Below are 57105 nucleotides of genomic sequence, written 5' to 3' on the forward strand. Positions count from 1 at the left end.
CCGGTCCGACCAGTTCCACATCACGGTCGAGGTGGCGCCGCAGCGGGCGGGGTACCGGCCGGGAGAGGAACCCCGCTGGGGCGAGAGCCGCGGACCCACCTGCTACGGCCTGCCGGACTCGTACGGCAGCCAGGCCCACCCCAAGGGGCCAGTCCACTTCAGTGACGGCACCGCCGGCAGCGGGTCGAGCGCCGGCAGCGCCCTGCCCACCGCCTTCACCGGCGCCTCGGGCCTGGCCATCGGCAACGCCGACGCCGGCCTCGCCGGCACCGAGCAGGAGCAGCACGTCGTCGCCGCCCTGCTGTCGGACGACGGGTCAGCGGCCACGCCATCGGCCATCACCACCCTGCTCGCCGGACCCATGCTGCGCGGAACGGTGGTGAGCCAACAATGAACATCACCCCACCACGTTCTCCGCTCCTTCGTCGCTCCGATACTTGGCGAGGACCCCGATGAGCACCCGTTCCAGCCTCGTGAAGTTCATCGTGTTCGTCGTCGCGACCCTGCTGGCGACCGGCACGCTGGCGGCCACCATCGCCAACATCCAGTTCGGCGACAAGGCGACCTACACCGCGGTGTTCGACGACGTCACCGGGCTCGCCAACGGCCAGGAGGTGCGCATCGCCGGGGTCCGGGTCGGTGAGGTCACCGGCATCAAGGTCGCCCACGACCGCGTCCACGCCGACGTCGAGCTCAAGGTGCTGAAGACCAGCGTCCTCACCCAGGGCACCAAGGCGACCATCAAGTACCGCAACCTCGTCGGTGAGCGCTACATCGCCCTGACCCAGGAGGCCGGTGGTGCCCTGCCGCTCAAGGACGGTGCCACCATCGGGCTCGACCACACCCAGTCCGCCCTCGACCTCACCGTCCTGTTCAACGGGTTCAAGCCGCTGTTCGCCGCGCTGTCGCCCAAGGACGTCAACGAGCTGTCGGGCAACATCATCAGCGTCCTGCAGGGGGAGGGCGGCAACATCAACTCGCTGCTGGCCAAGACCGCGTCCCTGACCTCGACCCTGGCCGACCGCGACGAGGTCATCGGCCGCACGATCAGCAACCTCAACACCGTGCTCGGCACGGTCGACGAGCACGACGCAGCGCTCAAGGAGCTCATCGACCAGCTCCAGCGCTTCGTGTCCGGCCTCGCCGCCGATCGCGAGACCATCGGCGCCTCGCTGACCAACATCAACTCGCTCACGGCGCAGACCGCCGACCTGCTCGAGGTGACCCGACCGTCCATCAAGACGGACATCACCAACCTGCGCCAGCTCGCCACCGGCCTCAACAAGCCGTCCAACACGGCGACGTTCGAGAAGTTCCTCTCGACCTCGCCCGGCAAGATCGCGACCATCACCCGGACCGCGACCTACGGCTCCTGGTTCAACTTCTACCTCTGCGACTTCAGCGGCACCATCAAGCTGCCCGCCGGTCCGCCGGTGAAGCTGGACAAGCCCGGTGGCCTCAGCGCTGCGAGGTGCTCCTGATGGCCATCCCGTTCCGCGAGCGCAACCCCGTGCCGATCGGCGCGGCGGGCCTGCTGGTCATCGCCCTGCTGCTGGTGGTGGCGTTCAACATCCAGAGCATCCCGTTCATCGGTGGGGGCGACCACTACCGCGCCGCCTTCAGCGAGGCCGGCGGCCTGCTGAAGGGTGACGACGTCCGCATCGCCGGCGTCAAGGTCGGCAAGGTCGAGGGCGTCGACCTCGCCGGCGACCACGTCGTCGTCGACTTCAAGGTCACCGAGCCGGCGGCCTTCGGCACCCGGACCGGGGCCTCGGTGCGCATGAAGACCCTCCTGGGCCAGAAGTACCTCGCCCTCGAGCCCGGTGGCTCTGGCCAGCTGAAGGAGGGCAGCGAGATCCCGATCGACCGGACCGTGTCGTCCTACGACATCGTCAACGCCTTCAGCGACCTCGCGACGACGACCGAGCGCATCGACACCGGCCAGCTCGCCAAGTCGCTGACCACGCTCGCCACCGAGTTCAAGGACAGCCCGCAGGACGTGCGGGCCGCGCTCGACGGGCTGAGCCGCCTCTCGCGCACCATCGCCTCGCGCGACGCCGAGCTCAAGCGCCTGCTCGCCTCGGCCAACAGCGTCTCCGGCACGGTGGCGCAGCGCAACAAGGCCGTCGAGTCGATCATCAAGAACGCCGACCTGCTCCTCGTCGAGCTCGACAAGCGGCGCGAGGACATCCACACGCTGTTCGTCAACACCTCGAAGATGGCCCAGCAGATCACCGGCCTCGTCCGAGACAACCGCGCCGAGCTCAAGCCGGCCCTCGACCAGCTGACCAAGGTCCTCGCCGTCCTGCAGAAGCACGAGCAGGACCTCGGCGACACGATCGCCGCGATGGCGCCCTTCACCCGCCTGTTCGCCAACGTCCTGGGCAACGGCCGCTGGTTCGACACCTACATCCAGAACCTGACGACGCCCGTCGAACTGGGAGGCAACTGATGGCCCGCCTGCCCTCGCTGCCGCGCCTGCCCCACGTGGGCCTCGTACCCCGCCTCGTCGCCGCCCTCGCGGTGGTGGCGCTGGTGGCCGGCGCGTACGCGTTCTGGCCGCGTCACGAGACCGTACGGGTCACCGGCGAGTTCAGCCGGGCCGTCGGCCTCTTCCCGGGTTCGGACGTGCGCATCCTCGGGGTCCAGGTCGGCCAGGTGAAGCAGGTGACGCCCAAGGGCGACAAGGTCGAGGTGGTCTTCGAGTACGACCGCAAGTACAAGGTGCCCGCCGAGGCCAAGGCAGCCGTCGTCGCGCCCTCGCTGGTGAGCGACCGCTACGTCCAGCTCTTCCCTGCATACACGGGCGGGCCGGTCATGAAGGACCGCGCGCAGATCGGGCTCGACCGCACGGCGGTGCCCGTCGAGCTGGACCGCATCTCCTCGAGCCTGGACGACCTGCTGGTCGCCCTCGGGCCCACCGGGGCCAACAAGGAGGGCGCCTTCGCCCAGGCCCTCGACACGGGGGCGAAGAACCTCGACGGCCAGGGGCAGAAGATCCACGACACCAACCGCGACCTCAGCAAGGCCCTCGAGACCCTGTCTGGTGGCCGCGACGACCTGTTCGGGACGGTGAAGAACCTGCAGACGTTCACGACGATGCTGGCCACCAACGACCAGCAGGTACGCCGCCTCAACAGCGACCTCGCGAGCGTCTCGACCCAGCTCGACGCCGAGCGCGGCGACCTGGCCGCAGCGCTGAAGAACCTCGCCGTGGCGCTCAGCGAGGTCAGCTCCTTCGTCCACGACAACCGCGCCGGCCTCACCACCAACCTGCAGCAGCTGGCGTCGGTGACCGGCACGGTGGCCAAGCAGCGTGACGCCCTCGCCGAGACGCTGACCAACGCGCCCGTCGCGATCAGCAACCTGCAGAACGCCTACAACCCCAAGTCGGGCACCCTCGACACCCGGGCGAACATCAACGAGAACCTCAAGCTCCAGACGCTGCTGTGCAACCTCATCACGGCGAGCGGGCAGCCCGCGAGCGTCTGCAAGACGGTGGCCGGGGTGCTCAAGCCGGTGACCGACCTGCTCGACACCCTCAAGGGCGCCGGGGTGAAGCTGCCGCTCGACCTGCTCAGCGCCATACCCCGCTCGGAAGGTGGCATTGGCCCCGAGCCCGGCGCGGCCGCGGCCGGCGGCGCGCCGACCACCACCGTGCAGATGCGCGGCGCCGACCCCACCCTCGGTGGGCTGCTGGGGGGAGGGCGATGACCATGCGGACCACCGAGCCCACGGAGCCGCGCACCACCCGTACGCCGCGGAGCCGCCTGACCGTCGCCGGCCTCGCCGCAGCCGCGGTGCTGGTCACCAGCGGCTGCCAGGGAGCGTTCGACCTCCCGCTGCCCGGGGGCGCCGCGCAGCACGGCGACGTCATGCGGGTCACCGCGGAGTTCGCCGATGTCCTCGACCTCGTGCCCCAGTCCTCGGTGAAGGTCGACCAGGTCACGGTCGGCTCGGTCGAGAAGATCGAGCTCAACGGCTGGACGGCCCGGGTGACGCTGCGGCTGCCCAGGGACGTCAAGCTGCCCGACAACGCCGTGGCCGAGCTCAAGCAGACCTCGCTCCTCGGTGAAAAGTACGTCGAGCTCGGGCCTCCCACCACCGGCAAGCCCGAGGGCTCGCTCGGCGACGGCGACAACATCCCGCTCGACCGCACGGGCCGCAACCCGGAGGTCGAGGAGGTCCTCAGCGCCATGTCGCTGCTCCTCAACGGCGGAGGCGTCGCCCAGCTCAAGACCATCGAGGCCGAGCTCAACAACGCCCTGAGCGGCAACCAGACGCAGGTCCGCGACCTCATCAAGCAGCTCGACACCTTCGTCGGCGGCCTCGACCAGCAGAAGTCCGAGATCGTCCGGGCCATCGACAACATCGACAAGCTGGCAGCCAAGCTCGCCGCGCAGAAGGACGACCTCGCCCGCGCGGTCGAGGCGCTCCCCGGCGGCCTCAAGGTCCTGGCCGACCAGCGCAAGCAGCTGGTCCAGATGCTCGCGGCGCTGAGCCGCCTCGGGGCCGTCGGCACCGACGTCATCCGGCAGAGCAAGGACGACACCGCGGCCAACCTCAAGTCCCTCGCGCCGATCCTGGCGCAGCTGACCAAGGCCGGCGACGACCTGCCCAAGTCGCTGCAGCTCCTGCTCACCTATCCGTTCCCCGACAGCGCGACCGGCGCGATCAAGGGCGACTACACCAACCTGTCGGCCGACCTCGACCTCAACCTGGTCAACCTCGCGGGCAACCTCGGACTGCCGACGGCGCCCCCCACCGGGCTCCCGACGGGCCTGCCGACCGGGCTCCCCACCGGGCCGCTGCCGTCCCTCCCGCTGCCCACCGGCTCGCTGCCCAGCCTTCCGGGGCTGCCCGGCCTGCCCACCGGGTCCTCGACCTCCTCCGGGACCTCGACCACCTGCACGGGGCTGCTCTGCCCACTGGGCTCATCCCAGCAGTCGTCGCAGTCGGGGTCGGCACAGACCTCGGGCTCCGACGGCTCGTGGCGCTCGCTCTACGGAGGTGGCTCGTGATCCGCCGCTCGGTGAAGGTCCAGCTCTTCGCCTTCATGCTCATCACCCTGCTCACGGTCTCGGTGCTCTCGGCCCGCTACGTCGGGCTCTACGACCGCGTCGTGGGCGGCCAGTACCGCGTCTCGGCCGACTTCGCCCAGTCCGGCGGCATCTTCGTCGGCTCCGAGGTGTCCTACCGTGGCGTCACCGTGGGTCGGGTCGACCGCCTGCGGTTGTCCAAGGACGGCGTCGTCGTCGAGGCGAAGATCAAGCGAGGGGTGAAGATCCCCAAGGACACCAAGGTCGTGGTGGAGAACCGCTCGGCGGTGGGGGAGCAGTACCTCGACTTCCAGCCCCGTAGCGACCGCGGACCGGACCTCGCCGACGGCGACAGCATCCCCCGCAAGGACACCGGCTACCCCCTGCGCGTCGACACGCTGCTGCTCGACCTCGACCAGACCGTCAACTCGGTGGACCGCGGCGACCTCGCCACCGTGGTCGACGAGCTGGGCACCGGCTTCGCCCACGGCGGGCAGGACCTCCAGCGCCTCATCGACAGCGGCGACGCCCTCACCAAGGCGGCCACCGAGGCGCTGCCGCAGACCGAGAAGCTCATCGACGACGGCCGGATCGTCCTGGACACCCAGCGCGACACCTCGGGGCAGATCAAGGTCTTCGCCAAGAACTTCAAGGAGCTGTCGCAGACGCTCAAGACGTCCGACGGCGACCTGCGCCTGGTGCTGGACAGGGGAGCGGTCGCCTCCGGTGAGCTCGAGGCCCTGATCCGCGACAACAAGGGCAACCTCGCGGCCCTCCTGGCCAACCTCATCACGATCGGCCAGGTGACCACGTCGCGGCTCGACGGCATCCAGCAGCTGCTGGTGACCTACCCCGACGTCGTGGCCGGTGGGTACACGGTGGTCCCGGGGGACGGGACGGCCCACTTCGGGCTGGCCCTGGCCCAGGACCCGCCGGTCTGCACCCAGGGCTACGGCGGCACGAAGCGCACCAACCCCAAGACGACGACCAACCTGCCCCCGGTCAACACCTCCGCCCGCTGCACCGCGCCCCGCGGCTCGGGGACCACCGTCCGCGGCGCCCAGAACGCACCCGGCCCCGCGGGCGGCTCGAGCACGAACTCCACCCTGCCGCTCGCTTTCGGCGACCAGCCCGTATCCCCGGGCATGGCTGCCTCGTTGGGCATGACAACGCCACAGGTGTCGGTCCCCGTCCCCCCGTCTGGGGGTGACGGCAGCGATCCCTCGTGGTTGTGGATCATGAAGGAGGCTGCTCGATGAGCACGATCACCACCCACGCCGGGAGGGCGGTGAAGGCCGGACGCGCCCGCCCGGGCGCGGCTGCCGACACGACACAGCACGAGCTGCAGGACGGTACGGCGCCCGCCGCACCCTCGCGGGTCGGCGTCGCCCGCATCACGCCCCGCCTCGTCTGGGCGTTGGTGGTCCTCGCCCTCGCCGCGTCCGTCGCGCTGGGGGCCACGCGCGGTCGCGACTGGTACGCAGCCCGCCAGACCCAGCAGGCCCACGCCGCCGCGGTGGCCGCCGCCAGGCAGCTGGCCATCAACTTCGTCAGCGTCGACTACACCAAGGTCGACGCCGACACCGCCCGAGTCCGCGCCGGCGCCACGGGGCAGTTCCTCAAGAGCTACTCGACCTCCGTCGAGGAGCTGAAGAAGGTCCTCGTCGCCAACAAGACGGTGTCCACCGTCCAGCGCACCGAGGCGGCGCTGGTCTCGGGCGACCGCGACTCCGCGGTGGCGCTGGTGGGCGTCGTCGCCCCCACGAAGAACACCGCAGTCCCGGCGGGGGAGACCAAGACCTACCGGATGCGCCTGGAGCTGCGTCGGGTCGGCGAGGCATGGAAGGTGGAGAACCTTGAGTTCGTCGGCTGACACCCCCCGTCCCCGTCCCAGGGTGGCCGGGCACCGGGCCCGCGCCCGCGCGGCGGAGCCCGTCCACCGCACCGCAGAGCCCGCGCCGGTCACCGCGACCACGCCCGTCGTCGAGCCGGCCGTCGAGCCGGTTGTCGAGCCGGTTGTCGAGCCCAGGGCCGAGGGCGGCGGGCCCAGGGCCGAGGCCGGCGAGCCCAGGGCCGAGGCCGGCGAGCCCGGCGCCGAGGCCGCGGGGTCACCGTCCCGCAGCCGGGCCGGCCGGCGCCGGTGGGCAGTTCCCCTCGTGGCCCTCGTGGCCAGCCTCGCGGTGCTGGGCACGGTCCTCGGCGTCAGCCTGCGCGACTCCGGGCAGGAGGCCTCGGTCGAGCGCGCCGCCTCCAGCCAGGCGCGCACCTCGATCGAGCAGATGCTCAGCTACAACTACAAGACCATCGACGCCCAGTCGGCGCAGATCGAGGGCCTGCTGACGGGGGCCTTCAAGGGCGAGTTCACCGCCGCCATGGACAAGCAGATCAAGCCGCTGGCCGTGAAGAACCAGACGGTCGTGCAGGCCCGGGTGTCCGACATCGGGGTCATGAGCTCCACGCCGACCACGGTCAAGGTGATGGCCTTCGTCAACCAGGCTCGCGTCGGCAGCGACCAGAAGGACCCCGTTGTCGACCAGAACCGGGTCCTGGCGACCATGTCCAAGGTCGGCGACCGGTGGCTGGTGAGCCGCGTCGACGCCTTCTGAGCGCCCTCCCGCACCGACGCTGAGCTGCGGCGACGTCCCTCCCGGGACGTCGCCGCAGGCGTCTGCACCCACCGTTCGGCCCCCCACCCGTGTGGCGCCCTTGACGTGTGGGCGCCGGGGCGTCATCCTCGTCTGCGTCGCACCCGCCCCTTGTGGGGGCGAGACCCCCGTCAAGGCGTTGGACCTTCCCGCTGGACACGGTTGGACGAGGCTGCCCTTCTACTGTATGCTCATCCTTTGCGCTGCCCTCTTTCGTCGACCCCGCCCCAGACACCAGCCCTTCGTCGTGCCCTCCGGCACGAATTCGTGGCCAGGACCGTGACGGAGCCGTGATGGCGGCTGGCGCTACTTCGGTTTCGAACCATCAGTTTTAAGACAGGCCCGTGGAAGGACCCCTCCTTGGCTGCCTCGCGCAACGCGACTCAGACTGTGTCCACCGCACGGACGGCTTCCGGCCGTCTGTCGTTCGCGAAGATCCGCGAACCCCTCGAGGTCCCCGACCTCCTGGCGCTGCAAACGGAAAGCTTCGACTGGCTGCTCGGTAACGAGCGCTGGCAGGCCCGTGTCGCAGAGGCCAAGGCCGCGGGCCGGGGGGATGTGCCGGATCGCTCCGGCCTCGAGGAGATCTTCGAGGAAATCTCACCGATCGAGGACTTCAGCGGCTCGATGTCGCTGTCGTTCCGTGACCACCGCTTCGAAGAGGTCAAGTACTCCATCGAGGACTGCAAGGAGCGCGACCAGACCTACTCCGCGCCCCTGTTCGTCACCGCTGAGTTCATGAACACCACGACGGGCGAGATCAAGAGCCAGACCGTGTTCATGGGCGACTTCCCGCTCATGACCGAGCGCGGCACCTTCGTCATCAACGGCACCGAGCGCGTCGTCGTCTCCCAGCTCGTCCGCAGCCCGGGCGTCTACTTCGAGCGCACGCCCGACAAGACCTCCGACAAGGACATCTACACGTCGAAGATCATCCCGAGCCGCGGTGCGTGGCTCGAGTTCGAGATCGACAAGCGCGACATGGTCGGCGTCCGCGTCGACCGCAAGCGCAAGCAGTCGGTCACGGTGCTCCTGAAGGCCCTCGGCATGTCCGAGGCCGACATCCTCGAGGAGTTCGGCGACTACGAGTCCATGCGGCTCACCCTGGAGAAGGACCACACGGCCGGCCAGGACGACGCGCTGCTCGACATCTACCGCAAGCTGCGCCCGGGCGAACCGCCGACCCGTGAGGCCGCCCAGACCCTGCTGGACAACCTCTACTTCAACCCCAAGCGCTACGACCTCGCCAAGGTCGGCCGCTACAAGATCGACCGCAAGCTGGGCGTCGCCGCCGAGCTCGGCGACTCGGTCCTGTCGGTCGACGACGTGGTGGCCACGATCAAGTACATCGTCGCCCTGCACGCCGGAGAGACCACGCTCAAGGGCAAGAACGGCGAGGACGTCGTGGTCGAGGTCGACGACATCGACCACTTCGGCAACCGTCGCCTCCGCAACGTCGGCGAGCTCATCCAGAACCAGGTCCGCACCGGCCTGTCCCGCATGGAGCGCGTCGTCCGCGAGCGCATGACCACGCAGGACGTCGAGGCGATCACGCCGCAGACCCTGATCAACATCCGCCCCGTGGTGGCCTCGATCAAGGAGTTCTTCGGCACCTCCCAGCTGTCGCAGTTCATGGACCAGAACAACCCGCTCGCGGGCCTGACGCACAAGCGGCGTCTGTCGGCCCTCGGCCCGGGTGGTCTCTCCCGTGACCGCGCCGGCATGGAGGTCCGTGACGTCCACCCGTCGCACTACGGCCGCATGTGCCCGATCGAGACCCCTGAGGGCCCGAACATCGGCCTCATCGGCTCGCTGGCTTCCTACGGGCGGATCAACGCGTTCGGCTTCATCGAGACCCCCTACCGCAAGGTGGTCAAGGGTCGCGTCACCGACGACATCCAGTACCTGTCCGCCGACGAGGAGGACCGCCACGTCATCGCGCAGGCCAACGCCGTCATCGACGCCGAGGGCAACTTCACCGACGAGCGCGTCCTGGTCCGCACCAAGGGCGGCGAGGTCGACTACATCCCGGGTGAGGACGTCGACTTCATCGACGTCTCGGCCCGCCAGATGGTGTCCGCCGCGACCGCGCTGATCCCGTTCCTCGAGCACGACGACGCCAACCGTGCGCTCATGGGCTCCAACATGCAGCGCCAGGCGGTGCCGCTGGTCAAGTCCGAGGCTCCGCTGGTCGGCACCGGCATGGAGTACCGCGCCGCCCTCGACTCGGGCGACGTCGTCCGAGCCGAGGCCGCTGGTGTGGTCACCGAGGTCTCCGCCGACCTCGTCACCGTCGCCGGTGACGACGGCACCAGCCGCACCTACCGGATCGCGAAGTTCGCGCGCTCCAACCAGGGCACCTCCTACAACCAGGTCGTCGTGGTCAACGAGGGCGACCGGGTCGAGGCCGGCGGCGTCATCGCCGACGGTCCCGCGACCGACGGTGGCGAGATGGCGCTCGGGCGCAACCTGCTCGTGGCGTTCATGCCGTGGGAGGGCCACAACTACGAGGACGCGATCATCCTCAGCCAGCGCCTGGTGCAGGACGACGTCCTCTCCTCGATCCACATCGAGGAGCACGAGGTCGACGCCCGCGACACCAAGCTCGGGCCGGAGGAGATCACCCGGGACATCCCGAACGTCTCAGAGGAGGTCCTCGCCGACCTCGACGAGCGCGGCATCATTCGCATCGGCGCCGAGGTCCGCGACGGCGACCTGCTCGTCGGCAAGGTCACGCCCAAGGGTGAGACCGAGCTGACGCCGGAGGAGCGCCTGCTGCGCGCCATCTTCGGTGAGAAGGCCCGCGAGGTCCGCGACACGTCCCTGAAGGTGCCCCACGGCGAGACCGGCACGGTCATCGGCGTCAAGGTGTTCGACAAGGACGAGGGCGACGACCTGCCCCCGGGTGTCAACCAGCTGGTGCGCGTCTACGTCGCCAACAAGCGCAAGATCACCGATGGTGACAAGCTCGCCGGCCGTCACGGCAACAAGGGCGTCATCTCCAAGATCCTGCCCGTCGAGGACATGCCGTTCCTCGAGGACGGCACCCCCGTGGACGTCGTGCTCAACCCGCTCGGTGTCCCCGGTCGTATGAACGTCGGCCAGATCCTCGAGCTGCACCTCGGCTGGGCCGCCTCGCGCGGCTGGGAGATCGCCGGCAACCCGGACTGGGCCAAGCTCATCCCGGAGGACGCGCGCCAGGCCCCGGCCGGCACCCGCGTCGCCTCGCCGGTGTTCGACGGTGTGCGTGAGGACGAGATCGTCGGTCTGCTCGACTCGACGACCAAGACCCGCGACGACGTGCGCCTCATCGACGGCTCCGGCAAGTCCCGGCTCTTCGACGGCCGCTCCGGCGAGCCGTTCCCCGAGCCGGTGTCGGTGGGTTACATGTACATCCTCAAGCTGCACCACCTCGTGGACGACAAGATCCACGCCCGCAGCACCGGCCCGTACTCCATGATCACGCAGCAGCCGCTGGGTGGTAAGGCGCAGTTCGGTGGCCAGCGCTTCGGTGAGATGGAGGTGTGGGCCCTCGAGGCCTACGGCGCGGCCTACGCGCTGCAGGAGCTCCTGACGATCAAGTCCGACGACGTGCAGGGTCGCGTCAAGGTCTACGAGGCGATCGTCAAGGGCGACAACATCCCAGAGCCCGGCATCCCCGAGTCCTTCAAGGTGCTCATCAAGGAGATGCAGTCGCTGTGCCTCAACGTCGAGGTGCTCAGCAGTGACGGCACCTCCATCGAGCTGAAGGAGTCCGACGAGGACGTCTTCCGCGCGGCGGAGGAGCTCGGCATCGACCTGTCCCGGCGCGAGCCCAGTTCGGTCGAAGAGGTCTAGGGCGTCGGTGTGCCGCGCCCGCACCCCGGTGCCGCGCGGCACACCGCCCCTCCTCCCGACCCACCCCCAGACTTAACAAGAGACACGAGAGAAGGAACCACGTGCTCGACGTCAACTTCTTTGACGAACTGCGCATCGGCCTGGCCACGGCGGAGGACATCCGCCAGTGGAGCCACGGTGAGGTGAAGAAGCCGGAGACCATCAACTACCGCACGCTCAAGCCCGAGAAGGAGGGCCTGTTCTGCGAGCGCATCTTCGGCCCCACCCGGGACTGGGAGTGCAACTGCGGCAAGTACAAGCGCGTCCGCTTCAAGGGCATCATCTGTGAGCGCTGTGGTGTCGAGGTCACGCGCGCCAAGGTGCGTCGTGAGCGGATGGGCCACATCGAGCTCGCCGCCCCCGTCACCCACATCTGGTACTTCAAGGGCGTCCCGTCGCGCCTGGGCTACCTGCTCGACCTCGCCCCGAAGGACCTCGAGAAGGTCATCTACTTCGCGGCCTACATGATCACCTCGGTCGACGAGGAGCAGCGCCACAAGGACCTGCCCTCGCTCGAGGCCCAGATCGAGGTCGAGAAGAAGGAGTTCGAGAACCGTCGCGACTCCGAGATCGAGGCCCGGGCCAAGCGCCTGGAGTCCGACATCGCCGAGCTCGAGGCCGAGGGTGCCAAGGCCGACGCGCGCCGCAAGGTCCGCGAGTCCGCCGAGCGCGAGATGAACCAGATCCGCAAGCGTGCGGACCAGCAGATCGAGCGCATCGACCAGGTCTGGGACCGGTTCAAGAACCTCAAGGTCCAGGACCTCGAGGGCGACGAGATCCTCTACCGCGAGATGCGTGACCGTTTCGGCCTCTACTTCGAGGGCGGCATGGGCGCCGCGGCGATCCAGAAGCGCCTGCAGGACTTCGACCTCGAGGCCGAGGCCGAGCTGCTGCGCGAGATCATCGCCACGGGCAAGGGCCAGAAGAAGACCCGCGCCCTCAAGCGCCTCAAGGTCGTCACCGCGTTCCAGGCCACGACCAACAAGCCGGCCGGCATGGTGCTCGACGCCGTCCCGGTCATCCCGCCGGACCTGCGCCCGATGGTGCAGCTCGACGGTGGCCGGTTCGCGACCTCGGACCTCAACGACCTCTACCGTCGCGTGATCAACCGCAACAACCGGCTCAAGCGCCTGCTCGACCTCGGTGCGCCGGAGATCATCGTCAACAACGAGAAGCGCATGCTCCAGGAGGCCGTCGACAGCCTCTTCGACAACGGCCGTCGTGGTCGCCCGGTCACGGGCCCCGGCAACCGTCCGCTCAAGTCGCTGTCCGACATGCTCAAGGGCAAGCAGGGCCGGTTCCGCCAGAACCTGCTCGGCAAGCGCGTCGACTACTCCGGCCGCTCGGTCATCGTCGTCGGCCCGCAGCTCAAGCTGCACCAGTGCGGCCTGCCCAAGCAGATGGCGCTGGAGCTCTTCAAGCCGTTCGTGATGAAGCGCCTGGTCGACCTCGACCACGCGCAGAACATCAAGTCGGCCAAGCGCATGGTCGAGCGTGCCCGTCCGGTCGTGTGGGACGTCCTCGAAGAGGTCATCACCGAGCACCCCGTGCTGCTCAACCGCGCACCCACGCTGCACCGCCTCGGCATCCAGGCCTTCGAGCCGCAGCTCGTCGAGGGCAAGGCCATCCAGATCCACCCGCTCGTCTGCTCGGCCTTCAACGCCGACTTCGACGGTGACCAGATGGCCGTGCACGTGCCCCTGAGCACCGAGGCGCAGGCCGAGGCCCGCATCCTCATGCTCTCGAGCAACAACATCCTCAAGCCGGCTGACGGCCGTCCCGTGACCATGCCCACCCAGGACATGATCATCGGCCTGTTCCACCTCACCTCCGAGGTGGAGGACGGTCGGGGCACCGGTCGCGCGTTCTCCTCGGTCGCCGAGGCCCGCATGGCCTTCGACGCCGGCAAGCTCGAGCTGGGCAGCAAGATCAAGATCCGCCTGCTCGACGTCGTCCCGATCCCGGGCACCGAGCTGCCCGAGGGTGTCGAGGTCAACGAGCTGGGCCAGGTGCCCTCGCTCACCGTCGAGACCACGCTGGGCCGGGCGCTGTTCAACCAGACGCTGCCGGTGGACTACCCGTTCGTCGACGCCCCCGTCGACAAGAAGCGGCTGTCCACGATCGTCAACGACCTGGCCGAGCGCTACAGCAAGGTGCAGGTGGCGGCGAGCCTCGACGCGCTCAAGGAGTACGGCTTCCACTGGGCGACCCGCTCGGGCACCACGGTCGCCATCTCCGACGTTGTGACCCCGCCGCGCAAGCTCGAGATCCTCGAGGGCTACGAGACCAAGGCCACCAAGGTCCAGGTCCAGTACGAGCGAGGCCTGATCACCGACGACGAGCGTCGCCAGGAGCTCATCGAGATCTGGACCCAGGCCACCAACGAGGTCGCCAAGGAGATGGAGGCCAACCTCCCGAAGACCAACACCATCTACAAGATGGTCTCCTCGGGTGCGCGTGGTAACTGGATGCAGCTGCGCCAGATCGCCGGTATGCGTGGCCTGGTGTCCAACCCGAAGGGCGACATCATCCCGCGTCCGATCCGCGCGAACTTCCGCGAGGGTCTGTCGGTGCTCGAGTTCTTCATCTCCACGCACGGTTCGCGCAAGGGTCTTGCCGACACCGCGCTGCGTACCGCCGACTCGGGTTACCTGACCCGTCGCCTGGTGGACGTGTCGCAGGACGTCATCATCCGCGAGGACGACTGCGGGACCGACCGCGGCCTGACCATGCCGATCGCCCAGCGCACCAGCGCCGGCGCGCTCGTCGAGCACGACGACGTGGAGACCTCGGTCTACGCCCGCACGCTCGCCGCCGACGTCGAGAAGGACGGCTCCGTCCTCGCCGAGGCCGGCATCGACCTCGGTGACGTGGTCATCGACGCCCTCGTCGCCGCAGGCGTCGAGGAGGTCAAGGTCCGCTCGGTGCTCACCTGTGAGTCCCACGTCGGCACCTGCGCCGCCTGCTACGGCCGTTCGCTGGCCACCGGCAAGCTCGTCGACATCGGTGAGGCGGTCGGCATCATCGCCGCCCAGTCCATCGGTGAGCCCGGCACCCAGCTGACGATGCGTACCTTCCACACCGGTGGTGTGGCCGGTGACGACATCACCCAGGGTCTGCCGCGTGTCGTCGAGCTCTTCGAGGCCCGTACCCCGAAGGGTGTCTCCCCGATCGCCGAGGCCTCCGGCCGCGTCACGATCGAGGACACCGACAAGACGCGTCGCCTCATGCTGACGCCGGACGACGGCTCCGAGGAGCACGCCTACCCGGTGAGCAAGCGTGCGCGCCTGCTCGTCCAGGACGGCGAGCACGTCGAGGTCGGCCACCAGCTGACGGTCGGTTCCATCGACCCGAAGCAGGTCCTGCGCATCCTCGGGCCGCGTGCGGTCCAGATGCACCTGGTCGACGAGGTCCAGCACGTCTACCGCCAGCAGGGTGTGTCGATCCACGACAAGCACATCGAGGTCATCGTGCGGCAGATGCTGCGCCGGATCACGATCATCGAGTCCGGTGACGCCGACCTGCTCCCCGGTGAGCTGGCCGAGCGTGGCCGCTTCGAGAACGAGAACCGTCGCGTGGTGGCCGAGAACGGTCGCCCCGCCTCGGGTCGTCCCGAGCTCATGGGCATCACCAAGGCCTCGCTCGCGACCGACTCGTGGCTGTCGGCTGCCTCCTTCCAGGAGACGACCCGCGTGCTCACCGAGGCTGCGATGAACGCCAAGTCGGACCCGCTGCTGGGTCTGAAGGAGAACGTCATCCTCGGCAAGCTCATCCCGGCCGGCACGGGTCTCCCGCGCTACCGGAACATCAAGGTCGAGGCCACGGAAGAGGCCAAGGCGGCGATGTACTCGATGCCGAGCTACGAGTACGACTACCCGGTCTTCGGGCCCGGTTCCGGCGAGGCCATCCGCCTCGACGACGCCGAGCTCGGGCTCGACTGACGGTCGCTCGCACAGCACGACCCGAGGGGGTCGGCCCGGTTCGCCGGGCCGGCCCCCTCGGGCGTGCACCCTCGCCGCCGGTGGCCGGGGGAGGGGCCCCATACCGATTTGGTCGGGTCCCACGCAGGCGGTATCTTTGAACACTGTGTCTGAGGGCCAACCCTCGGGCATGCCCGCTGGAGCCGCCGCCGATCAGGCAGCCGGGCCAGCACACCTCTCGCCGGGCAACCCACGACCGATCCGCATGGATGGCGCGTGGGGAGTGCAGGGGAGAGCGCCGAGCGCGACACACCCGAGTGCGGGGGTCGGGCGGAGCGGCAACACCAAGGAGTGCCAGGGGGCGTCAGCCCCAGGGTGCAGAACATCAACTACGTACGGAGAACAGGTTGCCTACGATCAACCAGCTTGTGCGCAAGGGGCGCCAGGACAAGGTCACCAAGACCAAGACTCCTGCCCTCAAGGGCTCGCCCCAGCGCCGTGGCGTGTGCACGCGTGTGTACACCACCACCCCCAAGAAGCCGAACTCTGCCCTGCGCAAGGTCGCCCGTGTGCGCCTCACCAGCGGCATCGAGGTCACGGCCTACATCCCGGGCGTCGGCCACAACCTGCAGGAGCACTCGATCGTGCTCGTGCGTGGCGGTCGTGTGAAGGACCTCCCCGGCGTGCGCTACAAGATCGTGCGCGGCTCGCTCGACACCCAGGGTGTCAAGAACCGCAAGCAGGCCCGCTCCCGTTACGGCGCGAAGATGGAGAAGAAGTAATGCCTCGCAAGGGACCCGCGCCCAAGCGCCCCCTCGTCGTCGACCCGGTCCACAACTCCCCGTTGGTGACCCAGCTGGTCAACAAGATCCTGCTCGATGGCAAGAAGTCCATCGCGGAGACGATCGTCTACGGCGCCCTCGAGGGCTGCCGCGAGAAGACCGGGACCGACCCCGTGGTCACGCTCAAGCGTGCCCTCGACAACATCCGTCCCACCCTCGAGGTCAAGTCCCGCCGTGTCGGTGGCGCGACCTACCAGGTGCCGATCGAGGTCAAGCCCAACCGCGCGACCACGCTGGCCCTGCGCTGGATGGTCGGCTACTCGCGTCAGCGTCGTGAGAAGACGATGACCGAGCGCCTCATGAACGAGATCCTCGACGCGTCCAACGGCCTCGGTGCCGCGGTGAAGCGTCGCGAGGACACCCACAAGATGGCCGAGTCCAACAAGGCCTTCGCGCACTACCGCTGGTAGCAGCGCCCGGTGTGCCGCGCGCGTGACGCGCGCGGCACACCGGAAGGTGCGTGGTGCCCACGCGCCACCCGCACCACACAGATTTTTCGTAACGAGCGAGATGAGACGATCACATTGGCACTCGACGTCCTGACGGACCTGACCAAGGTCCGCAACATCGGGATCATGGCGCACATCGACGCCGGCAAGACGACGACGACTGAGCGCATCCTCTTCTACACCGGGGTCAACCACAAGATCGGTGAGACCCACGACGGTGCCTCCACCACCGACTGGATGGAGCAGGAGAAGGAGCGCGGCATCACGATCACGTCTGCCGCCGTGACCTCCTTCTGGGAGGGCACCCAGATCAACATCATCGACACCCCCGGTCACGTCGACTTCACCGTCGAGGTCGAGCGCTCGCTGCGCGTGCTCGACGGCGCCGTCGCGGTGTTCGACGGCAAGGAGGGCGTCGAGCCCCAGTCCGAGACCGTCTGGCGCCAGGCCGACAAGTACGACGTCCCCCGCATCGCGTTCGTCAACAAGATGGACAAGCTGGGCGCGGACTTCTACTTCACCGTGCAGACCATCAAGGACCGCCTCGGCGCCGAGCCGCTCGTGCTCCAGCTGCCGATCGGTGCCGAGAACGACTTCGTCGGTGTCGTCGACCTCATCTACCGCCGTGCGCTCGTGTGGCCCGGTGACGCCAAGGGTGACGTCACCATGGGTGCCAAGTACGAGATCCAGGAGATCCCGGCCGACATGGTCGAGAAGGTGGAGGAGTACCGCCACCAGCTCGTCGAGCGCGTCGCCGAGTCCGACGACGAGCTCATGGAGAAGTACCTCGGTGGCGAGGAGCTGACGCCCGAGGAGATCAAGGGCGCCATCCGCAAGCTCACGGTCAACTCCGTGCTCTACCCGGTTCTGTGCGGCTCGGCGTTCAAGAACCGCGGTGTGCAGCCCATGCTCGACGCGGTCGTCGACTACCTGCCGTCCCCCCTCGACGTCCCCCCGATGGTCGGCCACAAGCCGAACCACGAGGAGGTCGAGATGACCCGCAAGCCGAGCAAGGACGAGCCGTTCTCCGCCCTGGCGTTCAAGGTCGCGGCGCACCCGTTCTTCGGCACGCTCACCTTCATCCGGGTCTACTCCGGCCGCGTCGCCGCGGGCTCGCCGGTCGTCAACACGACCAAGGGCAAGAAGGAGCGCATCGGCAAGCTCTTCCAGATGCACGCCAACAAGGAGAACCCCGTGGACGAGGCCCTCGCCGGCCACATCTACGCGGCGATCGGCCTGAAGGACACCACGACCGGTGACACCCTGAGCGACCCGAACGAGCAGATCGTGCTCGAGTCGATGACCTTCCCGGACCCGGTCATCCAGGTGGCCATCGAGCCCAAGACCAAGGGCGACCAGGAGAAGCTGTCGACGGCCATCCAGAAGCTCTCCGCCGAGGACCCGACCTTCCAGGTCCACCTCGACGAGGAGACGGGCCAGACGATCATCGCCGGCATGGGCGAGCTCCACCTGGACATCCTCGTGGACCGCATGAAGCGCGAGTTCAAGGTCGAGGCCAACGTCGGCAAGCCGCAGGTGGCCTACCGCGAGACCATCCGCCGCACGGTGGAGAAGCTCGACTACACCCACAAGAAGCAGACGGGTGGCTCCGGCCAGTTCGCGAAGGTCCAGGTCTCCATCGAGCCCCTCGACACCACCGAGTCCGGCGAGCTCTACGAGTTCGAGAACAAGGTCACCGGTGGCCGCGTCCCGCGCGAGTACATCCCGTCGGTCGACGCCGGTATCCAGGACGCCATGCAGTACGGCGTGCTCGCCGGCTACCCGCTGGTCGGGATCAAGGCGACCCTGCTCGACGGTGCCTACCACGACGTCGACTCCTCCGAGATGGCGTTCAAGATCGCCGGCTCCATGGCGCTCAAGGAGGCCGTCCGCAAGGCCGACCCCGTGCTCCTCGAGCCGATGATGGCCGTCGAGGTGCGCACGCCCGAGGACTACATGGGCGACGTCATCGGTGACATCAACTCCCGCCGTGGCCAGATCCAGGGCATGGAGGACATCAGCGGCGCCAAGGTCGTCCGCGGCCTGGTGCCGCTGTCCGAGATGTTCGGCTACGTCGGCGACCTGCGTTCCAAGACGCAGGGCCGCGCGAGCTTCTCCATGGAGTTCGACTCCTACGCCGAGGTCCCCAAGGCCGTCGCCGAGGAGATCATCAAGAAGACCCGTGGTGAGTGACCGCTAAGATCAACGGTCGAAGCACGGTCTGACCCCCAGCACCACCCCCCACAGCGCGCCACGTCCCACCTGGGCACAAAGGCGTTCCACCAAGAAGAGAGTCCTGAGGAGGACACCAAGTGGCGAAGGCAAAGTTCGAGCGGACCAAGCCGCACGTCAACATCGGCACCATCGGTCACATCGACCACGGTAAGACGACGCTGACGGCTGCGATTTCCAAGGTCCTGCACGACAAGTACCCGGACCTGAACCCGCAGTTCGCGTTCGACGACATCGACAAGGCGCCGGAAGAGAAGCAGCGCGGCATCACGATCTCGATCGCGCACATCGAGTACCAGACGGAGGGTCGTCACTACGCCCACGTCGACTGCCCCGGTCACGCTGACTACGTGAAGAACATGATCACGGGTGCCGCGCAGATGGACGGCGCGATCCTCGTGGTCGCGGCGACCGACGGCCCGATGCCGCAGACGAAGGAGCACGTCCTCCTGGCCCGCCAGGTCGGCGTCCCCTACATCGTCGTGGCGCTCAACAAGGCCGACATGGTCGACGACGAGGAGATCCTCGAGCTCGTCGAGATGGAGGTCCGCGAGCTGCTGTCCTCCTACGAGTTCCCCGGCGACGACCTCCCGGTCGTCAAGGTCTCGGCGCTCAAGGCGCTCGAGGGCGACCCGGAGTGGGGCCAGTCGGTCCTCGACCTCATGGACGCCGTCGACACCGCGATCCCGGAGCCCGAGCGCGAGATCGACAAGCCGTTCCTCATGCCCGTCGAGGACGTCTTCACGATCACCGGTCGTGGCACGGTCGTCACCGGCCGCATCGAGCGCGGTGTCCTCAAGGTCAACGAGGAGGTCGAGATCGTCGGCATCCACACCGGCCCGCCGGCCAAGACCACCGTCACCGGTGTCGAGATGTTCCGCAAGCTCCTCGACGAGGGTCGCGCTGGCGAGAACGTCGGCCTGCTCCTTCGTGGCACCAAGCGCGAGGACGTCGAGCGTGGCCAGGTCGTCGTCAAGCCGGGTTCCATCACCCCGCACACCGAGTTCGACGCGAACGTCTACATCCTGTCCAAGGACGAGGGTGGCCGTCACACGCCGTTCTACGACAACTACCGTCCGCAGTTCTACTTCCGGACGACTGACGTGACCGGTGTCGTGCACCTCCCCGAGGGCACCGAGATGGTCATGCCCGGTGACAACACCGAGATGAAGGTCGAGCTCATCCAGCCCATCGCCATGGAAGAGGGCCTGAAGTTCGCCATCCGCGAGGGTGGCCGGACCGTCGGCGCCGGCCGCGTCACCAAGATCATCAAGTGATCTGACGCACCCAGCACCACCCGGAAGGGCCCCGCAGCTTCGGCTGCGGGGCCCTTCTGCATGCCCCGGGCTGCCGGGCGGTGGTCAGCCGGCGTCCGCCAGCAGCTCGGGCCCCACCTCTGCCACCGAGCCGACCCCGCAGAGCCCCAGCGTGAGGTCGAGCTCGGCGACGACGTTCGCGACCACGTCGCGCACCCCCGCCTGGCCGTCGAGGGCGAGGCCGTAGACGTAGGGCCGCCCGAGGGCGACGGCGTCGGCGCCGAGGGCGAGGGCCTTGACGACGTCGGCGCCGGACCTCACCCCGCTGTCGAGGACGACGGCCGTCTGCGTCCCGACCGCGGACCGGACCGCGCCCAGGGCGTCGAGCGAGGCGACGGCACCGTCGACCTGGCGGCCGCCGTGGTTGCTCACCACCACAGCGGCCGCGCCGAGGTCCACCGCTCGACGCGCGTCGTCAGGGTGCAGCACCCCCTTGACCACGACGGGCAGCCGGGTGCGCCCGGGCAGGGTGGCCAGGTGGTCCCAACCGAGACCGGGGTTGGAGTAGATGTCGAGGAAGGTTTCGACAGCCGCCCGGGGCACGGGGGAGCGAAGGTTGGCCAGCCACGACCCCGGGTGCTCGCGGCTGATCGAGAGCAGCGACCGCAGCGCACCGACAGTGACCTCGACGTCCCGGTCGCGCCCGGTGGGGGCGTCGGCCACGCGCTCCGCCACGATCTGCCTGAACCGGGGGTCCGAGGTGTACTGCGCGATGCCGATGCCTTGGGAGAACGGCAGGGAGCCGAGGTCGAGGTCGCGGGGTCGCCAGCCGAGCATCGTGGTGTCCAGGGTGACGACCACGGCTCCTGCGCCGCTGGCCTCGGCCCGCTGCAACAGGCTGTCCACGAGGTCCTCGTCGGTCGACCAGTACAGCTGGAACCACCACGGGGTGTCGCCCATGGCCCGTGCCACGTCCTCCATCGGGGAGCAGCCCTGGTTGGAGACGATGTACGGAGTGCCGAGCTCGGCTGCTGCCCGCGCGACCGCGAGGTCGCTGCCCCGCGCCACCAGGCCCGCCGCGCCGATGGGCGCGAGCAGGAGGGGGGAGGGCAGCCGCTGGCCGAGCAGCGTCGTGGACAGGTCACGCTCGCGGTGGCCGGCGGCCATCCGGGGGACCAGCCGACGTCGCTCGAACGCCGCCCGGTTGGACCGGATGGTGGCTCCGCTCCCGGCCCCACCCGCGACGTACGCCCACGCCTTGCGGCTCATGGCCCGCCGGGCACGGCGCTCGAGCTCGGCGGGGTCGGCAGGGACGGTGGGGCGGCGACCCAGGACGCCGGCGCCGTAGACCTCGGCCTGCCGTGCCCGCCCGGGGCCCACGGGGATCCTCATGTCGCGATCCTGTCACCACGTGCATCCGTCTGGGGCAGACCCCGTTTGGGTCCATGGAATCTGGTGCGCCTGTGCAACCGTCATTCTGCGTAGACAGGGCCATGACATCCGGCATCGGTGACCGGCGGAATCCGGACGAAACTTCGTGAGGGGGACGCGGCCCCGCGGGCCCCGCAGCTCTTCACCCTTCGGAGGTCATCGCGGCATGAAAGCTCTCACCAGGAGTCAGGCAGGGTTGGCAGTCACGAGCTGCCTCGCCCTGACCCTCGCCACCCCCGGCCTGGCGCAGGCCGGAGGCAGCCCGAGCCGGCACGTCCTCGGGCACGCCCCGACGTGGACGGCACGGGCCCACCACGTCGGCCACCTGTCCGGTTCGACCCAGCAGGACCTGAGCTTCGTGCTCAACCTGCGCGACGCGTCCGGAGCGGAGGCACTCGCCGACGCCGTCTCCACGCCGTCGAGCGCGCAGTACGGGCACTACCTCAGCGCCGCGCAGTGGCGAGCCCGTTTCGCCCCGACCGACGCGCAGGTCCGGGCGGTCTCGGACTGGTTGACGTCCAACGGGTTCCACGTCGTAGAGGTGCCTGCCAACCACCGGTACGTCAGGGTCACGGCCTCGACGTCGACCACGGAGAAGGCACTGTCGACGCAGCTGGACGCCTACGTGAAGGACGGCCACGACGTGACCGCACCGGCTGCGGAGTACTCGGTGCCCGGTGCCCTCGCGGGGGTCGTGGCCGGGGTGGGCGGTCTGGACACCTCCCAGCGCACGGTGCCGCTGCACACGACGCCCGACACCACCGAGCAACGCGCCGGGGCCGCCTCCAGCGCGACCAGCGAGCTGCTGCCCCCGCCCGACCCGGTGTTCAGGAACGCGACCCCCTGCTCGTCCTACTACGGCGAGAAGATCGCCACCGGGGTGCCGCAGCTCGTCAAGAACCCCCAGCCCTACGCGCCCTGCGGCTACAAGCCGGCCCAGGTCCGCGGTGCGTATGGCACGCAGACCGCCCTTGCGGGAGGACTCGACGGCAGCGGCGGCACGGTCGCCATCGTCGACGCCTACGCGTCGCCCTTCATCGCGCAGGACGCCGCCACGTACGCCCGGCGCAACGACTCCGCGCACCCGCTGCGGTCCGGCCAGCTGAAGCAGATCGTGCCCAGGTCCTTCACGCACGCGAAGCTGTGCGGCCCGGGTGGGTGGTACGGCGAGGAGACCCTCGACGTCGAGGCCGTCCACGCCACCGCGCCCGGCGCCAAGATCCTCTACGTCGGCGCCAGGAGCTGCCTGGACTCCGACATCAACGCCGCGGTGAACACCATCGTCGACAACGAGCTCGCGCAGGTCGTCTCCAACTCCTACGGCGAACCCGACGACGCCGTGCTGGCCTCGGACCTCGTGGCCCAGCACCAGACCTTCCTGCAGGCCGCAGCGGAGGGCATCTCGATGGTGTTCTCCTCGGGTGACGACGGCGACGAGATCCTCAACACCGGGACCCGGCAGACCGACTCGCCGGCCTCCGACCCCAAGGTCACCGCGGTGGGCGGCACGTCCCTGGCCGTGACGAAGTCCAACGGCTACGGGTTCGAGCAGGGTTGGGGCACGGGCAAGTCGACCCTCGTCGACGGCGCCTGGACGCCGGTCCCCCCGGCCTACCTGTACGGCGGCGGAGGCGGCACCAGCCACCTGTACCGGGAGCCCGACTACCAGAAGGGCGTGGTCCCGGACCAGCTCGCCGGCTACTTCGGCGACGGGACGATGCACCGGGTGGTGCCCGACGTCGCCATGGTGGGCGACCCGAACACCGGGTTCCTCGTCGGCCAGAGCCAGACCTTCCCCGACGGGAGCATCCGCTACTCGGAGTACCGCATCGGTGGCACCTCGTTGTCCTCGCCGCTGTTCGCCGGTGTCGTCGCGGTGGCCAACCAGGTCCACGGCGCGCCGCTGGGCTTCCTGAATCCGCGTCTGTACGCGCTCTCGGGCAGCTCGGCCCTCCGCGACGTCGACCACGGCCGGCGGGTCACCGACGCCGTCGTCCGGGTGGACTTCGTCAACGGGTTCAACGCCAGCGACGGCACGGTGACGTCCCTGCGGACCCTCAACCAGACGGGGACCATCTTCACCCGTCCCGGGTACGACGACGTGACCGGCGTGGGGAGCCCGCACGGCATGGCGTTCCTCACCGCGATGGGCGCCCGTCACTGAGGCACACCGGACCGGTCGGCGGCGCGGCCGCCGGCCGGTCCGTGGTGTCCGGACGTTTGCCGGTCGTCGGGGCGGGCACTCCCACGGTGTCCCCCAGACGAAGGAGCACCATGGCCACCCCAGGCACCAGCGCCGAGAAGTCGGCCACCGCACCGCCGCCGGACGACAGCAGCAAGCCCGACTCGCTGGGTGACCTGCCGAGCCGGTCCTGGACCTACACCGCGAAGAAGGCCTGGGCGGAGTTCTCCCGCGACCAGTGCACCGACCTCGCCGCAGCGCTGACCTACTACTCAGTGCTCTCGCTGTTTCCCGCACTGCTGGCGCTCATCTCCCTCCTCGGCGTCTTCGGCCAGGGCGAGTCCACCACCAACGCCCTCCTCGACCTCGTCCGGTCCCTTGGGCAGGGCGACACGGCCAACCAGCTGCGCGGCCCCATCACGCAGATGACCCAGAACCACTCGGCAGGCTTCGCCCTGGTGTTCGGGCTGCTCGGCGCCCTGTGGTCGGCCTCCGGCTACGTGGGCGCGTTCGGGCGGGCCCTCAACCGCGTCTACCAGGTGGACGAGGGGCGACCGGCGTGGAAGCTGCGCCCGCTGCAGCTGCTGCTCACCCTGGTCGGCGTCATCGCCGTGGCCCTCGTGCTCGTCGGCCTGGTGGTGACCGGTCCGCTGGCGCAGTCGGTCGGCGACACCATCGGCCTCGGCAAGGGCGCGGTCACCGCGTGGAACATCGCCAAGTGGCCGGTCATGCTGGCCATCGTCGTGGTCCTGGTCGCGATGCTCTACCACGCGACGCCCAACGTGCGGCAGCCGAAGTTCCGGTGGATGAGCGTCGGCGCCGCCATCGCCATCCTCGTGTGGATCGTGGCGTCGGTGGCCTTCGGCTTCTACGTCGCCAACTTCGGCTCGTACAACAAGACCTACGGCTCGCTGGCCGGGGTCATCGTGTTCCTGCTGTGGCTGTGGCTGACCAACCTGGCCCTGCTCTTCGGTGCCGAGGTGGACTCCGAGCTCGAGCGCTCCCGCGAGCTCGTCGCGGGCATCGAGGCCGAGCGCACGCTGCAGCTGCCGCCGCGGGACACCAAGGTCTCGGAGAAGAAGGCGCAGAAGCTGCGCGAGCACGAACAGGAGGGCCGCGAGCTGCGCGAGGAGGCCGTGCGGCGCGGCGCCGGGGAGGGCGACGGGCACCGCGTACCCTGACGCGACGCGCCACGCGCGCGGGGATGCGGTGCCCGCCCACCGCGATTTGGTAGGTCGCGGGGGCCTCTGGCACACTGGACCGGTTGCTTGACGCGCGCCGTTGACCCATGTCGACGCCGCCACCCCCGGTGACACACCTCGAACCGAGCCACCTGAGCTCGGGGCGACACTCCAGGGAAGCGCAAGCCCCGGCCTTGCCGGACTGAACCGACCCGTACGACCACTGCGTGAGAGCGCATGTCGTCGGGCCGCGGAGCGGGTGCGACACACCCGACCGCGGGGGTCGGAGAAGCCCACAGGGTCGGCCACAAGCTAGATGTTCGGCGAGAGAGAGACGTAACGGAGATGGCGGGACAGAAGATCCGCATCCGCTTGAAGTCGTATGACCACGAGGTCATCGACAACTCGGCGCGCAAGATTGTCGACACGGTGACCCGTGCTGGCGCGACGGTGGTCGGCCCCGTGCCGCTGCCCACGGAGAAGAACGTCTTCGTGGTCATCCGTTCGCCCCACAAGTACAAGGACAGCCGCGAGCACTTCGAGATGCGCACCCACAAGCGCTTGATCGACATCATCGACCCGACGCCGAAGGCCGTCGACTCGCTGATGCGCCTCGACCTGCCGGCTGACGTCAACATCGAGATCAAGCTCTGAGGCTGGCGACAATGACCACTGCTACCAAGACCGTGAAGGGCGTGCTGGGCAAGAAGCTCGGCATGACCCAGGTGTGGGACGCCGGCAACCGGCTCGTCCCCGTCACCGTCATCGAGGCGGGCCCCTGCGTCGTCACGCAGGTGCGCGACGCGGCGAAGGACGGCTACGACGCCGTCCAGATCGCGTTCGGCGCCATCGACCCGCGCAAGGTGACCAAGCCCCTCACCGGGCACTTCGAGAAGGCCGGCGTGACCCCGCGTCGCCACCTCGTGGAGCTCCGTACCGCTGACGCCGCCGAGTACTCGCTCGGCCAGGAGATCACGGTCGAGACCTTCGAGGCCGGCCAGGACATCGACGTCACCGGCACCACTAAGGGCAAGGGCTTCGCCGGCGTCATGAAGCGTCACGGCTTCCACGGCGTCAGCTCCTCCCACGGTGCCCACAAGAACCACCGCAAGCCGGGCTCGATCGGTGGCTGCGCCACCCCGGGTCGCGTCTTCAAGGGCATGCGCATGGCCGGCCGCATGGGCGGCGTGCGCCAGACCACCCAGAACCTCACGATCCACGCCGTGGACGTCGAGCGCGGCCTGCTGCTCGTCAAGGGTGCCGTTCCCGGCCCCCGTGGCGGCACCGTCCTCGTCCGCACGGCCGCGAAGGGAGCCTGACCACCATGGCTACCAAGACCGTCGCTGCTGACCTGCCCGCCGAGATCTTCGACGTCCAGGTCAACGTGCCGCTGATCCACCAGGTCGTCGTGGCGCAGATGGCTGCCGCGCGCCAGGGCACCCACTCCACCAAGACCCGCGGCGAGGTCCGCGGCGGTGGCCGCAAGCCCTACCGCCAGAAGGGCACCGGCCGCGCCCGCCAGGGCTCGACCCGTGCGCCGCAGTTCGCCGGTGGTGGCGTCGTCCACGGCCCGCAGCCGCGCGACTACTCCCAGCGCACCCCCAAGAAGATGAAGGCCGCCGCCCTGCGTGGCGCCCTGTCCGACCGGGCCCGTCACGACCGCGTCCACGTGGTCGACTCCCTGGTCACGGCCGACGCGCCGTCGACCAAGGACGCGGCGGCGCTGCTGGCCGGCCTCACCACCCGGACCAACGTGCTCGTGGTGCTCGACCGCAGCGACCTGGTGTCGCTGAAGTCGGTGCGCAACCTCGAGGGCGTCCACGTCCTGGCCGCCGACCAGCTCAACACCTACGACGTGCTGATGTCGGACGACGTCGTCTTCACCAAGGCCGCCCTGGACGCGTTCGTGTCCGGTGCCCAGCCCGTCGGTGGCGTCGTCGAGGTCGAGGTCGAGGTGACCGAGGCCGTGGCCGAGAAGCCCGCCAAGAAGGCCGCCGCGAAGAAGCCCGCTGCTGCCAAGGCCGACAAGGCCGACAAGCCCGCGAAGGCTGCCAAGGCCGAGACCGCGGATGAGGAGGATGGCAAGTGAGCACGCTCGCTGCAGGCAAGGACCCCCGCGACATCCTGATCGCTCCGGTCGTGTCGGAGAAGTCGTACTCGCTGCTCGACCAGGGCAAGTACACCTTCATCGTCGACCCGCGGGCCAACAAGACCGAGATCAAGATCGCCGTTGAGCGTGTCTTCGGCGTCAAGGTCGACTCCGTGCACACCCTCAACCGTGTCGGCAAGACCCGTCGCACGCGGTTCGGCATCGGCAAGCGCAAGGACACCAAGCGTGCGATCGTCACCCTCCGCGAGGGCTCGATCGACATCTTCGGTGCCGGCGCCTGACCAGGACGCTGAAGAGACGTTAGGGACTTAGAACATGGGTATCCGCAAGTACAAGCCGACGACGCCTGGGCGTCGAGGCTCCAGCGTTGCCGACTTCGTCGAGGTCACGCGCTCCACTCCGGAGAAGTCGCTGGTCCGTCCACTGACGAAGTCCGGTGGACGCAACAGCAACGGCCGCATCACGACCCGCCACATCGGTGGGGGTCACAAGCGCGCCTACCGCGTCATCGACTTCCGTCGTCACGACAAGGACGGCGTGCCGGCCAAGGTCGCTCACATCGAGTACGACCCCAACCGCACCGCACGTATCGCCCTGCTGCACTACGCCGACGGTGAGAAGCGCTACATCCTGGCCCCCAAGGGCCTGGAGCAGGGCGCCAACATCGAGAACGGCCCCGGTGCCGACATCAAGCCCGGCAACAGCCTGCCGATGCGCAACATCCCGACCGGTACGGTCATCCACGCCGTCGAGCTGAAGCCCGGTGGCGGCGCGAAGATCGCCCGTTCGGCCGGTGTGCGTGTGCAGCTCGTCGCCAAGGACGGCCCCTACGCGCAGCTGCGCATGCCGTCCGGTGAGATCCGCAACGTCGACCTGCGCTGCCGCGCCACGGTCGGCGAGGTGGGCAACGCCGAGCAGTCCAACATCAACTGGGGCAAGGCCGGCCGCATGCGCTGGAAGGGCAAGCGCCCGACCGTCCGTGGTGTCGCCATGAACCCGGTCGACCACCCGCACGGTGGTGGTGAGGGCAAGACCTCCGGTGGTCGCCACCCGGTCAGCCCCTGGGGTCAGGCCGAGGGCCGCACCCGCCGCCCCGGCAAGCCGAGCGACAAGATGATCGTGCGCCGCCGTCGTACTGGCAAGAAGCGCTGAGAAGGAGCCTGAAGAAACATGCCTCGTAGCTTGAAGAAGGGCCCCTTCATCGACGACCACCTTCAGAAGAAGGTCGACGTCCAGAACGAAGCGGGCACCAAGACAGTCATCAAGACCTGGTCGCGTCGGTCGGTCATCAGCCCCGACATGCTCGGTCACACCTTTGCCGTGCACGACGGCCGCAAGCACGTCCCGGTGTTCGTCACCGAGTCGATGGTCGGCCACAAGCTCGGCGAGTTCGCGCCGACCCGCACGTTCAAGGGTCACGTGAAGGAAGACAAGAAGGGGCGTCGTCGCTGATGGCCGCCCCCACCGAGAACAAGGACAACGTGATGGAAGCCAAGGCGAGCGCGCGGCACGTCCGCGTCACGCCCCAGAAGGCGCGTCGCATCATCGACCTCATCCGCGGCAAGCAGGCCGTCGAGGCCGTCGCGACGCTGCGGTTCGCCCCGCAGTCGGCGTCCGACCCGATCCAGAAGGTGCTCGAGAGCGCCATCGCCAACGCCCGGGTCAAGGCCGACAAGGCGTCTGAGGCGTTCGACGAGCGCAACCTCGTCATCAGCGCCGCCTACGTCGACGAGGGCCCGACGATGAAGCGGTTCCGCCCGCGTGCCCAGGGCCGCGCGGCCCGCATCAACAAGCGGACCAGCCACATCACCGTGGTCGTCACGCCGAAGACCCCCAAGGGAGGCACCCGCTAATGGGCCAGAAGGTCAACCCGCACGGCTTCCGCCTCGGCATCACCACCGAGCACAAGAGCCGCTGGTTCGCTGACTCCACCAAGGAGGGGCAGCGTTACCGCGACTACGTCAAGGAAGACGTCGCCATCCGCAAGCTCATGTCCGAGGGCATGGAGCGGGCAGGCATCTCCCGCGTGGAGATCGAGCGCACCCGTGACCGCGTCCGTGTGGACATCCACACCGCGCGTCCCGGCATCGTCATCGGTCGCCGCGGCGCCGAGGCCGACCGCATCCGTGGCGAGCTCGAGAAGCTCACGGGCAAGCAGGTGCAGCTGAACATCCTCGAGGTCAAGAACCCCGAGGTCGACTCCCAGCTCGTCGCGCAGGGCATCGCCGAGCAGCTCTCTGCTCGTGTGTCGTTCCGCCGCGCGATGCGCAAGGGCATGCAGTCCGCCACCCGCGCCGGCGCCAAGGGCATCCGTGTGCAGGTCTCCGGCCGCCTCGGCGGCGCGGAGATGTCTCGCACGGAGTTCTACCGTGAGGGTCGCGTCCCGCTGCACACCCTGCGTGCGCAGATCGACTACGGCTTCTACGAGGCCCGCACCACCTTCGGGCGCATCGGCGTCAAGGTGTGGATCTACAAGGGCGACGTCACCGCTCGCGAGCTGGCCCAGCAGCAGGCTGCTGCGCCGCGCCCGAGCCGTGGCCCGCGTCGCGACGGCGCCGACCGTCCGGCCCGCGCTCGTCGCGAGCGTCCGGAGGCCGCCGCCACCGAGACCACTGCTGAGGCACCCGCCGTCGAGGCGACCGCCGCCAGCACTGAGGGAGAGCAGTCCTGACATGTTGATTCCTCGTCGAGTCAAGCACCGCAAGCAGCACCACCCGGGTCGCTCGGGCGCTGCGAAGGGTGGCACGAAGATCGCGTTCGGCGACTACGGCATCCAGGCCCTCGAGCCCGCCTACGTCACCAACCGCCAGATCGAGTCCGCTCGTATCGCGATGACGCGTTACATGAAGCGTGGCGGAAAGGTGTGGATCAACATCTACCCCGACCGCCCGCTGACCAAGAAGCCCGCCGAGACCCGCATGGGTTCCGGTAAGGGTTCCCCCGAGTGGTGGATCGCCAACATCAAGCCTGGTCGCGTGATGTTCGAGGTCTCCGGTGTGTCCGAAGAGGTCGCCCGTGAGGCGATGCGTCTGGCGATGCACAAGCTCCCCATGAAGTGCCGCTTCGTTCGGCGTGAGGGTGGTGACATCTGATGGCAGTCGGATCCAAGGACCTGACGTCCGAGAACCTGCGTGGTCTCGACGACGAGCGTCTCGTCGACGAGCTGCGCAAGGCCAAGGAGGAGCTGTTCAACCTCCGGTTCCAGTCGGCCACCGGCCAGCTGGACAACCACGGGCGGCTGCGCGCGGTCCGCAAGGACATCGCACGCATCTACACCGAGCTGCGTGAGCGCGAGCTCGGCATCGGTGGGGCCACCCCGCAGAGCACGGAGAAGTCGGCATGAGCAAGAACGACAAGGATGAGGCCGTGACGGCGCAGGACCGCAACTACCGCAAGACCCGCCAGGGTTACGTGGTCAGCGACAAGATGGACAAGACCGTCGTGGTCGAGGTCGAGGACCGCGTCAAGCACGCGCTCTACGGCAAGGTCCTGCGGCGCTCGAGCAAGGTCAAGGCCCACGACGAGAACAACGCTGCCGGCATCGGCGACCGCGTCTCGATCATGGAGACCCGTCCGCTGTCGGCCACCAAGCGCTGGCGCGTGGTGGAGATCCTCGAGAAGGCCAAGTAGTCCTTTCAGGCCTGCACCACCCAAGCATCCGCCGCCACCGCGGCGTACCGGCCCCGGTCGGTATGCCGCGGGGGAGCGGCAACAGACCACCCACAGTTCGGCAAGGCTCACCGTGAGTGAGAACCAGCTCGACGACAGGAGTTAGACAGTGATCCAGCAGGAGTCGCGACTGCGTGTCGCCGACAACACTGGTGCCAAGGAGATCCTTTGCATCCGTGTTCTCGGTGGTTCCGGTCGTCGTTACGCCGGCATCGGTGACGTGATCGTCGCCGCCGTCAAGGACGCCATCCCCGGCGGCAACGTCAAGAAGGGCGACGTCGTCAAGGCCGTCATCGTGCGCACCACGAAGGAGCGTCGCCGCTCCGACGGCAGCTACATCAAGTTCGACGAGAACGCCGCCGTCATCCTCAAGGGCGACGGGGACCCCCGTGGCACCCGCATCTTCGGCCCCGTGGGCCGCGAGCTGCGTGAGAAGAAGTTCATGAAGATCATCTCGCTGGCGCCGGAGGTGCTCTGAGCCATGGCTGCAAAGATGAAGATCAAGAAGGGCGACCTCGTCCAGGTCCTCACGGGCAAGGACAAGGCCAAGCAGGGCAAGGTCATCGCCGTCTACCCGGAGACCCAGCGCGTGCTGGTCGAGGGTGTCAACCGCGTGACCCGCCACACGAAGGCCGGCCAGTCCGCCCGTGGCACCCGCACCGGTGGCCTTGTCGTCCAGGAGGCCGCGATCCACGTGAGCAACGTGGCGATCGTCGACCCGACCGAGAAGAAGCCGACCCGGGTCAAGACCCGCGTCGAGACCGTCGAGCGCAACGGCCGCGACAAGGCCGTCCGCACCCGCGTTGCGGTGCGCTCGGGCAAGGACCTGTGAGAGACATGACCGAGACTGCAACCACGCAGGCGCCCCGTCTGAAGACGCGGTACGCCGAGGAGATCAAGGGCCAGCTGCAGCAGCAGTTCGGCCACGCCAACGTCATGCAGGTGCCCGGCGTCGTCAAGGTCGTCGTGAACATGGGTGTCGGCGACGCCGCCAAGGACGCCAAGCTCATCGAGGGCGCCATCCGCGACCTGTCCGCCATCACCGGCCAGAAGCCGATCGTCACCCGGGCGCGCAAGTCCATCGCCCAGTTCAAGTTGCGCGAGGGCATGCCGATCGGTGCGCACACCACGCTCCGTGGCGACCGCATGTGGGAGTTCCTGGACCGCCTCGTGTCCGTGGCGCTGCCCCGTATCCGCGACTTCCGCGGCCTGTCGCCGAAGCAGTTCGACGGCAACGGCAACTACACCTTCGGCCTCACCGAGCAGTCGATGTTCCACGAGATCGACCAGGACCGCATCGACCGCGTGCGTGGCATGGACATCACCGTGGTGACCACCGCCACCAACGACGACGAGGGCCGCGCACTGCTCAAGGCGCTCGGCTTCCCCTTCAAGGAGAACTGACATGGCGAAGACCGCCCTGGTCAACAAGGCCAACAAGAAGCCGAAGTTCAAGGTGCGTGGCTACACCCGTTGCCAGCGCTGCGGCCGACCGCACTCGGTCTACCGCAAGTTCGGGCTGTGCCGTGTGTGCCTTCGCGAGATGGCCCACCGCGGCGAGCTGCCCGGCGTCACCAAGAGCTCCTGGTAAGAGAAGCTCAGCACCACCCCACCCATTGATTTCGTTCTACATCGCAGGTCGCAGCGCGAAGCGCAGTGAAACCGCGGTGAGAGAGGGCCGGAGAAGCCCATGACCATGACTGACCCGATTGCGGACATGTTGACCCGCGTCCGGAACGCCAACTCGGCGCACCACGACGCAGTCTCCATGCCGTTTTCCAAGCTGAAGTCCCACATCGCCGAGATCCTCCAGGCCGAGGGCTACATCGCCTCCTGGAAGGTCGAGGACGCCGAGGTCGGCAAGACGCTGACGATCGAGCTGAAGTACGGCCCCAACCGCGAGCGTTCCATCGCTGGCGTGCGGCGCGTGTCCAAGCCCGGTCTGCGCGTCTACGCCAAGTCGACGAACCTTCCCAAGGTCCTCGGTGGCCTCGGTGTGGCCATCATTTCCACCTCGTCTGGGCTCCTCACGGACCGCCAGGCGGCTTCCAAGGGTGTGGGCGGGGAAGTCCTCGCCTACGTCTGGTAAGGGGTATTCGACATGTCGCGTATTGGACGACTCCCGGTCGCCATCCCCAGCGGTGTCGACATCACCGTCGACGGCCAGACCGTCAAGGTGAAGGGCCCCAAGGGCGAGCTCAGCCACCGTGTGGCCGAGCCGATCACCGTCGAGAAGGGTGACGAGGCCCTCGAGGTCAAGCGCCCCAACGACGAGCGCCAGTCCCGTGCCCTGCACGGCCTGACCCGCTCGCTCATCAACAACATGGTCCTCGGTGTCACCGAGGGCTACGAGAAGAAGATGGAGATCCACGGCACGGGTTACCGCGTGGCCAACAAGGGCGGGAACCTCGAGTTCGCGCTCGGCTACAGCCACCCGATCACCGTCGAGGCCCCCGAGGGCATCTCCTTCGCCGTCGAGAACCCGACCCGCTTCGCGGTGCAGGGCATCGACAAGCAGCTGGTCGGCGAGGTTGCCGCGAACATCCGCAAGCTGCGCAAGCCCGACCCGTACAAGGGCAAGGGCGTGCGCTACGCGGGCGAGCACATCCGTCGCAAGGTCGGAAAGGCCGGTAAGTAAGTCATGGCAATGATCGTCAAGCGCGCCAAGGGCAAGTCCGCCGCACGCGGCCGCCGCCACCTGCGCCTGCGCAAGAAGGTGACCGGCACCGCCGTGCGTCCCCGCATGGTCGTCTCGCGCTCCTCGCGCCACGTCTTCGTCCAGGTCGTCGACGACACGGTCGGCAAGACCGTGGCCTCGGCCTCGACCATGGAGGCGGACCTGCGCACCTTCGAGGGTGACAAGACCGCCAAGGCCCGCAAGGTGGGCGAGCTGCTCGCCGAGCGTGCCAAGAGCGCCGGCATCGAGGCCGTCGTCTTCGACCGTGGCGGCAACCGCTACCACGGTCGCGTCGCGGCCATCGCCGAGGGCGCCCGCGAGGGTGGGCTGTCCCTGTGACCGGCACCGCAATGAACTCGACTGTTACTGAGATGAGGAACGTCTGATGCCCGGACCCCAGCGTCGAGGCACTGGAGCCGCTGGCGCCGCCGGAGGCGAGCGTGGCGACCGCCGCGACCGCCGCGACAACCGTCGTGACGGTGGCCGCGACCAGGCCGAGAAGAGCGCCTACGTCGAGCGCGTGGTGACCATCAACCGCGTCGCCAAGGTCGTCAAGGGTGGCCGCCGCTTCAGCTTCACCGCCCTCGTGGTCGTGGGCGACGGCGACGGCACCGTCGGCGTCGGCTACGGCAAGGCCAAGGAAGTTCCCGCCGCGATCGCCAAGGGTGTCGAGGAGGCCAAGAAGCAGTTCTTCAAGGTCCCGCGCATCCAGGGCACCATCCCGCACCCCGTGCAGGGTGAGGCCGCCGCGGGTGTCGTCATGCTGCGCCCCGCCGCCCCCGGTACCGGTGTCATCGCCGGTGGCCCGGTGCGTGCGGTGCTCGAGTGCGCCGGCATCCACGACGTGCTGAGCAAGTCGCTCGGCTCGGACAACGCGATCAACATCGTCCACGCGACGGTCGCGGCCCTGCAGGGCCTCGAGCGTCCGGAGGCCGTGGCTGCCCGCCGTGGCCTGCCCGTGGACCAGGTCGCCCCGGCCGCCATGCTGCGCGCCCAGGCTGCTGGCCGCGAGGCCGCCAAGGCAGGTGCCTGATGCGTCTCAAGGTGACCCAGACCCGTTCCGAGATCGGCGGCAAGCAGAACCAGCGTGACACGCTGCGCAGCCTCGGTCTGAAGCGCATTGGCGACGTCGTCGTCAAGGAGGACCGTCCCGAGATCCGCGGGATGGTCAAGACGGTGACCCACCTGGTGACCGTCGAGGAGGTTGACTGACCATGGCAGAGAAGAAGGCCACGACCAAGGCCGCTGCGAAGTCGGAGAAGTCCGTCGAGGGCGCAGCGCTGAAGCTGCACCACCTGCGTCCCGCCCCGGGTGCCAAGACCGCCAAGACCCGCGTGGGTCGCGGTGAGGGCTCCAAGGGCAAGACCGCCGGTCGCGGCACCAAGGGCACCGGCGCCCGCTACCAGGTGCCGGAGCGCTTCGAGGGTGGCGCCATGCCGCTGCACATGCGGCTGCCCAAGCTCCGCGGCTTCAAGAACCCGTTCAAGGTGGAGTACCAGGTCGTCAACCTGGACAAGCTCTCCGCCCTCTACCCGCAGGGCGGCGACGTGACCGTCGACGACCTCGTGGCCAAGGGTGCGGTCCGCGACAGCGCACCGGTCAAGGTGCTGGGCGACGGCGAGATCAGCGTCAAGGTCAACGTGACCGCTGACAAGTTCTCGGCCTCCGCCAAGGAGAAGATCGAGGCCGCCGGCGGCTCGGTCACCTCCGCCTGAGCACCACCACGTTCCACGGTATGCCGCGGTCTCACCGCTTCACGGTGAGCCCGCGGCATACCTGTTTGTCCTGATCGTCCCTCGCGGCCCGTCACGGGTCGTGTTGGATGACGACCGGCACGGCCCGCGGGGTATCGTGCCTAGGATTGCCTGACCGTCTCACCGCGTGGCCGATGCGCCCGCGTCACCCAGGAGGACCTGTGCTCACCGCCTTCACCCGTGCGTTCAAGACGCCGGACCTGCGCAGGAAGCTGCTGTTCACCCTCGCCATCGTCATCCTCTTCCGGCTCGGCTCGCACGTGCCGGTCCCGGGGGTCAGCTACACGGCGGTGCAGACGTGCATCAAGAACGCGCCGACCAACTCCGGGGTGCTGGGCCTGGCCAACCTGTTCAGCGGTGGCGCGCTCCTCCAGCTGTCGATCTTCGCGCTCGGGATCATGCCGTACATCACGGCGAGCATCATCGTGCAGCTCCTCACCGTGGTCATCCCTCGGTTCGAGGCCCTCAAGAAGGAGGGCCAGCAGGGCCAGACGAAGATGACGCAGTACACGCGCTACCTGACGATCGGGCTCGCGATCCTGCAGTCCTCGACGCTGATCACGTTCGCCCAGAACCCGACGGCGCTGTTCGGCCCCGGCTGCACGAGCATCCTGCCCAACGACTCCATCCCGACCCTGGTCATCATGGTGCTCACCATGACCGCCGGCACCGGCGTGGTCATGTGGCTCGGCGAGCTCGTCACCGACAAGGGCATCGGCAACGGCATGTCGCTGCTGATCTTCACCTCGATCGCCAGCTCGTTCCCCGGCTCCCTGTGGGCGATCCAGCAGCAGGACGGCCGCTGGGACATCTTCGTCGGGGTCATCCTGCTCGGCTTCCTCATCATCGCGCTCGTCGTCTTCGTCGAGCAGAGCCAGCGCCGCATCCCGGTGCAGTACGCCAAGCGCCAGGTCGGTCGCCAGATGTACGGGGGCACGTCCACCTACATCCCGCTCAAGGTCAACATGGCCGGCGTCATCCCCGTGATCTTCGCCTCCTCCCTGCTCGCGCTGCCCTCGTTGCTGGCACAGTTCAACCGGTCGACCACCGGCAACCAGGCCGGCTGGGTGACGTGGATCGAGCAGCACCTCGTCCGGGGTGACCACCCGATCTACATGGCGCTCTACATCGGGCTGATCCTGTTCTTCACGTTCTTCTACGTGTCGATCACGTTCAACCCGGTGGAGGTCGCCGACAACATGAAGCGCTACGGCGGCTTCATCCCAGGTATCCGCGCCGGGCGACCCACGGCCGAGTACCTCGACTACGTGCTCACCCGCATCACCGTTCCCGGGGCCATCTACCTCGGCCTCATCTCGCTGATCCCGCTCATCGCGCTGGTGCTCGTCAACGCCAACCAGAACTTCCCGTTCGGTGGCACCTCGATCCTCATCATCGTCGGCGTCGGCCTCGAGACGGTGAAGCAGATCGAGTCCCAGCTGCAGCAGCGTCACTACGAAGGGTTCCTCCGGTAAATGCGCCTCATCATCCTCGGCCCGCCCGGCGCGGGTAAGGGCACCCAGGCCGCGAAGATCGCCGACGCGTTCGGCATCCCCGCCATCTCGACCGGCGACATCTTCCGCGCCAACATCAAGAACGAGACCGACCTCGGGCGCCAGGTGAAGGACATCCTGGCCTCGGGCGGCTACGTCACCGACGAGATCACCAACGCCATCGTGCGTGACCGCCTGTTCGAGGACGACGCCGAGAAGGGCTTCCTGCTCGACGGCTACCCGCGCACCTCGGCCCAGGTCGAGGCCCTCGACGCCATTCTCGCCGAGCACGGCCACCAGCTCGGGGCCGTCCTCGAGCTCACCGTCGACGAGGACGCGGTCGTGTCCCGGCTCCTCAAGCGTGCCGAGATCGAGGGCCGCGAGGACGACACCGAGGCGGTCATCCGCGAGCGCCAGGCCATCTACCGCCGCGAGACCGCGCCGCTGACCGAGGTCTACGCCGGCCGCGGGCTGCTCGTGCAGGTCGACGGCATGGGCTCGGTCGACGAGGTCTTCGCCCGGATCAGCACCGCCCTCGAAGGGGTTGCTCGCTCCTGATGTTCGGCAGGTCCCGCATCGACACCAAGACGCCCGACCAGATCCTGCGCATGCGCAAGGCGGGTCTGGTCGTCGGCCAGACGCTCCAGCTCATGGCGCAGACCGTGCGGCCGGGGATGACCACCAAGCAGCTCGACGAGCTGGCCGAGGAGCACATCCGCGGCTGTGGGGCCACCCCGAGCTTCCTGGGCTACCACGGCTTCAAGGGCTCGCTGTGCACCTCGGTCAACGACGAGGTCGTCCACGGCATCCCGGGCTCCCGGGTGCTCGCCGAGGGTGACCTCATCTCGATCGACTGCGGTGCGATCGTGGACGGCTGGCACGGCGACGCCGCCATCTCGGTCATCGTCGGCGGCCGCGACGCGGGCCGGCCCGAGGACCTCGAGCTCATCGACGCCACCGAGGACTCCATGTGGGCCGGCATCGCCGCCCTGACGGTGGGGGAGTCGCTGTACGCCGTGGGCGCCGGGGTCGAGGACAGTGTCGTCGCCAGCGGCGAGCGGCAGGGGCGCGAGTACGGCATCGTCGAGGAGTACGTCGGCCACGGCATCGGCACGTCCATGCACATGGACCCCCAGGTGCCCAACTACCGCGTCCGCGACAAGGGCCCCACGGTGCGCTCCGGCGTGACGGTCGCCATCGAGCCGATGGTCACCCTGGGCTCGCCCGAGACCCGTGTGCTCGGCGACGACTGGACCGTGGTGACCACCGACGGCTCGCGCGCCGCCCACTGGGAGAACACCGTGGCGGTCACCGACGAGGGCCTGTGGGTGCTCACCGCCCTCGACGGTGGCAGGGAGCGGCTCGAGGCCGCCGGCGCGCCGTACGCCCCGCTGGGCTGAACGCGCAGGCGCCCGTGGGGGCCGCTGAGCACGATTTCGTGCTGGGAACGGACTGACGTAGACTGTCACGTCGGCATGCGTGTGCGCGCGTGCCGGTTTCCATGCGTGTGTCCCAGCCTGGGGCAGACCGATGCAACGGATTGTGGAGGCTATGGCCAAGAAGGACGGTGTCATCGAGATCGAGGGCACGATCGTCGAGGCTCTCCCGAACGCGATGTTCAGGGTCGAGCTGTCGAACGGTCACAAGGTTCTCGCTCACATCTCGGGCAAGATGCGTCAGCACTACATCCGGATCCTCCCCGAGGACCGGGTCGTCGTTGAGCTGAGCCCGTACGACCTGACCCGTGGCCGGATCGTCTTCCGCTACCGCTAGCAGTCCGCACACCCCGCAAGACCTGCCGGCCCGTCCGGGACGGCAGTGCCAGATCGACTCGAAGCAGAGGCTATGAAGGTTCAGCCGAGCGTCAAGAAGATCTGCGACAAGTGCAAGGTGATCCGCCGTCACGGCCGGGTCATGGTCATCTGCGAGAACCTGCGCCACAAGCAGCGCCAGGGCTGAGCATGACCGGGGTCCCGCACGGGACCTCCGCCCGGGTTCGCGCCCGAGCACGAGTCGCATCTCTTCGAGAAGCGCAGACAAGTGAATGACGCAGTACCCGGCCCCTGAGCGCGGCGTCGTCGACCGACGACATCCATGCCGACCAGGACGTCACCCCCGGCCCGGAGGCCGGGGACCGGTGCCCCGAGGAAAGCTTCGGGAACACGCCCGGACCGGTACTGCACCAGACCTCCGGTGAAACAAAGGAAACACACAACATGGCACGTCTTGTTGGTGTGGACCTCCCGCGCGAGAAGCGCGTCGAGATCGCTCTCACCTACATCTTCGGAGTGGGTCGTACCCGCTCCCAGCAGGCGTTGGCTGCCACCGGGGTCGACCCGAGCACCCGCGTCCGCGACCTCACCGACAACGACCTCGTCGCCCTGCGCGACTACCTCGAGGCCAACGTCAAGATCGAAGGTGACCTCCGCCGTGAGATCGCCGCCGACATCCGCCGCAAGGTCGAGATCGGCTCCTACGAGGGCCTGCGCCACCGACGCGGCCTTCCCGTGCGTGGTCAGCGCACCAAGACCAACGCGCGCACCCGCAAGGGCCCGAAGCGCACCGTCGCCGGCAAGAAGAAGGTTGGTAAGTAATGCCTCCCAAGGCTCGTACCGCTGGCGCCAAGAAGGTGCGCCGCAAGGAGAAGAAGAACGTCGCCCACGGGCACGCTCACATCAAGAGCACGTTCAACAACACCATCATCTCGATCACGGACCCCACCGGCGCCGTGATCTCGTGGGCCTCCGCCGGCCAGGTCGGCTTCAAGGGCTCGCGCAAGTCCACCCCGTTCGCGGCGCAGATGGCTGCCGAGGCGGCCGCCCGTCGTGCCATGGAGCACGGCATGCGCAAGGTCGACGTCTTCGTCAAGGGCCCGGGCTCCGGTCGTGAGACCGCCATCCGCTCCCTGACCGCCACCGGCCTCGAGGTCGGCGCCATCAGCGACGTCACCCCCTCGCCGCACAACGGCGTCCGCCCGCCCAAGCGCCGTCGCGTCTGAGAACTGGGAGATAGAGAACACTCATGGCTCGTTACACCGGCCCCATCACCAAGAAGTCGCGTCGCCTCAAGGTCGACCTCGTCGGCGGCGACAAGAACTTCGAGCTCCGTCCCTTCCCGCCCGGCCAGCACGGCCGTCGCCGGATGCAGGAGAAGGAGTACCTCACCCAGCTGCAGGAGAAGCAGAAGGCCCGCTTCACCTACGGCGTCATGGAGAAGCAGTTCCGCGGTTACTACGAGGAGGCCTCGCGCCGCTCGGGCAAGACCGGTGAGACCCTGCTGCAGATCCTCGAGTCCCGCCTGGACAACGTGGTCTACCGCGCCGGCCTGGCCCGCACCCGTCGTGCGGCTCGCCAGCTCGTCACGCACGGCCACTTCGAGGTCAACGGCGTGCGCGTGGACGTCCCGTCCTACCGCGTCGAGCAGTACGACATCATCACCGTCCGCGCCAAGTCCGCGAACACCTTCCCGATCGAGCTGGCTCGCCAGACGTTCGGTGAGCGCCCCACGCCGGCCTGGATGCAGGTCGTCCCGGGCACGCTGCAGATCATGATCCACAGCCTGCCCGTGCGTGAGCAGATCGACACGATCCTCACCGAGCAGCTGATCGTCGAGCTCTACTCGAAGAACTGATCGCACGAGGTATGCCGCGGGGTCTCCCCGCGGCATACCTCGCCCTCGGTCGTGGCCCCGGACAGAGGGGGCCTGCGACCTGGACCACCCGGTCCGAATTCCTCGGCGTCATATAGCGGTCGCCGACGAGAAAGGAATCACCCGTGCTCATCGCACAGCGCCCCACCCTCAGCGAAGAGGTCGTTGCGGACAACCGCAGCCGCTTCGTCATCGAGCCCCTCGAGCCCGGCTTCGGCTACACGCTCGGCAACTCCATGCGCCGCACGCTCCTGTCGAGCATCCCCGGCGCCGCCGTCACCAGCATCCGCATCGACGGTGTGCTGCACGAGTTCTCCACGATCCCCGGGGTCAAGGAGGACGTCACCGAGATCATCCTCAACATCAAGGGCCTGGTCGTCTCCTCGGAGCACGACGAGCCGGTCGTCATGTACCTGCGCAAGCAGGGTGCGGGCGCCGTCACCGCCGCGGACATCGCGCCGCCGGCCGGTGTCGAGGTGCACAACCCCGACCTGCACATCGCGACGCTCAACGGCAAGGGCAAGATCGAGATGGAGCTGACCGTCGAGCGCGGTCGCGGCTACGTCTCGGCCAACCAGAACAAGTCCGGTGACCAGGAGATCGGCCGCATCCCGGTCGACTCCATCTACTCGCCCGTGCTCGCCGTGACCTACAAGGTCGAGGCGACCCGTGTCGAGCAGCGCACCGACTTCGACAAGCTCATCGTCGACGTCGAGACCAAGAACTCGATGGCTCCCCGCGACGCCATGGCCTCTGCCGGCAAGACCCTGGTCGAGCTGTTCGGCCTGGCCCGCGAGCTCAACGTCGAGGCCGAGGGCATCGACATGGGCCCGTCGCCGACCGACGCCGCCCTGGCTGCCGACCTGGCCCTGCCGATCGAGGACCTCGACCTCACCGTCCGGTCCTACAACTGCCTCAAGCGCGAGGGCATCCACACCGTGGGTGAGCTCGTCGGGCGCAGCGAGGCCGACCTGCTCGACATCCGCAACTTCGGTGCGAAGTCGATCGACGAGGTCAAGGCCAAGCTCGTCGGCATGGGCCTGGCGCTCAAGGACAGCCCGCCCGGGTTCGACCCGAGCGCGATCGCTGACAACTACGGCGACTACGACGACGACTTCGCTGACGACGGCCGCGCGCTGGCCGAAGACGAGCAGCTCTGACCAACCGCCGCTGAGGTGGCGGCCGGGAAGCCGCCGCCTCACACACCAAGGAGAACCCAAACATGCCTACGCCCACCAAGGGTCCCCGTCTCGGCGGCGGTCCGGCTCACGAGCGGCTCATCCTGGCCAACCTGGCCAGCTCGCTCTTCGAGCACGACTCCATCACCACCACCGAGGCCAAGGCCAAGCGCCTGCGCCCGCTGGCCGAGCGTCTGGTGACGTTCGCCAAGCGCGGTGACCTGCACGCCCGTCGTCGCGTCCTGTCGGTCATCTCCGACAAGGGTGTCGTGCACCGTCTCTTCACCGAGATCGCGCCCGACATGGCCGAGCGCCCCGGCGGCTACACCCGCATCACGAAGATCGGCGCCCGCAAGGGTGACAACGCCCCCATGGCCGTGATCGAGCTCGTCCGCGAGCCCATCGCCAAGAAGGCCACGGTCAAGGAGGCGGAGGCCGCCACCAAGCGCTCCGCCAAGCAGGCCGAGGCCAAGGAGGCCGCGGCTGAGACCAAGGCCGCCGAGGACGAGGTCAAGGCCGAGGAGACCACCGAGGCGGTCGCGCTGCCCGAGGGTGCGATCGCTGCCAACGAGGACGGTTCCTCGCCTGACGAGGCCTACGTCGTCAAGGGCAACGCCGACTCCGGCAAGTACCACGAGGCCGACGGCCAGTGGTTCGAGCAGACGCAGGCCGAGTTCTGGTTCAAGTCCGCCGAGGACGCCGAGAAGGCCGGTTTCACCAAGGCCGGTTCCTGACCCGGTAGCCACCCGCTGCACCGTCGAAGGGCCGCTCACCCCACAGGGGGTGGGCGGCCCTTCGCCATCTCTGCGGTCCGGGAGTGGCCCGGGGTCACACGAGGGCGGGGCGGGTCCTGAAGACGCCTGCGAGCGGGAGGATGACCAGGACCAGCACCATGGGGACGGCGAACCCGACGCGCAGTGAGCCCTGGCCGACCGCCCCGGTCAGCACCGCGCCGAGCAGGCCCCCGACGTAGTTGAACTGGTTGAAGCGGGCGATGACCGCGTCCACCCGGGCCCGCCGCGCCTGTCCGTCGACGCCGTCCCCGGCGACCGCTGCGGCGGCGGAGAAGCTGAGCGGGGCGATGACCGCCACCGAGGCGCCGACGACGGTGAACCCCAGCACGGCGACCGCCCAGCCGGGGGAGAACACGATCACGGCCAGCCCCAGGCAGGCCACGACCGCGCCGGCGCGCAGCAGGGCGACGGAGCCGAACCGCTCGACGGCCCGGTCGCCGAGCAACCGGGTGAGGCCACTGGCCACGAGGTAGGGGAGCGTGGCGAGGGGGAGCAGCCACGCGGGCGCGCTGTGGGCCGACTTGAGGAACACCGGGCCCCACGTCGTCGCGGCGGTGTCGACCATGTAGAAGAGCACCATCGCGGCCCCGAGCAGGCCGAGGCGTCGCCACGGCACCTCGACGGCGACGGCGGCGGGGGCGTCGGCCTCGGCGGAGACGGCGTGCGGGAGCAGGGGTGCGGCCAGGACGAGCAGGGCGACCGCCGCCAGTGGCAGGAGCCCGGCGGTGAGCCCCGCCCCGGTCACCGCGATGGCCACGACCGTCCCGGCGATGCCGCCCACGGTCCAGGCGCCGTGGAAGGACGGCAGGATGGTTCGTCCCCACCGGTGCTCCAGGGCCACCGCCTGCATGTTGCCGGCGGCGTCGACCGCGCCGAGCCCCAGGCCGTAGACGGCGAGACCGGCCACGAAGACGGGCCGCTGCGGCGCGAGGGCGACCAGCGCCAGCCCCACGGCGATGAGCACGAACGCGGTGCGCAGCACGCGCGCACTGCCGAGCCGTGCAGCGCCTGGCTCGGCGAGGACCGACCCGAGGCCGGCGAGCAGGACGACCATGAGCAGCAGTCCCGTCACGAACAGCTCGGAGAGGTCCCAGCGCTCCTGGAACCGTGGCAGCCGCGTCGTCACCGAGATGAAGAGCAGGCCCTGCGTCGCGAACGTCGCTGCGATGCCCAGGCGGTGGCGGGCGAGGTCGGCGCTGGGGTCGGTCGAGGTCCGCTGCAGGCTCACCGGGCCACTGTCCCAGACGGTCAGGGGAGGCGCGGGCCCACGCGCCGCGGCACCCGCACCCTCGCGGTCACCGGCACCCGCACCCTCGCGGTCACCTGTACCCGCACCCTCGCGGTCACCGGCGACGGAGCCACCGGCGGGGACCTCGTCCACAGGCCGCGCACGGGGCTGTCCTGCAGCCGTCGCTAGGCTGCCGCCATGGTCGAGACGCCTGCGCCGGGGGACACGCTGCGCGTCCGGTTCGACCTCGCCTACGACGGCACCGACTTCTCGGGCTGGGCGGCCCAGCCGCGGCTGCGCACCGTCGAGGGCGAGCTGTCTGCAGCCCTGACCACGGTCCTGCGGGCCCCGGACCCGGTGCGGCTCACCGTGGCCGGGCGCACCGATGCCGGCGTGCACGCCCGGGGCCAGGTGGCCCACGCAGACGTCGCCCTCCAAGCCTGGCAGTCCCTCCCCGGACGGTCCGACCGCGCACCGGCCGAGGCGGCGCTGTCGCGGCTGCGCGGGGTGCTGCCCCCTGACGTGGTCGTGCACTCCGTACGGGTGGCGCCGGAGGGCTTCGACGCGCGCTTCTCTGCGCTGCGGCGCCGCTACCTCTACCGCCTCTGCGACGACCCCACGTCAGCAGACCCGTTGCGGCGCCGCGACACCGTGCTGCACAGGCGGACCCTGGACGCCGCGGCCATGGACGAGGCCGCCCGGCGGATGGTGGGGCTGCACGACTTCGCGGCGTTCTGCCGGCGGCGGGAGGGCGCCACGACGGTGCGCACACTGCTGGAGTACTCGTGGCTGCGCCTGGACGACGGGACGCTCGTGGCGACCGTGGTGGCCGATGCGTTCTGCCACTCCATGGTCAGGGCCCTCGTGGGGGCGGTCGTCCCCGTCGGGGAGGGGCGTCGCGACGCTGCCTGGCCGACCGAGGTCATGGCGGCCGGGCGACGAGACCCCGCGGTGGGCGTCATGCCTCCGCACGGTCTGTCGCTGGAGCAGGTCGTCTACCCCGACGACGCCGGGCTCGCCGCGCGCGCCGCCGAGTCACGCGCCGTACGCAGCCTGCCCGGGGGTCCCGGCGAGGGGGACGGCGGGCGGGATGCGCCCGCTCAGGCGGTCTCGGGCAGCGGGGGACCGACGACCTCGAGCCCGTAGCGCGGCCCGACGACGTTCCAGCGCGCGATCTCCTCGCCCATCGGGCGGCCGTCGGCGCCCGGCAGCCGCCGTGCGGTGGCCGGGAGGCCCACCTCGTCGTAGAGGTCGAAGAGGTGCCCCGGGTCGGTGAGGCCGAGGAACCTGACGCCCTCGTCCCCGGTGACGCGGAAGGCGTGGGGGACGTGGGCGGGGAGCCAGATGAAGTCGCCCTCGGCCAGGTGGAAGATGTCGTCGCCGGCGCGGTAGGTCATGGTCCCGGACAGGATGTAGAAGGCTTCGGCCTCGCGGGTGTGGCGGTGCAGCGGCGTCGCCGTCCCGACCGGCTGGGTGACCAGGGCGACGCCGACGAGACCTCCGGACTCCTCGGCGGTGAGCAGGTGCTCGAACAGGCTGCCCATGGCCCAGGTGCCCCGGGCGCTGCCGGCGGGGCGGTGCACCACCTGCGAATCCGTCGTGCCGGACGGGTCAGTTGAATCATCCGCATCAGCGCGGCTCGCGATGGCGTCGACGTCGGACATGGAAGCCTCCTCGTCCATTTCGCCCGAACCAGATTCCGGCGAATATTGCTACGGTAGGTGGCGTGCCCGACACCGTCAAGACCCGCGCCTACCGCTCGACCGTCCGGGCGGAGAAGGCCCGGCAGACGCGCCGCTCGGTGCTCGCCGCGGCGCGGACCCTCTTCGTCGAGCAGGGTTACGAGCGCACGTCGGTGGCGCAGGTCGCCGCGGCTGCAGGCGTGTCCGTCGACACGGTCTATGCCGGCGTGGGACGCAAGCCCGAGCTCGCGGTCGCGGTGGTGGACATGGTCCTGGGGTCGTCCGACGAGCCCGTCCCCGCCGAGGAGCGTGACTACGTGGTCGCGGTGCGGGCCGCGGAGACCGCACGCGAGAAGATCGCGGTCTATGCCGGGGCCCTGCGCACCCTCGTCCCGAGGACGGCGCCGCTGCTCGAGGCGCTGCGACGCGCGGGCGAGACCGACCACGCCTCGGCCCGCGCCCACCAGGCGGTGATGGACCGCCGGGCGGCCAACATGCTCCTGTTCGCCCGCGACCTGCGGGCCACCGGCGAGCTGCGCGACGACCTCAGCGACCGGGACGTCGCCGACATCGTGTGGTCGACCAACGCTCCCGGCCACTGGCTGGCGATGCAGTCTCGTGGGTGGTCGGCCACGCGCTGGTCGGAGCTGCTCGAGGACCTGTGGTGCCGGGTCCTGCTCAGTCCGTGACGGCCGCGTATCCCGCCGCGTCGTGCACCGCGAGGCCGGCGAACGAGGGGGAACCCGCGTAGGCGGCGGTGATGCGGCTGAGCTGGGACTCCATCTGGGTCAAGCCCTGGCCGAAGAAGGTCTGCTTCACCTCGGTCGGGTCGGTGCCCAGGAAGGTGGTCTCCTGGCCGATCCGCACCTGGCGGCCCAGGTCGGCGCCTGCTTGGATCTCGTTGGCGGACAGGGCGATCGAGCCGTCGACCCCGTCGGCGAGGTTGCGGTAGGCCATCACCGTCACGGCGGTCGTGCGCCGTATGGTCTCGCGGTCGAGGGTCGAGCCGTTCGCAGCGATCTCGTCGTACCAGAAGGGGATGTCGGCCTCGATCGGCGCCGTCCCCGCGGCCGTGCGCAGCGTGTCGAGGGTGGAGAGGTAGCGCTTGACGACGGCCTTGCGGTTCGTCGTCCAGGCAGCGGTCGTGTAGGGCTCGATGTCGACGTGCACGCCGGTGAACAGGCCGGTCGCGAGCGCGGGCTTGAGCCAGCTGTTGACCACCCAGGTGGGGTTGTCGACCCAGCCGGGGTCGCCGCCCAGGGCGTCGACGCGCAGGCCCGCCTCGTCGGCCAGCTCCACGAGCCGGCGCAGCTGTGCGAGCTGCGGTGAGGTGCCCACGTTGGGGGGCACGGCGGCGTACAGCTGGCCGATGCCCCGAGTGGTGGCGAGGGCGACGACGGACTCGGGGTCGGAGGTGTCCCACACCCACATGGCGCGGGGTGCAGCCGGGCGGTCGGCGCGCGACGAGGTGGCCACCGCCGCGGTCGTCGACCGCACCGGCGCGGCCCCTGCGGCGGTGACGCCCACGGCGCCCAGGATGGCCACGAGGGCGACGATAGCCACGAGGCGCAGCGGGTGGGCGGTGCGGGGGGTCACGGGAGGTTCCTTTCGACGACCGCTCCATGCTCCGACGGCCGCACCGGTGCCCCTCGCCAACTTGGCCAAGGCTTTACGGTCGCCTCCACCGTTCGTCCAGGCAGGACTCGGGCGACCGGCGTGCGGGTGCCCGGGCGGGAAGGCGTGCGTCCGCGCGATATGAAGGTGACGGACGGGCGCCCCGTGCAGCAGGCTGGACCCGTGGGCCACATCGACGTCAACTCCGTCACCTTCGTCCTGCCCGACGGCAGGCCGCTGCTCGGCGGGGTCTCGCTGCGGGTGGGGGAGGGCGCCAAGGTCGCGCTCATCGGCCCCAACGGCACCGGGAAGACGACGCTGGGCCGGATCATCGCCGGTGACCTCGTGCCCCAGGACGGCGCGGTGACGCGCTCGGGTGGGCTCGGCGTGATGCGCCAGTTCGTGGGCCAGCTGCGCGACGAGTCCACCGTGCGCGACCTGCTCGTCTCGGTCGCCCCGGCGGCCGTGCGGGCCGCTGCCGCCGAGATCGACCGCACCGAGCTGGCGATGATGGAGCGCGACAGCCAGGACGACCAGATGGCCTACGCCCAGGCCCTGGTGACGTGGGGCGACGTCGGTGGCTACGACTACGAGATCCTCTGGGACGTCTGCACGGTCGCCGCGCTCGGCATGCCGTTCGAGAAGGCCCAGTGGCGCAAGGTCACGACGCTCTCGGGTGGCGAGCAGAAGCGGGTCGTCCTCGAGGCTCTGCTCCGCGGACCCGAGGAGGTGCTGCTGCTCGACGAGCCCGACAACTACCTCGACGTGCCCGCCAAGCGCTGGCTCGAGGACCAGCTGATCGCCTCGCCCAAGACGGTGCTGTTCGTCAGCCACGACCGCGAGCTGCTCGACCGCGTCGCCACCAGGATCGCCACCCTCGAGCCGGGGGGCTCCGGCTCGAGCCTGTGGGTGCACCCGGGCCGCTTCGCGACCTACCAGCAGGCGCGCGAGGACCGGAACTCCAAGCTGGAGGAGCTGGGCCGGCGCTGGGACGAGGAGCACGTCAAGCTCAAGGCGCTCGTCGTGATGTACCGGCAGAAGGCGTCCTACAACTCCGACATGGCCCCCAAGCTGCAGGCTGCCGAGACCCGGCTGCGGCGGTTCGTCGAGGCGGGTCCGCCCGAGGCGATCCCGTTGCGGCAGAACGTCCGCATGCGGTTGCAGGGCGGGCGCACCGCCAAGCGCGCCGTCATCGCCGAGGGCCTCGAGCTCACCGGCCTCATGCGGCCGTTCGACCTCGAGGTGTGGTTCGGGGAGCGCGTCGCCGTGCTGGGCAGCAACGGCTCCGGCAAGTCGCACTTCCTGCGCCTGGTCGCCGGCGGTGGCAGCGACCCCGATGCCGAGCACCGGCCCGTGGGGGACTTCGTGCCGAAGCCCGTGGCGCACGCCGGTCGGCTGCGGCTGGGGTCGCGCGTGCGCCCCGGGTGGTTCGCCCAGACCCACGAGCAGCCGTCGCTGACCGGGCGCACGCTCCTGGAGATCCTGCACCGCGGCGACGAGCACCGGGCCGGCAAGGCCCGCGAGGAGGCCGCCCGGGCGCTGGACCGCTACGGCCTGGCACGGGCGAGCGAGCAGACGTTCGACTCGCTCTCGGGTGGGCAGCAGGCGCGGTTCCAGATCCTGCTGCTCGAGCTGTCCGGCGCGACGTGCCTGCTGCTCGACGAGCCCACCGACAACCTCGACCTGCACTCCGCGGAGGCGCTGGAGGAGGGGCTGGCGGCGTTCGAGGGGACGGTCATCGCCGTCACCCACGACCGGTGGTTCTCGCGCGGCTTCGACCGGTTCCTCGTGTTCGGCGCGGACGGACGGGTCTACGAGAGCAACGAGCCGGTCTGGGACGAGGGGCGGGTGGCCCGCGCCCGCTGAGGGTGGTTCCCGCAGGTCAAGAGAGTGCAATTTCTTGCAGAAACTTGCACAGGCCCTCTGGCGGGGTGTCGGCGCCGCGCCCTAGGGTGGCCCGCGGTCCTCTGGCAGGTGGGCCACCTTCCGCAGCAAAGGAGCTGTCATGGCCCGCAGGCCCCTGGTCGCCGCCCTCAGCGGGGCGGCCCTCGTCGTCTCGGGACTGCTGGTCCCGCTCAGCGCGCTGCCGGCCCACGCCGCGCAGCGAACGGTGACCCTCGTCGGCTCCCTGCAGTCCGAGCTCGGCTGCGGCAAGGACTGGGACGAGACGTGCACCGCGACCGACCTCGCGCAGGTGGCCGGCACCACGACGTACGCCAAGGCGGTGACCGTCCCGGCGGGGACCTACGAGTACAAGGTCGCCATCGACCACAGCTGGGACGAGAGCTACGGCGCCGGCGGGACCAAGGGTGGCGCCAACCTGCCGCTGGTCCTCAAGGGCCCCGCGAAGCTCGAGTTCACCTATGACGACACGTCGCACCAGATCGGCGTGCGCCCGGTCCGGCTGTCGGGTCCGGCCACCCGGGCCGACCAGGCGTATGCCGGCGACTCGCTGCGCCAGCCGCTCACCAAGGAGCGCTACTACTTCGTCATGGCGGACCGCTTCGCCAACGGTGACAAGGCCAACGACCTCGGCGGGCTGTCGGGCGACCGGCTCAAGACCGGCTACGACCCCACCGACAAGGGCTTCTACCACGGTGGTGACCTCAAGGGGATCCAGGGCAAGCTCGACTACATCAAGGGGCTCGGCACGACGGCGATCTGGCTGACGCCGTCCTTCAAGAACAAGCCCGTGCAGGGCACCCCGGGCAGCGAAAGTGCCGGCTACCACGGCTACTGGATCACCGACTTCACCCAGGTCGACCCGCACCTCGGCACCAACGCCGACCTCAAGGCACTCATCGCCGCGGCGCACGCGAAGGGGATGAAGGTCTTCTTCGACATCATCACCAACCACACCGCGGACGTCATCAACTACCAGGAGCAGCAGTACACCTACCGCGACAAGACGGCCTTCCCCTACAAGGACGCGGACGGCACGGTCTTCGACGACAAGCAGTACGCGGGCAAGCCCGGCTTCCCGGCCATGGACCCCGCCACCTCCTTCCCCTACACCCCGGTCTTCACCAACCCCGGCGACGCGACGGCCAAGGTCCCGGCCTGGCTCAACGACCCCACCAACTACCACAACCGGGGTGACTCGACCTTCGCCGGCGAGTCCGCGGAGTACGGCGACTTCGTCGGCCTCGACGACCTGTTCACCGAGAAGCTGAACGTCCAGCAGGGCATGGAGGACATCTACAAGTCGTGGGTCGACTTCGGTGTCGACGGCTTCCGCATCGACACGGTCAAGCACGTCAACATGGAGTTCTGGCAGTCCTTCAGCCCCGCGATGCTGGAGCAGGCGCGCAAGGACGGCAACGACGACTTCTTCATGTTCGGCGAGGTCTACGACGCGCGCCCGTTATACATGTCGCAGTACACGACGACCGGCAAGCTGCCGGCGACGCTCGACTTCGGGTTCCAGGCGCAGGCCACCAGCTGGGCGCAGGGCAAGGCGGGCACCGACCTGCGTGACCTCTACGCCGACGACGACTACTACACCGACACCGACTCCAACGCCTACGAGCTGCCGACGTTCCTCGGCAACCACGACATGGGTCGCGTCGGCTTCCTCCTGCAGGGCAAGGACCCGGTCGGCCCGGCGCTGATGGCGCGGGTCGAGCTCGCGGACTCCCTCATGTACCTCACCCGCGGGCAACCCATCACCTACTACGGCGACGAGCAGGGCTTCGTCGGCTACGGCGGTGACAAGGACGCGCGGCAGGACATGTTCGCGACCAAGGTCGAGGACCGGACCAAGCCGGACGGCTCGGTCGACAAGGGTTACGCCTCGCAGCCCGTCCTCGGCGGCACCGCCGGGTCACAGGACCGCTACTCCACGAGCGCGCCGCTCTACCAGCACATCAAGGGGCTCGCGGCGGTCCGCGCGGCCAACCCGGCGCTGGCCGACGGCGCCCAGGTGCACCGCTACGCCAGCAACAACGCCGGCATCTACGCGTTCTCCCGCATCGACCAGGGCAAGCGGGTCGAGTACGTCGTGGCCGCGAACAACGCGACGACGACCTCGTCGGCGACCTTCGCGACCTACGGCCACAACCAGACCTTCACGCCCGTGTACGGCGCGAGCGGTGCGGTGCGCTCGGGCAAGGACGGCCGCGTGAGCGTGAGCGTCCCGGCCCAGTCGGTCTCCGTCTGGAAGGCGACCTCGCCGATGGACAAGCCGAAGTCGGCGCCCCCGGTCTACCTCACCTCGCCCGGTGCCGGCGACGTCGTCGGCGGTCGCGCCGAGATCGGCGCAGCCATCCCGGCCAACACCTTCGCCCAGGTGAGCTTCCTCTACCGCCCTGTCGGCACCACCGGCTGGAAGCGGCTGGGGACCGACGACAACGCCCCCTACCGCGTCTTCCACGACGTGACGGGCTTCGCCAAGGGGACCCTGCTGGAGTACCGCGCCGTCGCCAAGGACAGCGCGGGGCACCTGTCGGCCTCCTCGTCGTACGGCATCGTCGGCGGCCCCAAGGCCAGCGGCGGCGGCGACGGTGGCGGCGTGGGTCCGGTGACCCAGCCCGACAGCGTCAGCGTCCCCGGCGACCACAACAGCGAGATGGGCTGCGGCGGCGACTGGGACCCTGCCTGCCCGCAGGCGCAGCTGACCCTGGACCCCAAGGACCAGGTCTGGAAGGGCAGCTACACCCTCCCGGTGGCACCGCACGCCTACAAGGCCGCGATCGACAAGAAGTGGGACGAGAACTACGGGGCTGGGGGACGGTCCAACGGCGACAACATCAGCTACACCGTGCCCGCCTCGGGTCAGGTCAGCTTCTACTACGACCACTCGACGCACTGGGTGACCAGTGACGCCGAGGGCGACATCATCACCGCTCCCGGCTCGTTCCAGTCCGAGCTGGGCTGCCCCGCCGACTGGAGTCCTGACTGCATGAAGCCGTGGCTGCAGGACCCCGACGGTGACGGCACCTACACCTGGTCCAGCGACCAGCTCCCTGCCGGCACCTACGAGTTCAAGGTGGCCCACGGCCTGACCTGGGACGAGAACTACGGTGCGGGCGGTGCGCCGGGCGGCGCCAACATCTCCGTCACGGTGCCGGCCGACGGCATGGTCACCTCCATCTCCTACGACCTCGCGACCCACGAGACCACGACCAAGGTGGCCAGGGCAGGCTCGGCCCCCGACCTGACCAAGCAGCGTGCCATCTGGGTCAACCGCGACACGGTCGCGTGGCCGGCCGCGATGGTCCCGGACGGCGCCAACCCGGCGCTGCTGAAGTGGCGCCTGGCCTGGTCGCGCACCGGCGGCCTGACGGTCGACGCCGAGGACATCACCGGTGGCTCGTCCGCAGCGCTGCGCTACGACACGAAGGGGCTGCCCGCCGGCGTCGTCGCCGCGCACCCGGAGCTCAAGGGCTACCTCGCCCTGCGGCTCGACCGCGCCACCGCCGCGCAGGTGCCGGACATCCTCGAGGGCCAGGTGGCGGTGGGCATGTACGACTCCCTGAACCGGCTGCTCGACGCCACGGGTGTGCAGACCGCCTACGTGCTCGACGACGTGTACGCCGCCGCGGCGGCCAAGCGCGCGTACGGCGTCAGCTTCGCCGGGACGAAGCCGTCCTACCGCCTCTGGGCGCCCACCGCCCAGAAGGTCAACGTGCTCACCTGGGAGCCCGGCTCCGCGGCCGACGCCCCGACGAGCGCCGCGACCCGCACGGCGATGAAGCGGGCCGACGACGGCTCGTGGTCGGCGACGGCGGGCACGCGCAACTCGCGCTACCTCTACGAGGTCACGGTGTGGGTGCCCACGACCGGGAAGGTGGAGACCACCCAGGTCACCGACCCGTACTCCGTTGCCCTGACACTGAACTCGACCAGGTCAGTTGCCGTGGACCTGGGCGAGGCGGCCTACCGGCCCTCGCTCTGGTCGACGACGAAGGCTCCCGCCCTCAAGCAGGACGTCGACTCGACGATCTACGAGCTGCACGTGCGTGACTTCTCCGTCGGCGACCCGACGGTGAGCGGGGAGAACCGCGGCTCCTACCTGGCGTTCGCGGAGAACGGCAACGGGACCAAGCACCTCAAGGCGCTCGCAGCTGCCGGGCTCAACACGGTGCACCTGCTGCCGACCTTCGACATCGCCTCGATCGAGGAGGACCCGGCCAAGCAGGTCAAGCCCGCCTGCGACCTGAAGACCTACGCGCCCGACAGCGAGCAGCAGCAGGCGTGCATCGAGCCGACCCGCTCCGGGGACGCCTTCAACTGGGGCTACGACCCGTGGCACTGGATGGCGCCGGAGGGTTCCTACGCCTCCACGCCGGCCAAGGCCGACGGCGGTGCCCGTGTCGCGGAGTTCCGCACCATGGTCGGTGCGCTGCACCAGGACGGGCTCCGGGTCGTCCTCGACCAGGTCTTCAACCACACCCCGACCTCGGGGCAGGCCTCGACCAGCGTCCTCGACAAGGTCGTCCCCGGCTACTACCAGCGCCTCAACGCCTCCGGCGCGGTGGAGACCTCGACCTGCTGCCAGAACGTCGCCACCGAGCACGCCATGGCGCAGAAGGCCATGGTCGACGCGGTCGTGCTCTGGGCCAAGCAGTACAAGGTCGACGGCTTCCGGTTCGACCTCATGGGCCACCACAGCAAGGCCAACATGCTCGCGGTGCGTTCGGCGCTCGACGCCCTGACCCTCGCGAAGGACGGGGTCGACGGGAAGAGGGTCTATCTCTACGGCGAGGGCTGGAACTTCGGCGAGGTGGCGAACAACGCCCGCTTCGAGCAGGCCACCCAGGGCCAGCTCGGCGGCACCGGCATCGGCACGTTCTCCGACCGCCTCCGTGACGCCGTCCGCGGCGGTGGCCCCTTCGACGACGACCCCCGCACGCAGGGGTTCGGCAGCGGCGAGGCCACCGACCCCAACGGTGACAGCGCCGCAAACCCTTCAGCCGCAACGCGGTTGAAGCACGACACCGACCTCGTCCAGCTCGGGATGGCGGGCAACCTGCGCACGTTCTCCATGCGGCTCAACGAGAACGGCCAGGTCGCCCAGGGCAAGGACGTCGACTACAACGGGGCCCCGGCCGGCTACGCCGACCAGCCCGACGAGGTCATCAGCTACGTCGACGCGCACGACAACGAGACCCTGTTCGACAGCCTGGCGTTCAAGCTGCCGCAGGCCACCTCGATGGCCGACCGCGTGCGGATGAACTCGATCTCGCTGGCGACCACGGCACTAGCCCAGACGCCGTCGTTCTGGCACGCGGGCGCCGACCTGCTGCGGAGCAAGTCGCTCGACCGCAACAGCTACGACAGCGGTGACTGGTTCAACACCCTCGACTGGACCGGGGCCGACAACGGCTTCGGGCACGGGCTGCCGCTCAAGGGCGACAACGAGGCGAAGTGGCCGTACATGAAGCCGCTGCTGGCAGACTCCGCCTTCAAGCCGTCGGCGAACGAGGTGCAGTCCGCGACGGCGCAGGCGCAGGAGCTGCTGCGACTGCGGTTCTCCACGCCGCTGTTCCGGCTGGGTTCGGCGAGTGCGATCAACGCCAAGGTCAGCTACCCCGCCAGCGGCACCGCAGACTCGCACGCCGGCGTCATCGCGATGCGCATCGACGACACGGTCGGCACCGACGCCGACCCTGCCCTCAAGGGCCTGGTGGTCGTCATCAACGCCTCGCCCGACGCCGTCACGCAGAAGGTGCCCGGCCTGGCCGGTTCGAGCCTGTCGCTCTCGCCGGTGCAGGCCAGTGGCGCCGACACGGTCGTGAAGGCCTCGACGTGGGACGCGGCGTCCGGTTCGGCGACGGTGCCGGCACGCACGGTGGCGGTGTTCGTGCAGCACTGACCGGGCTCACTCGGCCCAGTGCCCGGCACGTCTCGAGGTGGTGGCAGACCGTCCTTTCCCGAGGGGAAGGAGACGGTCTGCCACCACCTCGGCGTTCCTGGTTCCTACTGCGTGAGGACCACGTCGCTGCCGGTGAGGGTCGCGCGGAACCCGTCCTGCTCGACCTTCACCCCCGTCAGCCGCACTCCTGCAGGTAGTCCGGTCACCGTGTGGCGGATCGTCACGAGCTTGCGCGCCGCGGTCGACAGGGCGGAGTCGAGCAGTTCGGGACCGCCGAGGTCGACGCTTGCGGGGACGATGACGAGCTGGCCGTTGCCGGCGGTGACCGTGGCGGTGGCGCGGACGGCGAGCCGTCGGCCCAGGACCGTCTCGGTCCGCCGCACGCCGACGCGACCGCCGCCCGCGTCGTAGAGCTCGACGTTGTTGCCGATCTGCCGGGCGACCGTGGCGAAGGGGAAGACCGCGTCGAGGTCGAGCCGTTGCGCACGCAGGCCGTCGGTCGTCAGGCGGACGCCGGCGCCGCGGGCGGTGACGTCGGTCATGGGACCGTCCGACGTCAGCACGCGGCTGCTGGACAGGTCGACGTCAGCCAGCCACGTCTCGCCCTTGGCGACCGATGCGGGTGCAGGGACGGCCGGGGGAGTGGACGGCGTCGCAGGGGCGCGCGTGGAAGGCGCCGCGTCGGCCACCGGCAGCGAGGCGACCACGAGGACGGCGGTGACGGCCAGGGCCACGAGGGTGGCCAGGACTCCGGCGAGGAAGGCGCGCATGCGCCCAGTCTGGGTGCTCGCGCGACCTGCTGCCTCGACGTCGGCGACGGCCTCGCCCCGCCCTCACGTGCCCGCCGAGGGCCGCCTGCCTGCCCTCACGTGCCCGTCGAAGATCGCTTGGCCGGTCCGTCGTCTTGGGCTCCCGGGCTCCCGGGCCCTCGGGCTCCCGGGCCCTCGGGCTCTCGGGCTCTCAGGGGGAGGAGGGGTCAGGCGGGAGTGGTGGCGGGGGTGGGTTCGGCGGTGTCTTCGGCAGTGGGGTCGGTGCTGGTGCGTTCCTGCCGGATGGCCGGGAGGTAGAGCGCCGCGCCGAGGATGCTGAACGCACCGGCCGCGATGATGGCCGTGGTGGTGCCGGCGTGCTCGGCGAGGGGACCGAGGACGAGCAGGCCGAGGCTGTAGCACCCACCGGCGACCATGGAGTTCATCGAGAGCACCGTGGTGCGGTTGCGTGGCTGCGCCTGCCGGTGGAGCAGGGTGCTGTGCACCGGGCCGCCCGAGCCGTGCAGCGCGTAGGTGATGAGGAACGCGGTGACGAGCCCGACCGGGCCGGCCATGAGCCCCATGACGACGACGAAGCCGCCGTTGAGCACCCGCGCCACGAGGGCCGTCCAGCCGACGCCGACACGACGGCTGGTGAGCCCCGCGGCGGCGGAGCCGACCGCGAACAGGCCCCACGCGGCCGCCGACACCGGGCCCATGAGGGCGCCTGCGCGGGTCTCGCCGCCGGCGACCTCGGCGAGGCGCACCGGCATGAGGGTCTCGAAGGCGATCATGCCGATGGACCAGAAGACCTCGACCAGCACCAGGGCCAGCAGCACCCGCGAGGTCCGCAGGGTGCGGATGCCGTCGACGACGACAGCCGGTGCCTGCCTGACGGACAGCAGCGCCCGCCGGAAGCCGGTGGAGTCGACGTGGGTTCGCGGCTCGCGCACCAGCAGGGACACCGCGACCAGGTGGAGCACGAGGAAGCCGATGGCGCACCAGTACGGGAACTCCAGGGCGGTCATCGACCGCACGGGGTGCCAGGCGATGAGGCCACCCGAGAGCAGCGCGCCCGAGGCGATGGCGAGGCCGAGCACCACCCCGGCGCGCGAGAGCGCGTCCTCCACCCTGGTGGTGGGGTCGTCGGCGTGCGCGGTGTCGACGTACCAGGACTCGAGCGGCCCGGAGTCGAGCGCGCGGAAGACCCCCTGCAGCAGCATGGCCACGACGAAGGCGGTGAAGGTGTGCGCGGTGATGAACAGCAGGGCCGACAGGAGGGCCACGACTGCCGAGGCCACGAGCACCGGGCGCCGGCCGAGGGCGTCGGCGAACCCACCGGTGGGCAGCTCGAGACCCAGCACCACGAAGCCCTGCATCGAGAAGATCACGCCGATCTGGGCGAGGCTCATGTGGCGCTCGAGGGCGAGCAGCGTGACCACGCCGATGATCAGCCCGCCCGGGAACCAGCGGGTGAACGTCAGCAGGAGCAGGACCGCGCGGGCGCGGCGGGCGGTGAGGGGGGCGTGGGTCATGACTGCTCCGTTCCTCGCGGTACGCGGTCGAGGTCGAGGGGGTAGGTGGCGGTGTAGACGGCCAGGCGTCGCGCGTTGGGGTTGCCCTGCCCGACGCGGCGGTAG

Annotated in this window: 56 protein-coding genes and 2 pseudogenes (1 of these 58 only partly in view); 51 read left to right on the forward strand and 7 right to left on the reverse strand. The window is 69.4% G+C overall.

The window, feature by feature from the left end:
- The 14 genes and pseudogenes from ASG70_RS19495 to tuf form a co-directional block, all read left to right on the forward strand.
- A pseudogene (locus ASG70_RS19495) lies at positions 1 to 394 on the forward strand (mammalian cell entry protein); the annotation flags it as partial.
- Positions 395 to 452: 58 nt separating this feature from the next.
- The gene (locus ASG70_RS07685; RefSeq protein ID WP_056883283.1) at positions 453 to 1481 is read left to right on the forward strand and encodes an MlaD family protein; all 1029 of its coding nucleotides are present in this window, start codon (positions 453 to 455) and stop codon (positions 1479 to 1481) included.
- Entirely contained in the window at positions 1481 to 2452 is a 972-nt protein-coding gene (locus ASG70_RS07690; protein ID WP_056883284.1) for an MCE family protein, read from the forward strand. Before ASG70_RS07685 ends, ASG70_RS07690 begins: the two co-directional genes overlap by 1 nt.
- Positions 2452 to 3714 (forward strand): MCE family protein, encoded by a 1263-nt coding sequence (locus ASG70_RS07695; protein WP_056883285.1) that lies wholly within the window; start codon positions 2452 to 2454, stop codon positions 3712 to 3714. The genes ASG70_RS07690 and ASG70_RS07695 overlap by 1 nt, the downstream gene beginning before the upstream one ends.
- Positions 3715 to 3716: 2 nt before the next feature.
- The gene (locus ASG70_RS07700; protein WP_056884060.1) at positions 3717 to 5021 is read left to right on the forward strand and encodes an MCE family protein; all 1305 of its coding nucleotides are present in this window, start codon (positions 3717 to 3719) and stop codon (positions 5019 to 5021) included.
- Complete coding sequence (locus ASG70_RS07705; RefSeq protein ID WP_056883286.1) at positions 5018 to 6298, forward strand: MCE family protein; 1281 nt, start codon at positions 5018 to 5020, stop codon at positions 6296 to 6298. The genes ASG70_RS07700 and ASG70_RS07705 overlap by 4 nt, the downstream gene beginning before the upstream one ends.
- The gene (locus ASG70_RS07710) at positions 6295 to 6912 is read left to right on the forward strand and encodes a hypothetical protein (protein ID WP_235531398.1); all 618 of its coding nucleotides are present in this window, start codon (positions 6295 to 6297) and stop codon (positions 6910 to 6912) included. The genes ASG70_RS07705 and ASG70_RS07710 overlap by 4 nt, the downstream gene beginning before the upstream one ends.
- 22 nt (positions 6913 to 6934) lie before the next feature.
- Positions 6935 to 7645: a hypothetical protein gene (locus ASG70_RS07715; RefSeq protein ID WP_056883287.1), complete on the forward strand. Its 711-nt coding sequence runs from the start codon at positions 6935 to 6937 to the stop codon at positions 7643 to 7645.
- A 399-nt stretch (positions 7646 to 8044) separates the two neighbouring features.
- Positions 8045 to 11521 carry a DNA-directed RNA polymerase subunit beta gene (rpoB, locus tag ASG70_RS07720; protein ID WP_056883288.1) on the forward strand — a complete coding sequence of 1159 codons (3477 nt, stop codon included), beginning with the start codon at positions 8045 to 8047 and terminating at the stop codon, positions 11519 to 11521.
- Positions 11522 to 11622: 101 nt separating this feature from the next.
- Entirely contained in the window at positions 11623 to 15501 is a 3879-nt protein-coding gene (locus tag ASG70_RS07725) for a DNA-directed RNA polymerase subunit beta' (protein WP_056883289.1), read from the forward strand.
- Positions 15502 to 15887: 386 nt separating this feature from the next.
- Entirely contained in the window at positions 15888 to 16262 is a 375-nt protein-coding gene (gene rpsL / locus ASG70_RS07730) for a 30S ribosomal protein S12 (protein ID WP_056883290.1), read from the forward strand.
- Positions 16262 to 16732 carry a 30S ribosomal protein S7 gene (gene rpsG / locus ASG70_RS07735; RefSeq protein WP_056883291.1) on the forward strand — a complete coding sequence of 157 codons (471 nt, stop codon included), beginning with the start codon at positions 16262 to 16264 and terminating at the stop codon, positions 16730 to 16732. The genes rpsL and rpsG overlap by 1 nt, the downstream gene beginning before the upstream one ends.
- Positions 16733 to 16846: 114 nt before the next feature.
- Positions 16847 to 18964: an elongation factor G gene (gene fusA / locus ASG70_RS07740; RefSeq protein ID WP_056883292.1), complete on the forward strand. Its 2118-nt coding sequence runs from the start codon at positions 16847 to 16849 to the stop codon at positions 18962 to 18964.
- A gap of 119 nt (positions 18965 to 19083) precedes the next feature.
- Positions 19084 to 20280 (forward strand): elongation factor Tu, encoded by a 1197-nt coding sequence (tuf, locus tag ASG70_RS07745; protein ID WP_056883293.1) that lies wholly within the window; start codon positions 19084 to 19086, stop codon positions 20278 to 20280.
- Between the two features lie 84 nt (positions 20281 to 20364).
- Here tuf and ASG70_RS07750 read toward each other — a convergent pair whose 3' ends face one another.
- Positions 20365 to 21651, reverse strand: coding sequence for an alpha-hydroxy-acid oxidizing protein (locus ASG70_RS07750; RefSeq protein ID WP_056883294.1), 1287 nt, complete (start codon positions 21649 to 21651; stop codon positions 20365 to 20367).
- A gap of 235 nt (positions 21652 to 21886) precedes the next feature.
- Between ASG70_RS07750 and ASG70_RS07755 the strand changes: the two genes are divergently transcribed.
- The 33 genes and pseudogenes from ASG70_RS07755 to rplQ all read left to right on the forward strand — a co-directional run bounded on the left by ASG70_RS07755 (position 21887) and on the right by rplQ (position 42316).
- Positions 21887 to 23854: a protease pro-enzyme activation domain-containing protein gene (locus ASG70_RS07755; protein ID WP_200949229.1), complete on the forward strand. Its 1968-nt coding sequence runs from the start codon at positions 21887 to 21889 to the stop codon at positions 23852 to 23854.
- A gap of 110 nt (positions 23855 to 23964) precedes the next feature.
- A complete protein-coding gene (locus ASG70_RS07760; RefSeq protein ID WP_056883295.1) occupies positions 23965 to 25053 on the forward strand; it encodes a YihY/virulence factor BrkB family protein in 1089 nt (362 codons plus the stop codon).
- Between the two features lie 345 nt (positions 25054 to 25398).
- Positions 25399 to 25707 carry a 30S ribosomal protein S10 gene (gene rpsJ / locus ASG70_RS07765; protein WP_009775966.1) on the forward strand — a complete coding sequence of 103 codons (309 nt, stop codon included), beginning with the start codon at positions 25399 to 25401 and terminating at the stop codon, positions 25705 to 25707.
- 11 nt (positions 25708 to 25718) lie between these two features.
- Positions 25719 to 26372: a 50S ribosomal protein L3 gene (gene rplC / locus ASG70_RS07770; protein ID WP_056883296.1), complete on the forward strand. Its 654-nt coding sequence runs from the start codon at positions 25719 to 25721 to the stop codon at positions 26370 to 26372.
- Between the two features lie 5 nt (positions 26373 to 26377).
- The gene (gene rplD, locus ASG70_RS07775) at positions 26378 to 27142 is read left to right on the forward strand and encodes a 50S ribosomal protein L4 (RefSeq protein ID WP_082590325.1); all 765 of its coding nucleotides are present in this window, start codon (positions 26378 to 26380) and stop codon (positions 27140 to 27142) included.
- Entirely contained in the window at positions 27139 to 27444 is a 306-nt protein-coding gene (gene rplW, locus ASG70_RS07780) for a 50S ribosomal protein L23 (protein ID WP_056883297.1), read from the forward strand. Before rplD ends, rplW begins: the two co-directional genes overlap by 4 nt.
- A gap of 34 nt (positions 27445 to 27478) precedes the next feature.
- Positions 27479 to 28315, forward strand: a complete 837-nt coding sequence (gene rplB, locus ASG70_RS07785) for a 50S ribosomal protein L2 (RefSeq protein ID WP_056883298.1) — start codon at positions 27479 to 27481, stop codon at positions 28313 to 28315.
- A gap of 18 nt (positions 28316 to 28333) precedes the next feature.
- Positions 28334 to 28615, forward strand: a complete 282-nt coding sequence (rpsS, locus tag ASG70_RS07790; RefSeq protein WP_056883299.1) for a 30S ribosomal protein S19 — start codon at positions 28334 to 28336, stop codon at positions 28613 to 28615.
- A gap of 32 nt (positions 28616 to 28647) precedes the next feature.
- A complete protein-coding gene (gene rplV / locus ASG70_RS07795; RefSeq protein WP_056884063.1) occupies positions 28648 to 29016 on the forward strand; it encodes a 50S ribosomal protein L22 in 369 nt (122 codons plus the stop codon).
- Positions 29016 to 29834, forward strand: coding sequence for a 30S ribosomal protein S3 (gene rpsC, locus ASG70_RS07800; RefSeq protein ID WP_056883300.1), 819 nt, complete (start codon positions 29016 to 29018; stop codon positions 29832 to 29834). Before rplV ends, rpsC begins: the two co-directional genes overlap by 1 nt.
- A gap of 1 nt (position 29835) precedes the next feature.
- On the forward strand, positions 29836 to 30255 hold the full coding sequence (gene rplP, locus ASG70_RS07805) for a 50S ribosomal protein L16 (RefSeq protein WP_056883301.1): 420 nt from the start codon (positions 29836 to 29838) through the stop codon (positions 30253 to 30255).
- Positions 30255 to 30467, forward strand: a pseudogene (gene rpmC, locus ASG70_RS07810) (50S ribosomal protein L29); the annotation flags it as partial. The gene rplP and the pseudogene rpmC, both read left to right, overlap by 1 nt.
- Before the next feature lie 35 nt (positions 30468 to 30502).
- Positions 30503 to 30793: a 30S ribosomal protein S17 gene (gene rpsQ / locus ASG70_RS07815; RefSeq protein ID WP_056883303.1), complete on the forward strand. Its 291-nt coding sequence runs from the start codon at positions 30503 to 30505 to the stop codon at positions 30791 to 30793.
- Positions 30794 to 30941: 148 nt separating this feature from the next.
- Positions 30942 to 31310, forward strand: a complete 369-nt coding sequence (rplN, locus tag ASG70_RS07820; protein WP_056883304.1) for a 50S ribosomal protein L14 — start codon at positions 30942 to 30944, stop codon at positions 31308 to 31310.
- 3 nt (positions 31311 to 31313) lie between these two features.
- Complete coding sequence (rplX, locus tag ASG70_RS07825) at positions 31314 to 31664, forward strand: 50S ribosomal protein L24 (RefSeq protein WP_056883305.1); 351 nt, start codon at positions 31314 to 31316, stop codon at positions 31662 to 31664.
- Between the two features lie 5 nt (positions 31665 to 31669).
- Positions 31670 to 32236, forward strand: a complete 567-nt coding sequence (gene rplE, locus ASG70_RS07830) for a 50S ribosomal protein L5 (RefSeq protein WP_056883306.1) — start codon at positions 31670 to 31672, stop codon at positions 32234 to 32236.
- Position 32237: 1 nt separating this feature from the next.
- Positions 32238 to 32423, forward strand: coding sequence for a type Z 30S ribosomal protein S14 (locus tag ASG70_RS07835; protein WP_056883307.1), 186 nt, complete (start codon positions 32238 to 32240; stop codon positions 32421 to 32423).
- Between the two features lie 99 nt (positions 32424 to 32522).
- On the forward strand, positions 32523 to 32921 hold the full coding sequence (gene rpsH, locus ASG70_RS07840; RefSeq protein ID WP_056883308.1) for a 30S ribosomal protein S8: 399 nt from the start codon (positions 32523 to 32525) through the stop codon (positions 32919 to 32921).
- A gap of 12 nt (positions 32922 to 32933) precedes the next feature.
- Positions 32934 to 33470 carry a 50S ribosomal protein L6 gene (rplF, locus tag ASG70_RS07845; protein WP_056883309.1) on the forward strand — a complete coding sequence of 179 codons (537 nt, stop codon included), beginning with the start codon at positions 32934 to 32936 and terminating at the stop codon, positions 33468 to 33470.
- Between the two features lie 3 nt (positions 33471 to 33473).
- On the forward strand, positions 33474 to 33848 hold the full coding sequence (gene rplR, locus ASG70_RS07850; protein ID WP_056883310.1) for a 50S ribosomal protein L18: 375 nt from the start codon (positions 33474 to 33476) through the stop codon (positions 33846 to 33848).
- Positions 33849 to 33894: 46 nt separating this feature from the next.
- Entirely contained in the window at positions 33895 to 34542 is a 648-nt protein-coding gene (rpsE, locus tag ASG70_RS07855; protein ID WP_056883311.1) for a 30S ribosomal protein S5, read from the forward strand.
- Positions 34539 to 34721, forward strand: coding sequence for a 50S ribosomal protein L30 (gene rpmD, locus ASG70_RS07860; RefSeq protein ID WP_056884064.1), 183 nt, complete (start codon positions 34539 to 34541; stop codon positions 34719 to 34721). Before rpsE ends, rpmD begins: the two co-directional genes overlap by 4 nt.
- A gap of 2 nt (positions 34722 to 34723) precedes the next feature.
- Positions 34724 to 35224, forward strand: a complete 501-nt coding sequence (gene rplO / locus ASG70_RS07865) for a 50S ribosomal protein L15 (RefSeq protein ID WP_082590327.1) — start codon at positions 34724 to 34726, stop codon at positions 35222 to 35224.
- Positions 35225 to 35424: 200 nt separating this feature from the next.
- On the forward strand, positions 35425 to 36738 hold the full coding sequence (gene secY / locus ASG70_RS07870; protein WP_056883312.1) for a preprotein translocase subunit SecY: 1314 nt from the start codon (positions 35425 to 35427) through the stop codon (positions 36736 to 36738).
- Complete coding sequence (locus ASG70_RS07875) at positions 36739 to 37314, forward strand: adenylate kinase (RefSeq protein ID WP_056883313.1); 576 nt, start codon at positions 36739 to 36741, stop codon at positions 37312 to 37314. It abuts the gene before it with no gap.
- Positions 37314 to 38156: a type I methionyl aminopeptidase gene (map, locus tag ASG70_RS07880; RefSeq protein ID WP_056883314.1), complete on the forward strand. Its 843-nt coding sequence runs from the start codon at positions 37314 to 37316 to the stop codon at positions 38154 to 38156. Before ASG70_RS07875 ends, map begins: the two co-directional genes overlap by 1 nt.
- Positions 38157 to 38307: 151 nt before the next feature.
- Positions 38308 to 38529 carry a translation initiation factor IF-1 gene (gene infA / locus ASG70_RS07885; protein ID WP_013493543.1) on the forward strand — a complete coding sequence of 74 codons (222 nt, stop codon included), beginning with the start codon at positions 38308 to 38310 and terminating at the stop codon, positions 38527 to 38529.
- 72 nt (positions 38530 to 38601) lie between these two features.
- A complete protein-coding gene (gene rpmJ / locus ASG70_RS07890; protein WP_010148647.1) occupies positions 38602 to 38715 on the forward strand; it encodes a 50S ribosomal protein L36 in 114 nt (37 codons plus the stop codon).
- A gap of 257 nt (positions 38716 to 38972) precedes the next feature.
- On the forward strand, positions 38973 to 39350 hold the full coding sequence (gene rpsM, locus ASG70_RS07895; protein WP_056883315.1) for a 30S ribosomal protein S13: 378 nt from the start codon (positions 38973 to 38975) through the stop codon (positions 39348 to 39350).
- Positions 39350 to 39754 carry a 30S ribosomal protein S11 gene (rpsK, locus tag ASG70_RS07900; protein ID WP_056883316.1) on the forward strand — a complete coding sequence of 135 codons (405 nt, stop codon included), beginning with the start codon at positions 39350 to 39352 and terminating at the stop codon, positions 39752 to 39754. Before rpsM ends, rpsK begins: the two co-directional genes overlap by 1 nt.
- 23 nt (positions 39755 to 39777) lie before the next feature.
- The gene (gene rpsD / locus ASG70_RS07905; RefSeq protein WP_056883317.1) at positions 39778 to 40386 is read left to right on the forward strand and encodes a 30S ribosomal protein S4; all 609 of its coding nucleotides are present in this window, start codon (positions 39778 to 39780) and stop codon (positions 40384 to 40386) included.
- Between the two features lie 143 nt (positions 40387 to 40529).
- On the forward strand, positions 40530 to 41564 hold the full coding sequence (locus tag ASG70_RS07910; protein WP_056883318.1) for a DNA-directed RNA polymerase subunit alpha: 1035 nt from the start codon (positions 40530 to 40532) through the stop codon (positions 41562 to 41564).
- Positions 41565 to 41626: 62 nt separating this feature from the next.
- Positions 41627 to 42316, forward strand: a complete 690-nt coding sequence (rplQ, locus tag ASG70_RS07915; RefSeq protein WP_056883319.1) for a 50S ribosomal protein L17 — start codon at positions 41627 to 41629, stop codon at positions 42314 to 42316.
- A gap of 94 nt (positions 42317 to 42410) precedes the next feature.
- Here rplQ and ASG70_RS07920 read toward each other — a convergent pair whose 3' ends face one another.
- Positions 42411 to 43604 carry an MFS transporter gene (locus ASG70_RS07920; RefSeq protein ID WP_156399891.1) on the reverse strand — a complete coding sequence of 398 codons (1194 nt, stop codon included), beginning with the start codon at positions 43602 to 43604 and terminating at the stop codon, positions 42411 to 42413.
- Positions 43605 to 43802: 198 nt separating this feature from the next.
- On the opposite strand from ASG70_RS07920, the gene ASG70_RS07925 reads away from it, so the two are divergent.
- Entirely contained in the window at positions 43803 to 44750 is a 948-nt protein-coding gene (locus tag ASG70_RS07925) for a tRNA pseudouridine(38-40) synthase TruA (protein ID WP_235531399.1), read from the forward strand.
- Here ASG70_RS07925 and ASG70_RS07930 read toward each other — a convergent pair.
- The gene (locus ASG70_RS07930) at positions 44705 to 45268 is read right to left on the reverse strand and encodes a cupin domain-containing protein (protein ID WP_162253898.1); all 564 of its coding nucleotides are present in this window, start codon (positions 45266 to 45268) and stop codon (positions 44705 to 44707) included. The two genes, ASG70_RS07925 and ASG70_RS07930, sit on opposite strands and share 46 nt — an antisense overlap.
- Before the next feature lie 62 nt (positions 45269 to 45330).
- Here ASG70_RS07930 and ASG70_RS07935 point away from each other — a divergent pair, with 62 nt between their 5' ends.
- Positions 45331 to 45975: a TetR/AcrR family transcriptional regulator gene (locus tag ASG70_RS07935; protein WP_056883321.1), complete on the forward strand. Its 645-nt coding sequence runs from the start codon at positions 45331 to 45333 to the stop codon at positions 45973 to 45975.
- On the opposite strand, the gene ASG70_RS07940 is transcribed toward ASG70_RS07935, so the two are convergent.
- Positions 45965 to 46882, reverse strand: a complete 918-nt coding sequence (locus ASG70_RS07940) for a hypothetical protein (protein ID WP_056883322.1) — start codon at positions 46880 to 46882, stop codon at positions 45965 to 45967. The two genes, ASG70_RS07935 and ASG70_RS07940, sit on opposite strands and share 11 nt — an antisense overlap.
- A 201-nt stretch (positions 46883 to 47083) precedes the next feature.
- On the opposite strand from ASG70_RS07940, the gene ASG70_RS07945 reads away from it, so the two are divergent.
- Together ASG70_RS07945 and pulA are read left to right on the forward strand one after the other, a co-directional pair.
- Positions 47084 to 48766, forward strand: a complete 1683-nt coding sequence (locus ASG70_RS07945) for an ABC-F family ATP-binding cassette domain-containing protein (RefSeq protein WP_056884067.1) — start codon at positions 47084 to 47086, stop codon at positions 48764 to 48766.
- A 139-nt stretch (positions 48767 to 48905) separates the two neighbouring features.
- A complete protein-coding gene (pulA, locus tag ASG70_RS07950; protein ID WP_056883323.1) occupies positions 48906 to 54716 on the forward strand; it encodes a pullulanase-type alpha-1,6-glucosidase in 5811 nt (1936 codons plus the stop codon).
- A gap of 104 nt (positions 54717 to 54820) precedes the next feature.
- On the opposite strand, the gene ASG70_RS07955 is transcribed toward pulA, so the two are convergent.
- The 3 genes from ASG70_RS07955 to ASG70_RS07965 form a co-directional block, all read right to left on the reverse strand.
- Positions 54821 to 55486, reverse strand: coding sequence for an LmeA family phospholipid-binding protein (locus tag ASG70_RS07955; RefSeq protein WP_056883324.1), 666 nt, complete (start codon positions 55484 to 55486; stop codon positions 54821 to 54823).
- 206 nt (positions 55487 to 55692) lie between these two features.
- A complete protein-coding gene (locus ASG70_RS07960) occupies positions 55693 to 57000 on the reverse strand; it encodes an MFS transporter (RefSeq protein WP_056883325.1) in 1308 nt (435 codons plus the stop codon).
- On the reverse strand, positions 56997 to 57105 hold the end of the coding sequence (locus tag ASG70_RS07965; protein WP_082590331.1) for a helix-turn-helix domain-containing protein. Its footprint extends 521 nt past the window's final position; only the last 109 of its 630 coding nucleotides appear in the window; its start codon lies beyond the right edge, outside the window — the gene reads right to left on this strand; the stop codon is at positions 56997 to 56999. Before ASG70_RS07965 ends, ASG70_RS07960 begins: the two co-directional genes overlap by 4 nt.

This window comes from Phycicoccus sp. Soil748, from assembly GCF_001428025.1.
Classification (GTDB): Bacteria; Actinomycetota; Actinomycetes; order Actinomycetales; family Dermatophilaceae; genus Pedococcus.

What these genes read in the sequence shown, in the direction of transcription:
- rplX (WP_056883305.1), top strand. Translation starts at nt 31,314, where the DNA reads ATGGCTGCAAAGATGAAGATCAAGAAGGGCGACCTCGTCCAGGTCCTC.
- rplE (WP_056883306.1), top strand. Translation starts at nt 31,670, where the DNA reads ATGACCGAGACTGCAACCACGCAGGCGCCCCGTCTGAAGACGCGGTAC.
- ASG70_RS07685 (WP_056883283.1), top strand. Translation starts at nt 453, where the DNA reads ATGAGCACCCGTTCCAGCCTCGTGAAGTTCATCGTGTTCGTCGTCGCG.
- infA (WP_013493543.1), top strand. Translation starts at nt 38,308, where the DNA reads ATGGCCAAGAAGGACGGTGTCATCGAGATCGAGGGCACGATCGTCGAG.
- ASG70_RS07960 (WP_056883325.1), bottom strand. Translation starts at nt 57,000, where the DNA reads ATGACCCACGCCCCCCTCACCGCCCGCCGCGCCCGCGCGGTCCTGCTC.
- rplQ (WP_056883319.1), top strand. Translation starts at nt 41,627, where the DNA reads ATGCCTACGCCCACCAAGGGTCCCCGTCTCGGCGGCGGTCCGGCTCAC.
- rpsQ (WP_056883303.1), top strand. Translation starts at nt 30,503, where the DNA reads ATGAGCAAGAACGACAAGGATGAGGCCGTGACGGCGCAGGACCGCAAC.
- rplC (WP_056883296.1), top strand. Translation starts at nt 25,719, where the DNA reads ATGACCACTGCTACCAAGACCGTGAAGGGCGTGCTGGGCAAGAAGCTC.
- ASG70_RS07835 (WP_056883307.1), top strand. Translation starts at nt 32,238, where the DNA reads ATGGCGAAGACCGCCCTGGTCAACAAGGCCAACAAGAAGCCGAAGTTC.
- rplD (WP_082590325.1), top strand. Translation starts at nt 26,378, where the DNA reads ATGGCTACCAAGACCGTCGCTGCTGACCTGCCCGCCGAGATCTTCGAC.
- map (WP_056883314.1), top strand. Translation starts at nt 37,314, where the DNA reads ATGTTCGGCAGGTCCCGCATCGACACCAAGACGCCCGACCAGATCCTG.
- rpsG (WP_056883291.1), top strand. Translation starts at nt 16,262, where the DNA reads ATGCCTCGCAAGGGACCCGCGCCCAAGCGCCCCCTCGTCGTCGACCCG.
- rplV (WP_056884063.1), top strand. Translation starts at nt 28,648, where the DNA reads ATGGAAGCCAAGGCGAGCGCGCGGCACGTCCGCGTCACGCCCCAGAAG.
- ASG70_RS07760 (WP_056883295.1), top strand. Translation starts at nt 23,965, where the DNA reads ATGGCCACCCCAGGCACCAGCGCCGAGAAGTCGGCCACCGCACCGCCG.
- ASG70_RS07700 (WP_056884060.1), top strand. Translation starts at nt 3,717, where the DNA reads ATGCGGACCACCGAGCCCACGGAGCCGCGCACCACCCGTACGCCGCGG.
- ASG70_RS07930 (WP_162253898.1), bottom strand. Translation starts at nt 45,268, where the DNA reads ATGTCCGACGTCGACGCCATCGCGAGCCGCGCTGATGCGGATGATTCA.
- rplP (WP_056883301.1), top strand. Translation starts at nt 29,836, where the DNA reads ATGTTGATTCCTCGTCGAGTCAAGCACCGCAAGCAGCACCACCCGGGT.
- rpsD (WP_056883317.1), top strand. Translation starts at nt 39,778, where the DNA reads ATGGCTCGTTACACCGGCCCCATCACCAAGAAGTCGCGTCGCCTCAAG.
- ASG70_RS07710 (WP_235531398.1), top strand. Translation starts at nt 6,295, where the DNA reads ATGAGCACGATCACCACCCACGCCGGGAGGGCGGTGAAGGCCGGACGC.
- ASG70_RS07875 (WP_056883313.1), top strand. Translation starts at nt 36,739, where the DNA reads ATGCGCCTCATCATCCTCGGCCCGCCCGGCGCGGGTAAGGGCACCCAG.
- rplR (WP_056883310.1), top strand. Translation starts at nt 33,474, where the DNA reads ATGGCAATGATCGTCAAGCGCGCCAAGGGCAAGTCCGCCGCACGCGGC.
- rpsE (WP_056883311.1), top strand. Translation starts at nt 33,895, where the DNA reads ATGCCCGGACCCCAGCGTCGAGGCACTGGAGCCGCTGGCGCCGCCGGA.
- ASG70_RS07690 (WP_056883284.1), top strand. Translation starts at nt 1,481, where the DNA reads ATGGCCATCCCGTTCCGCGAGCGCAACCCCGTGCCGATCGGCGCGGCG.
- ASG70_RS07695 (WP_056883285.1), top strand. Translation starts at nt 2,452, where the DNA reads ATGGCCCGCCTGCCCTCGCTGCCGCGCCTGCCCCACGTGGGCCTCGTA.
- rpsC (WP_056883300.1), top strand. Translation starts at nt 29,016, where the DNA reads ATGGGCCAGAAGGTCAACCCGCACGGCTTCCGCCTCGGCATCACCACC.
- rpsH (WP_056883308.1), top strand. Translation starts at nt 32,523, where the DNA reads ATGACCATGACTGACCCGATTGCGGACATGTTGACCCGCGTCCGGAAC.
- ASG70_RS07750 (WP_056883294.1), bottom strand. Translation starts at nt 21,651, where the DNA reads ATGAGGATCCCCGTGGGCCCCGGGCGGGCACGGCAGGCCGAGGTCTAC.
- rplF (WP_056883309.1), top strand. Translation starts at nt 32,934, where the DNA reads ATGTCGCGTATTGGACGACTCCCGGTCGCCATCCCCAGCGGTGTCGAC.
- pulA (WP_056883323.1), top strand. Translation starts at nt 48,906, where the DNA reads ATGGCCCGCAGGCCCCTGGTCGCCGCCCTCAGCGGGGCGGCCCTCGTC.
- rplO (WP_082590327.1), top strand. Translation starts at nt 34,724, where the DNA reads ATGGCAGAGAAGAAGGCCACGACCAAGGCCGCTGCGAAGTCGGAGAAG.
- rpsM (WP_056883315.1), top strand. Translation starts at nt 38,973, where the DNA reads ATGGCACGTCTTGTTGGTGTGGACCTCCCGCGCGAGAAGCGCGTCGAG.
- ASG70_RS07955 (WP_056883324.1), bottom strand. Translation starts at nt 55,486, where the DNA reads ATGCGCGCCTTCCTCGCCGGAGTCCTGGCCACCCTCGTGGCCCTGGCC.
- rpmJ (WP_010148647.1), top strand. Translation starts at nt 38,602, where the DNA reads ATGAAGGTTCAGCCGAGCGTCAAGAAGATCTGCGACAAGTGCAAGGTG.
- rpsS (WP_056883299.1), top strand. Translation starts at nt 28,334, where the DNA reads ATGCCTCGTAGCTTGAAGAAGGGCCCCTTCATCGACGACCACCTTCAG.
- rpsJ (WP_009775966.1), top strand. Translation starts at nt 25,399, where the DNA reads ATGGCGGGACAGAAGATCCGCATCCGCTTGAAGTCGTATGACCACGAG.
- ASG70_RS07925 (WP_235531399.1), top strand. Translation starts at nt 43,803, where the DNA reads ATGGTCGAGACGCCTGCGCCGGGGGACACGCTGCGCGTCCGGTTCGAC.
- rpsK (WP_056883316.1), top strand. Translation starts at nt 39,350, where the DNA reads ATGCCTCCCAAGGCTCGTACCGCTGGCGCCAAGAAGGTGCGCCGCAAG.
- rplB (WP_056883298.1), top strand. Translation starts at nt 27,479, where the DNA reads ATGGGTATCCGCAAGTACAAGCCGACGACGCCTGGGCGTCGAGGCTCC.